Annotated in this window: 55 protein-coding genes and 2 pseudogenes (2 of these 57 running past the window's edge); 31 read left to right on the top strand and 26 right to left on the bottom strand. The window is 38.8% G+C overall.

The features are described 5' to 3' along the window. The 3 genes from prpF to ACB088_RS01175 form a co-directional block, all read left to right on the top strand. Positions 1-807 carry the 3' portion of a 2-methylaconitate cis-trans isomerase PrpF gene (gene prpF / locus ACB088_RS01165; protein ID WP_375037783.1) on the top strand. The gene continues 381 nt to the left of window position 1, outside the view, so only the last 807 of its 1,188 coding nucleotides appear in the window; the start codon falls outside the window, past its left edge; the stop codon is at positions 805-807. Positions 808-966: 159 nt separating this feature from the next. Then, positions 967-1,878: a polyprenyl synthetase family protein gene (locus tag ACB088_RS01170; RefSeq protein ID WP_005036411.1), complete on the top strand. Its 912-nt coding sequence runs from the start codon at positions 967-969 to the stop codon at positions 1,876-1,878. 58 nt (positions 1,879-1,936) lie between these two features. Beyond that, positions 1,937-2,305, top strand: coding sequence for an MmcQ/YjbR family DNA-binding protein (locus ACB088_RS01175; RefSeq protein WP_375037784.1), 369 nt, complete (start codon positions 1,937-1,939; stop codon positions 2,303-2,305). A gap of 70 nt (positions 2,306-2,375) precedes the next feature. Here ACB088_RS01175 and ACB088_RS01180 read toward each other — a convergent pair whose 3' ends face one another. The 4 genes from ACB088_RS01180 to ACB088_RS01195 all read right to left on the bottom strand — a co-directional run bounded on the left by ACB088_RS01180 (position 2,376) and on the right by ACB088_RS01195 (position 5,436). Next, positions 2,376-3,230, bottom strand: coding sequence for an SPFH domain-containing protein (locus ACB088_RS01180; RefSeq protein ID WP_005036413.1), 855 nt, complete (start codon positions 3,228-3,230; stop codon positions 2,376-2,378). A gap of 28 nt (positions 3,231-3,258) precedes the next feature. After that, the gene (locus ACB088_RS01185; protein WP_005309929.1) at positions 3,259-3,720 is read right to left on the bottom strand and encodes an NfeD family protein; all 462 of its coding nucleotides are present in this window, start codon (positions 3,718-3,720) and stop codon (positions 3,259-3,261) included. Between the two features lie 105 nt (positions 3,721-3,825). After that, a complete protein-coding gene (locus ACB088_RS01190; RefSeq protein WP_017392534.1) occupies positions 3,826-4,743 on the bottom strand; it encodes a patatin-like phospholipase family protein in 918 nt (305 codons plus the stop codon). A 66-nt stretch (positions 4,744-4,809) separates the two neighbouring features. Continuing rightward, the gene (locus ACB088_RS01195; protein ID WP_375037785.1) at positions 4,810-5,436 is read right to left on the bottom strand and encodes a lysophospholipid acyltransferase family protein; all 627 of its coding nucleotides are present in this window, start codon (positions 5,434-5,436) and stop codon (positions 4,810-4,812) included. Between the two features lie 127 nt (positions 5,437-5,563). Between ACB088_RS01195 and ACB088_RS01200 the strand changes: the two genes are divergently transcribed. The 6 genes from ACB088_RS01200 to ACB088_RS01225 all read left to right on the top strand — a co-directional run bounded on the left by ACB088_RS01200 (position 5,564) and on the right by ACB088_RS01225 (position 12,530). Continuing rightward, positions 5,564-6,823: an MFS transporter gene (locus tag ACB088_RS01200; RefSeq protein ID WP_375037786.1), complete on the top strand. Its 1,260-nt coding sequence runs from the start codon at positions 5,564-5,566 to the stop codon at positions 6,821-6,823. 73 nt (positions 6,824-6,896) lie between these two features. Next, entirely contained in the window at positions 6,897-7,088 is a 192-nt protein-coding gene (locus ACB088_RS01205) for a hypothetical protein (RefSeq protein WP_132071766.1), read from the top strand. A 273-nt stretch (positions 7,089-7,361) separates the two neighbouring features. Further along, positions 7,362-8,651, top strand: a complete 1,290-nt coding sequence (locus ACB088_RS01210) for a DcaP family trimeric outer membrane transporter (protein ID WP_375037787.1) — start codon at positions 7,362-7,364, stop codon at positions 8,649-8,651. Between the two features lie 181 nt (positions 8,652-8,832). Then, complete coding sequence (locus tag ACB088_RS01215) at positions 8,833-10,482, top strand: phosphoethanolamine transferase (protein WP_375037788.1); 1,650 nt, start codon at positions 8,833-8,835, stop codon at positions 10,480-10,482. A gap of 14 nt (positions 10,483-10,496) precedes the next feature. Further along, positions 10,497-11,171 carry a DNA-binding response regulator PmrA gene (locus ACB088_RS01220; RefSeq protein WP_003655381.1) on the top strand — a complete coding sequence of 225 codons (675 nt, stop codon included), beginning with the start codon at positions 10,497-10,499 and terminating at the stop codon, positions 11,169-11,171. Between the two features lie 24 nt (positions 11,172-11,195). Continuing rightward, on the top strand, positions 11,196-12,530 hold the full coding sequence (locus ACB088_RS01225; RefSeq protein WP_375037789.1) for an ATP-binding protein: 1,335 nt from the start codon (positions 11,196-11,198) through the stop codon (positions 12,528-12,530). Position 12,531: 1 nt separating this feature from the next. Here ACB088_RS01225 and ACB088_RS01230 read toward each other — a convergent pair. Continuing rightward, positions 12,532-13,240, bottom strand: a pseudogene (locus ACB088_RS01230) (phosphatase PAP2 family protein). A gap of 93 nt (positions 13,241-13,333) precedes the next feature. Here ACB088_RS01230 and ACB088_RS01235 point away from each other — a divergent pair. Beyond that, positions 13,334-13,402 (top strand): annotated as a pseudogene (locus ACB088_RS01235) (hypothetical protein); the annotation flags it as partial. Between the two features lie 121 nt (positions 13,403-13,523). Here ACB088_RS01235 and ACB088_RS01240 read toward each other — a convergent pair. Next, a complete protein-coding gene (locus tag ACB088_RS01240) occupies positions 13,524-14,711 on the bottom strand; it encodes an ammonium transporter (protein ID WP_375037790.1) in 1,188 nt (395 codons plus the stop codon). A gap of 304 nt (positions 14,712-15,015) precedes the next feature. Next, the gene (locus tag ACB088_RS01245; protein ID WP_375037791.1) at positions 15,016-15,900 is read right to left on the bottom strand and encodes a LysR family transcriptional regulator; all 885 of its coding nucleotides are present in this window, start codon (positions 15,898-15,900) and stop codon (positions 15,016-15,018) included. 119 nt (positions 15,901-16,019) lie between these two features. Here ACB088_RS01245 and ACB088_RS01250 point away from each other — a divergent pair, with 119 nt between their 5' ends. The 3 genes from ACB088_RS01250 to ACB088_RS01260 all read left to right on the top strand — a co-directional run bounded on the left by ACB088_RS01250 (position 16,020) and on the right by ACB088_RS01260 (position 18,831). Further along, positions 16,020-16,925 (top strand): AEC family transporter, encoded by a 906-nt coding sequence (locus tag ACB088_RS01250; RefSeq protein WP_375037792.1) that lies wholly within the window; start codon positions 16,020-16,022, stop codon positions 16,923-16,925. A 129-nt stretch (positions 16,926-17,054) separates the two neighbouring features. Continuing rightward, a complete protein-coding gene (locus tag ACB088_RS01255; RefSeq protein WP_375037793.1) occupies positions 17,055-18,071 on the top strand; it encodes a molecular chaperone DnaJ in 1,017 nt (338 codons plus the stop codon). 157 nt (positions 18,072-18,228) lie between these two features. Further along, positions 18,229-18,831 (top strand): hypothetical protein, encoded by a 603-nt coding sequence (locus ACB088_RS01260; protein WP_375037794.1) that lies wholly within the window; start codon positions 18,229-18,231, stop codon positions 18,829-18,831. 187 nt (positions 18,832-19,018) lie between these two features. Here the strand turns inward: ACB088_RS01260 and ACB088_RS01265 are convergent, their stop codons facing one another. After that, the gene (locus ACB088_RS01265; protein WP_375037795.1) at positions 19,019-21,916 is read right to left on the bottom strand and encodes a valine--tRNA ligase; all 2,898 of its coding nucleotides are present in this window, start codon (positions 21,914-21,916) and stop codon (positions 19,019-19,021) included. Between the two features lie 196 nt (positions 21,917-22,112). Here ACB088_RS01265 and ACB088_RS01270 point away from each other — a divergent pair, with 196 nt between their 5' ends. Genes ACB088_RS01270 through ACB088_RS01280 form a run of 3 tightly spaced genes read left to right on the top strand, consistent with a single transcriptional unit; the run spans position 22,113 to position 24,106 of the window. Further along, entirely contained in the window at positions 22,113-22,784 is a 672-nt protein-coding gene (locus ACB088_RS01270) for a hypothetical protein (protein WP_375037796.1), read from the top strand. 27 nt (positions 22,785-22,811) lie between these two features. Beyond that, the gene (locus tag ACB088_RS01275; protein WP_375037797.1) at positions 22,812-23,618 is read left to right on the top strand and encodes an SDR family NAD(P)-dependent oxidoreductase; all 807 of its coding nucleotides are present in this window, start codon (positions 22,812-22,814) and stop codon (positions 23,616-23,618) included. A gap of 53 nt (positions 23,619-23,671) precedes the next feature. Further along, positions 23,672-24,106, top strand: a complete 435-nt coding sequence (locus ACB088_RS01280) for a nuclear transport factor 2 family protein (RefSeq protein WP_375037798.1) — start codon at positions 23,672-23,674, stop codon at positions 24,104-24,106. Here the strand turns inward: ACB088_RS01280 and ACB088_RS01285 are convergent. The 8 genes from ACB088_RS01285 to sdsA all read right to left on the bottom strand — a co-directional run bounded on the left by ACB088_RS01285 (position 24,103) and on the right by sdsA (position 34,781). Beyond that, a complete protein-coding gene (locus ACB088_RS01285; RefSeq protein ID WP_375037799.1) occupies positions 24,103-24,537 on the bottom strand; it encodes a YbjQ family protein in 435 nt (144 codons plus the stop codon). The genes ACB088_RS01280 and ACB088_RS01285 overlap by 4 nt on opposite strands. Before the next feature lie 7 nt (positions 24,538-24,544). Further along, complete coding sequence (locus ACB088_RS01290; protein ID WP_003655405.1) at positions 24,545-24,895, bottom strand: YbjQ family protein; 351 nt, start codon at positions 24,893-24,895, stop codon at positions 24,545-24,547. A 109-nt stretch (positions 24,896-25,004) separates the two neighbouring features. Beyond that, positions 25,005-26,459 (bottom strand): multidrug efflux RND transporter outer membrane channel subunit AdeK, encoded by a 1,455-nt coding sequence (gene adeK / locus ACB088_RS01295; protein WP_004639123.1) that lies wholly within the window; start codon positions 26,457-26,459, stop codon positions 25,005-25,007. Next, positions 26,459-29,635: a multidrug efflux RND transporter permease subunit AdeJ gene (gene adeJ, locus ACB088_RS01300; RefSeq protein ID WP_199990696.1), complete on the bottom strand. Its 3,177-nt coding sequence runs from the start codon at positions 29,633-29,635 to the stop codon at positions 26,459-26,461. Before adeJ ends, adeK begins: the two co-directional genes overlap by 1 nt. Before the next feature lie 12 nt (positions 29,636-29,647). Next, positions 29,648-30,895, bottom strand: a complete 1,248-nt coding sequence (adeI, locus tag ACB088_RS01305) for a multidrug efflux RND transporter periplasmic adaptor subunit AdeI (protein ID WP_092708944.1) — start codon at positions 30,893-30,895, stop codon at positions 29,648-29,650. 23 nt (positions 30,896-30,918) lie between these two features. Continuing rightward, positions 30,919-31,545: a phosphatase PAP2 family protein gene (locus ACB088_RS01310; protein WP_004639128.1), complete on the bottom strand. Its 627-nt coding sequence runs from the start codon at positions 31,543-31,545 to the stop codon at positions 30,919-30,921. 183 nt (positions 31,546-31,728) lie between these two features. Next, positions 31,729-33,789, bottom strand: coding sequence for a site-specific recombinase (locus ACB088_RS01315; protein ID WP_092708947.1), 2,061 nt, complete (start codon positions 33,787-33,789; stop codon positions 31,729-31,731). A gap of 14 nt (positions 33,790-33,803) precedes the next feature. Then, positions 33,804-34,781, bottom strand: coding sequence for an All-trans-nonaprenyl-diphosphate synthase (gene sdsA / locus ACB088_RS01320; protein ID WP_003655412.1), 978 nt, complete (start codon positions 34,779-34,781; stop codon positions 33,804-33,806). Between the two features lie 443 nt (positions 34,782-35,224). On the opposite strand from sdsA, the gene rplU reads away from it, so the two are divergent. The 7 genes from rplU to ACB088_RS01355 all read left to right on the top strand — a co-directional run bounded on the left by rplU (position 35,225) and on the right by ACB088_RS01355 (position 41,012). After that, positions 35,225-35,536 carry a 50S ribosomal protein L21 gene (rplU, locus tag ACB088_RS01325; protein WP_004639133.1) on the top strand — a complete coding sequence of 104 codons (312 nt, stop codon included), beginning with the start codon at positions 35,225-35,227 and terminating at the stop codon, positions 35,534-35,536. Positions 35,537-35,554: 18 nt separating this feature from the next. Next, positions 35,555-35,812, top strand: coding sequence for a 50S ribosomal protein L27 (gene rpmA, locus ACB088_RS01330; RefSeq protein WP_003655414.1), 258 nt, complete (start codon positions 35,555-35,557; stop codon positions 35,810-35,812). 240 nt (positions 35,813-36,052) lie between these two features. After that, the gene (lolA, locus tag ACB088_RS01335; protein WP_004789378.1) at positions 36,053-36,748 is read left to right on the top strand and encodes an outer membrane lipoprotein chaperone LolA; all 696 of its coding nucleotides are present in this window, start codon (positions 36,053-36,055) and stop codon (positions 36,746-36,748) included. A 115-nt stretch (positions 36,749-36,863) separates the two neighbouring features. Continuing rightward, positions 36,864-37,664 (top strand): RsiV family protein, encoded by an 801-nt coding sequence (locus ACB088_RS01340; RefSeq protein ID WP_035358602.1) that lies wholly within the window; start codon positions 36,864-36,866, stop codon positions 37,662-37,664. Between the two features lie 118 nt (positions 37,665-37,782). Next, positions 37,783-39,054, top strand: coding sequence for a serine--tRNA ligase (serS, locus tag ACB088_RS01345; protein WP_375037800.1), 1,272 nt, complete (start codon positions 37,783-37,785; stop codon positions 39,052-39,054). Positions 39,055-39,121: 67 nt separating this feature from the next. Next, on the top strand, positions 39,122-40,495 hold the full coding sequence (gene cysG, locus ACB088_RS01350) for a siroheme synthase CysG (RefSeq protein ID WP_080027669.1): 1,374 nt from the start codon (positions 39,122-39,124) through the stop codon (positions 40,493-40,495). Between the two features lie 43 nt (positions 40,496-40,538). After that, positions 40,539-41,012, top strand: a complete 474-nt coding sequence (locus ACB088_RS01355) for a tRNA (cytidine(34)-2'-O)-methyltransferase (RefSeq protein WP_002116042.1) — start codon at positions 40,539-40,541, stop codon at positions 41,010-41,012. A 60-nt stretch (positions 41,013-41,072) separates the two neighbouring features. Here ACB088_RS01355 and ACB088_RS01360 read toward each other — a convergent pair whose 3' ends face one another. Next, positions 41,073-42,716 (bottom strand): PT dipeptide repeat lipoprotein, encoded by a 1,644-nt coding sequence (locus ACB088_RS01360; RefSeq protein ID WP_375037801.1) that lies wholly within the window; start codon positions 42,714-42,716, stop codon positions 41,073-41,075. Between the two features lie 101 nt (positions 42,717-42,817). Here ACB088_RS01360 and ACB088_RS01365 point away from each other — a divergent pair, with 101 nt between their 5' ends. The 3 genes from ACB088_RS01365 (at position 42,818) to ACB088_RS01375 (ending at position 45,552) form a co-directional block, all read left to right on the top strand. Then, positions 42,818-44,008, top strand: coding sequence for a cupin-like domain-containing protein (locus tag ACB088_RS01365; RefSeq protein WP_375037802.1), 1,191 nt, complete (start codon positions 42,818-42,820; stop codon positions 44,006-44,008). Between the two features lie 85 nt (positions 44,009-44,093). Further along, positions 44,094-44,891, top strand: coding sequence for a DUF6502 family protein (locus tag ACB088_RS01370; RefSeq protein ID WP_375037803.1), 798 nt, complete (start codon positions 44,094-44,096; stop codon positions 44,889-44,891). A 28-nt stretch (positions 44,892-44,919) separates the two neighbouring features. Then, positions 44,920-45,552 carry a hypothetical protein gene (locus tag ACB088_RS01375; RefSeq protein WP_375038755.1) on the top strand — a complete coding sequence of 211 codons (633 nt, stop codon included), beginning with the start codon at positions 44,920-44,922 and terminating at the stop codon, positions 45,550-45,552. A 70-nt stretch (positions 45,553-45,622) separates the two neighbouring features. Here ACB088_RS01375 and ACB088_RS01380 read toward each other — a convergent pair whose 3' ends face one another. Then, entirely contained in the window at positions 45,623-46,003 is a 381-nt protein-coding gene (locus ACB088_RS01380) for a helix-turn-helix domain-containing protein (RefSeq protein WP_192834413.1), read from the bottom strand. 116 nt (positions 46,004-46,119) lie between these two features. Here ACB088_RS01380 and ACB088_RS01385 point away from each other — a divergent pair, with 116 nt between their 5' ends. Next, positions 46,120-46,680: a flavodoxin family protein gene (locus tag ACB088_RS01385; RefSeq protein ID WP_005036479.1), complete on the top strand. Its 561-nt coding sequence runs from the start codon at positions 46,120-46,122 to the stop codon at positions 46,678-46,680. A 37-nt stretch (positions 46,681-46,717) separates the two neighbouring features. Here ACB088_RS01385 and ACB088_RS01390 read toward each other — a convergent pair whose 3' ends face one another. From ACB088_RS01390 to rpoD, 6 genes are all read right to left on the bottom strand, one after another. After that, entirely contained in the window at positions 46,718-48,103 is a 1,386-nt protein-coding gene (locus tag ACB088_RS01390) for an APC family permease (RefSeq protein WP_017392561.1), read from the bottom strand. 266 nt (positions 48,104-48,369) lie between these two features. Continuing rightward, complete coding sequence (locus ACB088_RS01395) at positions 48,370-49,554, bottom strand: iron-containing alcohol dehydrogenase (protein WP_375037804.1); 1,185 nt, start codon at positions 49,552-49,554, stop codon at positions 48,370-48,372. Between the two features lies 1 nt (position 49,555). Then, positions 49,556-50,089, bottom strand: coding sequence for a hypothetical protein (locus ACB088_RS01400; protein WP_003655436.1), 534 nt, complete (start codon positions 50,087-50,089; stop codon positions 49,556-49,558). 81 nt (positions 50,090-50,170) lie between these two features. After that, positions 50,171-50,824: a lipoyl(octanoyl) transferase LipB gene (gene lipB / locus ACB088_RS01405; RefSeq protein WP_375037805.1), complete on the bottom strand. Its 654-nt coding sequence runs from the start codon at positions 50,822-50,824 to the stop codon at positions 50,171-50,173. Positions 50,825-51,027: 203 nt separating this feature from the next. Then, a complete protein-coding gene (locus tag ACB088_RS01410; RefSeq protein ID WP_092708971.1) occupies positions 51,028-51,315 on the bottom strand; it encodes a YbeD family protein in 288 nt (95 codons plus the stop codon). Positions 51,316-51,412: 97 nt separating this feature from the next. After that, the gene (gene rpoD / locus ACB088_RS01415; protein WP_005036489.1) at positions 51,413-53,296 is read right to left on the bottom strand and encodes an RNA polymerase sigma factor RpoD; all 1,884 of its coding nucleotides are present in this window, start codon (positions 53,294-53,296) and stop codon (positions 51,413-51,415) included. A gap of 358 nt (positions 53,297-53,654) precedes the next feature. Between rpoD and ACB088_RS01420 the strand changes: the two genes are divergently transcribed. From ACB088_RS01420 to ACB088_RS01430, 3 genes are all read left to right on the top strand, one after another. Beyond that, complete coding sequence (locus ACB088_RS01420; RefSeq protein ID WP_002116495.1) at positions 53,655-53,861, top strand: PA3496 family putative envelope integrity protein; 207 nt, start codon at positions 53,655-53,657, stop codon at positions 53,859-53,861. A 74-nt stretch (positions 53,862-53,935) separates the two neighbouring features. Then, positions 53,936-54,460, top strand: coding sequence for a YecA family protein (locus tag ACB088_RS01425; RefSeq protein ID WP_003655445.1), 525 nt, complete (start codon positions 53,936-53,938; stop codon positions 54,458-54,460). Between the two features lie 222 nt (positions 54,461-54,682). Continuing rightward, entirely contained in the window at positions 54,683-55,804 is a 1,122-nt protein-coding gene (locus tag ACB088_RS01430; RefSeq protein WP_375038756.1) for a hypothetical protein, read from the top strand. Between the two features lie 37 nt (positions 55,805-55,841). Here ACB088_RS01430 and ACB088_RS01435 read toward each other — a convergent pair whose 3' ends face one another. Beyond that, on the bottom strand, positions 55,842-56,774 hold the full coding sequence (locus ACB088_RS01435; protein ID WP_375037806.1) for a rhodanese-related sulfurtransferase: 933 nt from the start codon (positions 56,772-56,774) through the stop codon (positions 55,842-55,844). Positions 56,775-56,885: 111 nt separating this feature from the next. On the opposite strand from ACB088_RS01435, the gene ACB088_RS01440 reads away from it, so the two are divergent. Continuing rightward, positions 56,886-57,371 (top strand): DUF1289 domain-containing protein, encoded by a 486-nt coding sequence (locus ACB088_RS01440; protein ID WP_309953342.1) that lies wholly within the window; start codon positions 56,886-56,888, stop codon positions 57,369-57,371. Positions 57,372-57,454: 83 nt separating this feature from the next. On the opposite strand, the gene gltA is transcribed toward ACB088_RS01440, so the two are convergent. After that, on the bottom strand, positions 57,455-57,671 hold the 3' end of the coding sequence (gltA, locus tag ACB088_RS01445; RefSeq protein WP_004789414.1) for a citrate synthase. 1,058 nt of this gene lie beyond the right edge of the window; 217 of the gene's 1,275 nt are visible here — the last part of the coding sequence; the start codon falls outside the window, past its right edge — the gene reads right to left on this strand; it ends in the stop codon at positions 57,455-57,457.

The following is a 57,671-nucleotide window of genomic DNA, read 5'->3' on the forward strand; positions in this document are numbered from 1 at the left end:
GAAAATGGCCTTTGTACTGTTCGAATTTGGCAAAAAAATATTCAAAAAACCATTATTGCCCATGTGCCTATCACCAATGGTCAAGTTCAAGAAACTGGTGATTTTGAACTTGATGGGGTGACGTTTCCTGCCGCTGAAGTTCAAATTGAGTTTTTAGATCCAGCCGATGATGGCGAAGAAGGCGGCGATATGTTTCCTACAGGAAATGTAGTCGACCAATTAGACGTTCCTGATATTGGTTGTTTCCAAGCGACATTTATTAATGCTGGAATTCCAACTATTTTCTTAAATGCAGAAGATTTGGGTTACCAAGGCACTGAATTACAAGATCATATTAATAGCGATGCGGCAGCACTGGCACGTTTTGAAAAAATTCGTGCGTATGGTGCGGTACAGATGGGTTTAATTAAAGATATTTCAGAAGCAGCTGCGCGTCAGCACACACCAAAAATTGCTTTTGTTTCTAAACCAAAAAACTATACCGCTTCGAGTGGTAAGTCTGTTTCAGAGAGTGATGTTGATTTACTGGTCCGTGCTTTGTCGATGGGTAAATTGCACCATGCCATGATGGGAACAGCGGCAGTTGCGATTGGTACAGCGGCTGCCATTCCAGGAACATTAGTAAACCTTGCGGCTGGTGGCGGTGAACGTGAAGCGGTACGTTTTGGGCATCCATCTGGAACATTGCGTGTTGGCGCTCAAGCTGAACTTGTTAATGAACAATGGGCGGTTAAAAAAGCCATTATGAGTCGTAGTGCACGTGTGTTAATGGAAGGTTGGGTGCGTGTTCCAGGTGACAGTTTCTAAACTTTATCTAAATAAAGAGCCTCTCAATATGTAGAGGCTTTTTTACGTCTGCCTTTAAAAACTCAGCACCCACTTTTCACAGTGAATCGTGTATGATGTAGCGCATGAATGCTTCATTACATTCAATAAAATTTCTCTACTGATTTTATCGAGGCGACTGTGTCATCACTCTCTCAAGTTAATGCGGATGTTTTAAAACAAGCTCAACAACGTATTCAACAAGATTTATTGACGACATTGGCCGCGTTCTCAATTCCAGAGCCTTTAAAAAGTGCAGTACACCATGCAGTTATGCTTGGTGGAAAACGTGTGCGTCCAGCTTTATGTTATGCCACTGCTTCTTTACAGCCAAATCCAAATTTTGCTGCGGCTCGTCGTGCGGCGGTTGCTGTAGAGTTAATTCATTGTTATTCACTGGCTCATGATGATTTGCCTTGTATGGACAATGATTTACTGCGTCGTGGTCAGCCGACTTGTCATGTTGCGTTTGGTGAAGATACTGCTTTGCTTGCAGGCGATATTTTACAATCAATGGCTTTTGAAGTTTTAGGTAGCCGTTTGTTCGATGAACAAGGGCAGGGTACTGATGCTGCGATTGTATTAAAACAAATGCAGATTTTAGCAACTGCCAGCTCTAAAATGGTCTCTGGACAGGTGTTAGACTTACAAGCTGAAGGCAAGCAAATTGCTCAAGACGAACTAGAAAATATCCATCGCAATAAAACTGGTGCACTCATTCAGGCTGCAATTATGATGGGTGCAGTCACCATCTTTTCTGGAACAGATCAAGCAATTCCAAAATTGCGCCAATATGGGCAGACGATTGGATTAGCTTTTCAAGTGTTAGACGATATTCTCGATATTACGTCGAGTACTGAAGCTTTGGGTAAAACTGCTGGTAAGGATGAGCAAGTGCAAAAATCGACATACCCAGCCTTAATGGGTCTTGAACAAGCACAGATCTATGCAAAAGAATTGCACGATCAAGCTTTTGAAGCCTTAGCTCATTTTGGTGATAATGCAAAAGAATTAGTTGATATCTCACAATTTCTTTTAGCGCGTACGAACTAATAATATTAAATCAATATTCATAACTTCTATTCATGCGAAATGAATAAAGGAGAAAAAAATGAATGGTGAACAACTCCATCAAAAAGCAATTGAAATTGCGCGTAATCTTCCCTTTAGTCAACTGACTCATCCGTTTGGGCCTGACTATGAAGTTTTTAAAATTTTAGAGAAAATGTTCATGCTGACGACAGAAGTTGCAGGCGTCAAAATGATTAATGTGAAGTGTGATCCGTATAAAAGTCAGGAATATCAGGAACTCTATTCATTTATTATTCCGGGCTATCACATGAATAAAAAGCACTGGATTTCGATTACACCGCATAAGAACTTAACAAGCGATTTACTTCAAGACTTAATTCATGATTCTTATGATTTAGTTGTAAAGAAATTACCTTTGAAAGATCAGAAAAGATTAAAAAACCAATAATATAAAGCATAAAAAACGGCGACATGATAGTCACCGTATTGATTTTAATTACTTATTTGAAGTAATTGAGTTAATTATGCTTTCCCATAATACCGCGAATTGTATTTAAAACATCGGCAGGTAAAACCACAGTTTTAGCATTATTAGATTTCGCCATATCCTGCATTGCTTTTACATATTGTTCACCCAAAAGGTAAGCAACCGGAATCTCTTTATCGCCCACTGCACTGGTCACCATTTCAATTGCACGTTGAGAGGCTTCAGCTAACACGACTTGAGCTTCTGCATCACGGCGAGAAGCTTCTAAACGACCTTCTGCACTTAAAATAGCAGCCTGTTTTTCACCATCGGCTTTGGTAACAGCAGCACGACGTTGACGTTCTGCGGCAGCTTGCTCTTCCATGGCAGCTTGCATGGTATGAGACGGTTGAATGTCCTGAATTTCGACTGTTTTTAAGGTAATGCCCCAATCTGAAATATCGTCAGAAATAGCAGCTTTTAACTTCGCCTTAATATGATCTCGTGAAGACAATGCATCATCTAGGTCCATTTCACCGACAATCGAACGTAATGAGGTTTGTACAAGGTTTTGAATCGCCCATGTGTAGTTTTCAATACCGTAAACTGCTTTTTCTGGTGTGGTTAAATTAATATAGGCCACAGCATTCATGAGCAATACGGCATTGTCACGTGTAATCACTTCTTGCGACGGAATATCTAGCACAATATCTTTCGTGGTAATTTTATAAGCCACTTCATCGATATAAGGAATCACAAAATTAAGTCCAGGGTTAAGGGTCGTGTGATATTTACCTAAACGTTGGACAATCCATTTGTAGCCCTGAGGAACAATACGAACCCCTTTAAAAATGGTAACACCTACAAAAGCCAAAAAGGCTAAAACAATAATAGTACCGACTGGCATGAAAATACCCTCTCTTTATCTTTAATGTTTATGAAGTACTGTGGGTTTGAACAATTAAGTCATTACCCGAAATGTCAATAACTCTGACACGATCGCCCACTTTAACAGGAGTGGTGCTCCGACAATTCCACTCATCGGCCCCTAAAATAGGCATTGGAAAGCGAACAATAATTTGATCATGGTCTAGACCAGTTTGAATCACCATTCCAATTTGACCAATAGTTGCTTCACGGGGGAGACCCGCTTTCGTTTTATCAATTGATAAGGGTTTAATAAACTTGAACCAAAGAATGGTGCATAGCACTGATAATATTATCCACAATACAATTTGCGTTGTGAGGCTAATATCTGGAAATAACCAATAGAGAATGCACACCATAATGGCGGCAATACCAAACCAGAGTGCGGCAAAGGCAGGTAGAATCAGTTCAGAAAGAATAAGTAAGATACCCAATACAAACCAGTGCCAAGGTTGTACAACAAATTCCATAAATCTGCTCTTTTATATATCTTTATGATGGGTAAAAGTGACTCAATATCACTTTTACCACTGTAGCAGATGATAGGAAATGTGGATAGAAAAAAACCACTTCAATTAGAATTTAGAGCGGGGCGCGGGCTTAAATGCTGCTGGAGATTTTTTGAAGTTTGCAATTGCACCTTCAATTTGACGCATTTGAGCTTGGGCAGCTTTTTCACCTTCTAAAATTGCTTCATTACTGGATTTCAAGTCTAGTGTACCTAAATGACCAACCTTAGGTTTAATTACCACATTCGCCTGCTTGAGTTCTTCATTAATACTTTGTTGGCCCATAATGTTAATCGTCTGATCAAGCAATCCCCACATATTGGCTGGGCGGTTACCTGCTGGACGCGCGGAGATATCAACCGCAATCACAATATCTGCACCCATATCACGAGCTGTTTTTACAGGAATTGGGCTGACTAGGCCGCCATCTACGTATTTTTGATTGCCGATTGTGGCAGGGACGAACACATTAGGAATACTGCAAGATGCACGTACGGCTTGGCCTGCATTACCTTTAATAAAGTCTGCTTTTTGACCATTATCAAGACGAGTTGCCACAGCCGCAAAACGGATTGGGAACTTCTCAATCGGTTTATTGCCAACATTACGGTTAACGTAGTCTTGTAACTTTTGTCCGAGAATAATGCCCTGACGATTAAGGGTTAAATCACGGATATCAGACTCTTGTAATTTCAGAGCCAGACTTTGCAATTGATAAGGTGTTTGCCCACTCGCGTAGATACTTCCAACAAAGCTACCAGCGCTGGTACCCGTTACAATTTTAGGTTTAATTCCATGAGACTCTAAAACCTTGATCACACCAATATGTGAAAATCCTTTTGCTCCACCGCCACCTAAAGCAAGTGCGATGACAGGTTCACGGGCTTTAATTGAAGTAGTCGGCGTTGGTGTTTTGCTAAATTTATCACAGCCAAAGAGTGCTAGAGAGATAAATCCAATACTGGCAAATTGAGCAATTTTCATCTTTAAAAATAATCTATGTCGAGATAAATTAAGAAGGGCCATAAGACCAGATTCGTTCAATTTTTGCTAGGTTTTTTTCACTAGATTTTGTAAAGGTTCGGCAAGCCAATTGCGATTTTTGGGTGAAATTTTTCCTTCATAGCGGTCAAAAATCTTTTGTAGATCTTCATCATAGTTTCCACTTGGGTCTAAGTGACCTAAGCAGTGAATCGTTTTATGGTCATAATCAAAAGAAAACATCACAATTGGGATATTGGCTTTTGCGGCAATATGGTAAAAACCACTTTTCATTTTTTTTGCTTTTTTACGTGTGCCTTCGGGCGCCATCCCAATCCAGATCTTGTCATATTTTTGAATCGTGGCGACGACTTGTTCAGTTAGTCCATTGGCTGTGTCACGTTTAACTGGAATAACACCAGCCCAATCTAACACCCGTTTAAAAGGTGGTTTAAAAAGAGCATCTTTACCCAAAACCGTAATCTGGATACCTAATCCGAAAATGGCAAGAAAACCATACCACCCATCAATGTTAGACGTATGAGGTGAAATAATCGCAACCGCTTTTGGATAATTAGGAATTTCGCCTTTAATTGTCCAACCTTGCGCTAAAAAAAGTTTTTTAAATAGTGCTCGGCTTAACGCAGTACCGCGTTGAGGTACCAAATGAGGTAAATTAGGGAAATGTTGATCCATATTTTTTAAATTTTAACTTGTCCTTGTTTAATCTTAATCTTTTGAAATATATGCTTCATTGGCAAAATGTAAGAACAACATGACATTTGATGTTATTCCTCATTAAACAAATAAAAAGTAGGTATATATGTTTCGGCAGCAAAATCTTTATCTTCTGCTATTTTCCTTATATTGGGCGCAAGGGCTGCCTGTCGGTTTTATGACCCATGCCTTACCCGTTATTTTAAGGGCGCAAGGTGTGTCACTCGCCCATATTGGTGGCTTTGGCTTACTCATGTTGCCTTGGTCAATCAAGATCTTTTGGGCGCCGTGGGTTGATCGACATGCACTTTCACGTTTAGGGCACTACCGTAGCTGGATTCTACCTACGCAGTTTTTGACGGTGGGTGTGCTGTGTATTTTGTCTTTTTTCCCCATTCAAGCTTTAGACCAGCCTCTTTATTTATTTGCCTTTTTTATTTCGCTTCTTTTAATGAACTTAACAGGAGCAACACAAGATATTGCTACCGATGCTTTGGCTGTCAATTTGTTACAGCATGACCAGCAACATTGGGGAAATACATTTCAGGTGATCGGTTCCCGACTCGGTTTTATTGTCGGGGGAGGCGCCGTACTCTGGTGTTTAGACTGGTTGACATGGCAACCCACTTTTTTGTTATTAGCAGCTTTGGTGTTTTTAAATACGTTACCCATTTTATTATTTAAAGAACCTAAACACACTTCTCATTCAAATAATGAACCTCAACTTAACCAACAAAACTTAGTCATAAAGATTAAGGCCTACTTGAGTTATTTCTCTCAAAATAAAGAGCTTCGTTCTTGGTTGGTTGTACTTATTACTTTTAAAGTAGCAGATGGTTTAGCTGGACCATTACTTAAACCTTTAATGGTTGATATGGGACTAAGTTTTACTCAAATTGGCGTTTATATCACGATGCTCGGTGCTGTAGCGGCACTGGCAGGGGCTGCAATTGCAGGTTGGCTGCTTAAATACTTCTCTAGACCTACGGCCTTAATTGTTTTTTCAGTATTTAAAATTATGAGCTTAGCGGCTTATACCTATTTAGCTTATGCCTACGAACAGAAAATTCAACTCAATGTTTGGGGAGTTTATGCCGTAAATGCTTTAGAGGATGCATTCTCTGCAATGTTGTTGGTGGTTATGTTGACCTTAGTTATGCATTACAGTCGAAAAGAATATGCGGGTACAGATTTTACCTTTCAGGTTTCAGTCATGGCGACTGTGAGTGGGGGGCTTTATAGTTTGAGTGGAGTGTTTGGAGATGCCTTCGGTTATTTCCATTATTTGATAGCTATTGTCATTATTGGAGTGATCACTTTACTGCCTATTTACCTCTGGAAACATGCAAAACTACAAGAAAAATAATGTTAACTAAATGAAATAAATAAACTTAATGTCGCTTAAGGAGTGATCTAATCTTTATCTAATACCTTTGTCTATGTTTTTAAAAATGTATGTTTTTAGCTATTTAAATGCTTTATTAATTATGCCATCTTGTTTGGGTAGCAAATGGAAGCTAACTGGAGTAAAAATGGATTTCGTTAACAAGAAAAATCATGTGAATCAATCAAAATGGGTAGAAAAATGTTCAAGTAGATTGGATATTAGCCTAAAGTCTAAAAAAGAATAATGAAATAACGATTTAATCATTCTATAAGATAAGAGAGTTGTGTAGGATTCGTTACAACATGAAGTTAAGGTAAAAATCTGTAAGTCAAAGTATGTTTTTTATGTCTTTGGTTATTGGTTTTGGTCTTGCATAACGTTGAAATTGGTTTTGGTTGCGGTAATAAAATTAATGTAACCAAAGTGGAGGAGAGTTGATTTTTTAGCCCCCTAATTTAATGGCGTAAATCAACTTGGCATGGATAGGCAACATAAAATATATTTTTTGGAGTTTTTGATGGATCTATTCCTTAATCGTAAATCTTTCGTTATTAAAAGTTTAGCTCTTACAGTTACAGCTTTAATGATGAGTGGGGCACATGCTGCAACTTCCGACAAAGCGGAAATTCAACAGCTTCGTAAAGAAGTTGAAGCTTTAAAAGCTTTAATTCAACAACAAAGCCAAGTACAACAACAACAGCAGCAAGTACAGCAACAACAGCAAGTACAGTTAGCTGAAGTTAAGGCACAACCGGTTGCTGCACCAGTTTCGCCTTTAGCATCATTAAAATCTAAAGCTGGTGCTGATGTGAACCTATATGGTTTTGTTCGTGGTGACGCTAACTATATTATTGAAGGTGCGGATGGTGACTTTGCTGATGCAAGTAAGTCAACTGGTGAAGCAAAAGATAAATTGCGTGCGACTGCGAAAACGACGCGTCTAGGTTTAGATTTTACTGCTCCTGTAAGCGGTGCAAAAGTAGGCGGTAAAATTGAATTAGACTTTGCAAGTAGTGACAATAACAAATCTGAAAACGTACGTATTCGTCATGCTTACTTAACTTATAACAACTGGTTGTTTGGTCAAACAACGTCTAACTTCTTGTCTAGCCATGCGCCAGAAATGATCGATTTCTCGACCAACATTGGTGGTGGTACAACACGTATTCCACAAGTACGTTATAACTATAAATTAGCTCCTGCAACTCAGTTATTTGTTTCAGCAGAAGAAGGTAATAGTTCGGCAACAGGTGACTCAGTTAAATACAGACTACCTGTATTAACAGCTAAAATTACTCAAGGTTACGCTGCAGGTAATGGTAATGCTTCTGCTCGAGCTTTTGTTGAAAACTATAAATCTGGTAAAGGTGATGACCAAACAGGATGGGGTGTTGCTGCAGGTACCGACTTTAAAGTATCAGATCCTTTAAAACTATTTGCTGATGCATCTTATGTAGTAGGTAACAGTAACTACTTATATGGTAGTAATTCTGCTTATACTTTAGTTAATGATAATATTGAACAAAACGAATTTGTAGCAGTACAAGTAGGTGGAACTTATAAAATTTTACCTAACTTACGCGCTACTTTAGCATATGGCGCCCAGTTCGCTGATGACGGCACAGACTACGCTAAAGCATATACTGCGGGTAATGAAAAAGTTCAACAAGCATGGCTGAACGTAATTTACTCACCAGTTAAGCCAATTGACTTAGGTATTGAGTATGTCAACGGTAAACGTGAAACCTTTGCTGGTGATGACTACAAAGATAACCGTGTTGGTTTAATGGCTAAATATAGTTTCTAAGAACAATATTTAGTTAAAAATAAAAAAAGACGAGGTTAAATCTAACCTCGTCTTTTTGTTAGAAAAAATTTTGAAATAAGTGTTTTTTTAAGGTATCTGTCGTAGATCATTTTTTATTTAAGTCATTTTTAAGTTTCAATTTCTACAGTAAAGCATCATAAAAAGATTGTAGTTCCCCAAGATGCTGAATTTTTTTTCTATATTAAAAAATAAACAGATTTCACTGTTTATGTTTAATTTCATTATAGCCATTTGGTTAGGTGCAATTCTAAATATTGGTTTTTATAATAAAGTACATCTTTTAACTCCATATTTTGGAGTAAAGGCTATTCTATTTTTAGCTGCTACAGTGGTTATTGTTGTTGCTGCTTATTATGCGATTTTACAAATTTTAAATTGGAAATGGACTGCCAAATTTTTTGCAATTTTGCTGGTCTTCATTGGTGGTTTTAGCTCTTATTTTGTTAATACGTTAGGTGTAATCATCTCGCCTGATCAGATTCAAAATATGATACAAACAGATGTATCTGAAGTTTCTGATTTAGTTTCATTACGGTTTGGGCTTTGGACAGTTTTCTTTGTAGTTTTACCTATTATTTTAATTACTCAAGTAAAACTTAAAAAAGAAGAAGTCTCTCATTTATTGTTGAAAAAAGTCGGCTCAATTGTCGCTTCTTTTGCAATTGTCGGTATTTTACTATTTACTTATTATGTCGATTTTGCTGCTATTTTTCGTGAACATCGTGATTTAAAAGGCATGATTTCTCCTCAAAATAGTATTTCTTCTTTAATGTCTTATTATCACAAAATGGCACCTAAGAAGAACTTGCCGCTCATACGTTATGGGGAAGATGTTCATCAAGTTCAGCAAGTACAAAGCAACTTGCCTAAATTAATGGTTTTAGTTGTAGGCGAGACTGGGCGTGCGGAAAGTTTTTCACTCAATGGTTATGCCAAAAATACGAATCCGGAACTTTCTAAACAGGATATTTTGAATTTTTCTCAAGTCAGCTCATGCGGTACAGCGACTGCTGTTTCGGTTCCATGTATGTTCTCTGGTATGCCTCGCGTTAACTATGATGAGCAACTTGCGAGTCATCGTGAAGGTCTATTGGACATTGCCAAGCGTGCAGGTTATCAAGTGACTTGGATTGATAATAATTCTGGCTGTAAAGGTACTTGTGATCGTGTTGAGCAGTACCAAATTCCAGAAAAATTAAAGCAAAAATGGTGTAAAAATGGCGAATGCTTTGATGATATTTTAATTGATAGCTTAAATGAGTATTTAGCCACTATTCCTAAAGAAGATACGCGTCCACGACTCATTGTTCTACATCAAGTCGGAAGTCATGGCCCTGCTTATTACAAGCGTGCACCTGCGGCATATCAACCCTTCAAACCGACTTGTGATACTAATGCAATACAGGGCTGCTCTCGAACAGAGTTATTAAATAGTTATGATGACACGATTGTGTATACAGATCATGTGTTAAGTCAGATGATTAATAAACTAAAAGAATTATCGAAATATCAAACAGGTTTATGGTATTTATCTGATCATGGTGAATCAACTGGTGAACATGGTATGTATTTGCATGGTTCACCCTATGCAATCGCACCGAGCCAACAGACACATGTACCAATGATTATGTGGTTTTCCGATAGCTGGAAACAACACAACCTTGCACAAGTGAGTTGTTTAGGCCAACAAACTAAAGAAAAGTTAAGTCAGGATAATTTATTCCCAAGCTTGTTAAGTTTGTTAGATGTAAAAACTCAGGTCATCAACCCTCAACTGGATATGCTGCACTCTTGTGCCCATGTGAATTAAAGCGAGCCTACAACATGACAAAAATCTTGATGATTGAAGATGATTTTATGATTGCTGAGTCAACAATAACGTTGCTGCAATATCATCAATTTGAGGTGGAGTGGGTCAATAATGGCTTAGATGGTCTGGCTCAGTTGGCTAAAAATAAGTTTGATTTAATTCTTTTGGACTTAGGGCTGCCTATGATGGATGGCATGCAGGTCTTAAAGCAAATTCGCCAAAGGGCAGCAACCCCCGTCTTAATTATTTCAGCACGAGATCAGTTACAAAACCGTGTTGATGGATTAAACAACGGGGCAGATGATTACTTAATCAAACCATACGAATTTGATGAGTTACTTGCTCGGATACATGCGCTGTTGCGCCGTAGTGGGGTGGAAGCTCAGCTTGCGAACCATGAGCAACTATTACAAAGTGGTGATCTGGTTTTAAATGTTGAACAACATATTGCAACCTTTAAAGGTCAGCGGATCGATTTGTCGAATCGTGAATGGGCGATTCTTATTCCTTTAATGAGCCATCCAAATAAAATCTTTTCTAAAGCAAATCTTGAAGATAAGTTATATGATTTCGATAGTGATGTGACCAGTAATACAATTGAAGTATATGTGCATCACTTGAGGGCTAAACTCGGGAAAGACTTTATTCGAACTATTCGAGGGTTGGGTTACCGTTTAGGGCAATCGTAACTTAAATTTTGGAACTTCATAATAGTGCATTACTCATTAAAGAAACGACTGATTTGGGGCACCTCAATTTTCAGTGTCATCTTAGGTTGTATATTAATTTTTAGTGCCTATAAGGTTGCACTTCAAGAAGTTGATGAAATTTTAGATACTCAAATGCGTTATTTGGCAGAAAGAACAGCTGAATATCCATTAAAAACAGTAACGAGTAAGTTCGATTTTCATAAAACCTATCATGAAGAAGATTTATTTGTCGACATTTGGGCTTATAAAGATCAGGCCCATTTATCTCATCATTTACACCTGTTGGTTCCACCTGTCTCACAAGCTGGTTTTTATTCGCATAAAACTAGCCAAGGTGTAGTGAGAACTTACGTTTTGCCTTTAAAAGATTATCAGATTCAGGTAAGTCAACAAGAGCGAGTTCGTGAAGCTTTTGCTTGGGAGCTTGCTGGAAGTATGTTCATTCCCTATCTAATTATTTTGCCATTTGCGATTTTTGCTTTAGCCGCGATTATTCGCCGAGGTCTAAAGCCCATAGATGACTTTAAAAATGAACTGACTCATCGCGATTCGGAAGAATTAACGCCAATTGAAGCTTTAGACTATCCTCAAGAATTATTGCCGACTATTGATGAAATGAACCGTCTGTTTGAACGTATATCTAAGGCTCAAATGGAACAAAAACAGTTTATTGCCGATGCTGCACATGAACTCCGAACTCCTGTCACAGCTTTGAATCTACAAACTAAAATTTTAATCAGTCAACTGCCTGAGCATGAGTCATTGCAAAACTTGAGTAAAGGATTGGCGCGTATTCAGCATTTGGTCACCCAGCTTTTAGCTTTGGCAAAGCAGGATGTGTCTTTGAGTGTGATTGAACCCACCAAATATTTTCAGCTTAATGATGTCGCTTTAAACTGTGTTGAACAGCTTGTTAATTTAGCCATGCAAAAAGAGATTGATTTAGGGCTGGTTCGTAATGAACCTATTGAAATGCATAGTGTTGAGCCGACAGTACATTCTATTATTTTTAATTTAATTGATAATGCAATCAAATATACGCCCCACCAAGGCGTGATTAATATTTCAGTTTTTACAGATACAGATGGCTACGCGTGTATTCAAATTGAAGATAGTGGTGCGGGGATTGAACCTGAACATTATGATAAAGTTTTAAAACGTTTTTATCGGGTACACCACCACCTTGAAGTGGGCAGTGGCTTAGGTCTATCGATTGTTGACCGTGCAACTCAACGTTTGGGTGGAACTTTAACACTTGATAAAAGCTTAGAGCTTGGTGGACTTTCTGTACTGGTTAAACTGCCTAAAGTTTTACATATTCATGAAACAAGAACGTGATTTATACAAGTTCTTGTTTGATTCGTTTTTCAAATTCGAAGCGGTGAATACAAACTGCATAAAATAAGATATTTACTGCCCAAACGATCCAACCTGTCCATAAATTGTGGCTCAGGAAATGCGCACCACGCATCATTTGCCCCCAACCCATCATAAAGCCTAAGATAAGACCCGCCGCTAAGTAAAAATAGGCACGCTTAGGCCGCTCAAGACGATAAACAAAATAGCCTGTCATTAAAATAAAGCCAGCACTTGCATGACCGCCCGGAAAACAGTGTCCGTGTTTGGCGGTAAAATCCCACACATATCCTAACGTGGTAGGATGAACCATATTCCAAGGGCAGGCATGAGCCGATTGTGATTTTAATAAGCCAACTATACCGCTACCAATCATGCTCACAAAAAACATATAGCCATATTGCCAGCGATAAAGCTTCAATTTTTCTACTTTGAATGACGCAATCCACAGACCTAAAAAGATGACATAAACGGTAGTGATGATTTGCTTTACGATTTCATGGTTAACCCTTACAAGGTACCAATTGTCCCGATTAAAAAAATGACCTGTTGAGTCCATCCAAGGGTGGATGAAATACATATCAATTTTCCCACCCACCGGAAATATAAATAAAAGTATAAAAAAACTAATGGCAAGAAAAATAAGCTGAAGTTGAAAAAAATGTTTTTGTTGGTTCATTGCCATGCAACATCAAAAGGATTGTGAGTTAAAGGCATTACATAAAATAAAACTTAAATTGTTCTTAAACTTAATTTAATTTCATGAACAAAATGATGAATGGGAGATTGACCATTCACAACCTGTTGAGCATAAGAAGTTTAAAGTTTTTGTAATTTATTTGGATAGTAATAAATAGGGAACAGGTTTTGTGAATGGAAATGGTTTTGGTTACTTTTGCCGAAACAAAAGTAACGTAATTGGCTGATGTGATTTATTGTTAAAGACTGAAAGACTCCGTCGTGCCTACATAAAAATTAGAACATACCTTCTTCAGAATTTGCAGAAATTTTATGAATTGATAAATCTGCACCACGGAACTCATCTTCTTGCGATAAACGAATGCCAATGGTCGCTTTAAGTAAGCCGTACACAATAAAGCCGCCAGCAAGTGCAATGGCAATCGCAAGTGTTGTACCAATGAGCTGTGAGGCAAAAGACACACCGCCTAAACCACCAAGCCATTGTTGACCAAATAGACCCACTGCAATACCACCAAATGCACCACACACACCGTGTAACGGCCATACACCTAACACATCATCAACTTTGAGTTTGTTTTGTGTGTAGGTAAATAGGTACACAAACATCGCACCAGCTGCACCGCCAATAACAAGCGCGCTGATTGGATGAACAATGTCAGACCCTGCACAGATTGCGACTAAGCCTGCAAGTGGACCGTTGTGTAAGAAACCTGGGTCATTTTTACCAATCGCATTTGCTGTAATTGTTCCGCCAACCATTGCCATGAGTGAGTTAATGGCAACTAGACCAGAAATAGCATCTACACGCTGAGCACTCATGACGTTAAAGCCAAACCAGCCGACAATTAAAATCCATGAACCCAGTGCCAAAAATGGAATAGAAGACGGTGGGTGAGCACTTACGCGACCATCTTTCTTATAACGACCAGAACGTGCCCCCAATAAAATGACAGCAGCAAGCGCAATCCAACCACCCATAGCATGCACCACAACTGAACCGGCAAAGTCGTGGAAAGCTGCACCAAAGGTAGTTTCTAACCACTTTTGCAGACCATAGTTACCGTTCCAAACTATGCCTTCGAAAAATGGATAAACCAGCGCAACTAAAGCGAGTGTTGCAATGGCTTGAGAACGCATTTTTGCACGTTCAGCAATACCACCCGAAATAATGGCAGGAATTGCCGCAGCAAAAGTGAGTAAAAAGAAACAACGCATAAGGTTGTAGCCATGATCACTTGATAAAACCGTACTATCATGGAAGAAATGCTGGCCATAAGAAATATAGTAACCAACAAAGAAATATGCGATTGCAGAGAGGGCAAAGTCAGTCAGAATTTTACTCAGTGCGTTCACCTGATTTTTATGGCGAACCGTACCAAGTTCCAAGAATGCAAAACCTGCGTGCATGGCAAGAACCAAAACAGCACCAAGTAATAAGAAAAATAGATCTACATTTTGCATAGCATGCTCGAAAAAAGTGCTAAATTCCATTTTGGAACAAATCTGGGTCTGTAAATTGCACCAAAATAGATTTAAGGAATCTAAAAACCTAAGTTTGTCGAAACAAACTCAATTGCATAAAAGTGAATATGCAATAAGCGCACCAATTTAGATTGGATAATGGTATTTTGACGACAAATGGTGCGTCGAATTGCTCGAGATAAGGGCGACACTCATGCTTTTATGTTAAAAATCATCTAATACGTTTATAAATCGACCTAAAAAAGTTCGTTATTAAAATTTAAAAGAGTGGTTTGTATTTGAATTAATGATCCGACCAAACTTCTTGAGCAACTTCAATAAATGCTTTCACAGCTGGACTCATATGCTTTTTATTTTTCACTGCGAGTCCAATAGAACGTTTAAGGTTCGGTTTAAAAGGGCGTTTAACTACATTTGGATAGAGTGAGAGTAACTCTTTAGTAATTACCATATCAGACACAATGGAAGCCCCTAACTGGTTATGAACCATGCTGACGATACTCAAAATTTGTGAAACATAAAATTTGATGTCTGGTTTCACATTAAAGTTCTTTAAAATTAATTCGACCTGATGTCTACTACCTGCCATTGTCATGATAAAAGGGCAGTTTTCTAGCTGTGCTGGATCAATATAGAGTTGTTGCGCCAGTGGGTAACCATTCGGAATTAGAGCAACAAAACGGTCTTCAATTAAGGGGAAAGTATCGAACCGCTCATCTGGCATAATCAAGAAACCGACTTCTATACGCCGTTCCAATAACCATTGAGCCACTTCTTTATCTTCGCCTTCATCAATATAAATTTCGATTTTAGGATAGCGCTGCCGAAAGCTTTCTAAAATTTCAGGCAATAGATAAATGGATGATGAAGCCCCAAACGATCCGATATGTAATGTCCCTTCATTTAACCCATGGATCGCAGCCACTTCTTTTTCTAACGTGTTGGAAATACTCAATAGCTCTTTTACATGAGTGAGTAACTGCTGACCTGTTGTAGTCAGCTCAATATCACTTTGGGATCTTGAAATCAGGTTAATGCCCCATTGTTGTTCTAATGACTTAAGCGCATGAGAAACTGCCGACTGTGAAATTCCCAGCTTTTCTGCGGTAGAAGTAAAGCTTTTTAGTTCAGCAATAAGTGCGAAAATTTCAAGCTGGGTAAATGTCATGTTGTACTTGTTATGAGTAAAAACTCATTTTATCATGAGTTCTCATTATCTTTAATATATGAGTAAGCCAAAGGAATTGCCAAAAATAGCAAGTCCTTCAACCAAACTCGAGTAAAGAAATGAATAGTATTGTTTTATCTCTCTTTCCTTTAGTTGCATTAATTGCATCGGGATACCTGTTTAAAAAATATCATTTTTTTAGCGATGAGTTTTGGGCTGGGGCAGAGAAGCTCAATTACTATATTTTATTTCCCGCTTTGCTTTTTAGTACGTTGTCGACCGCGAAAATTGACTTACAAAGTTTGAGTACAGCCATTATTGCCATGTTGATTGTGGTTTTGGGAGTCACCACCTTTTTATACATACTCCGAATGTTTTGGCACATACCACCTGCACGCTTTGGTGTACATGTACAAAGTATGGTTCGCTTTAATACCTATATTGGTCTGGCGTTAGTGACTTCGCTTTTTAAAACTGAAGGAATGGCAATACTGGCAATTTTATTGGCGCTTTGCATTCCGCTTGTGAACGTTATTTCGGTGCTTGCTCTAACCTCTAAAGAACACATGGCGATTAAGCCTGTTTTGATTGCGCTCCTTAAAAACCCGTTAATTGCATCGTGTGTGGTCGGGGCAGCAGTCAATGCACTTAACATCCCGATTTGGGAAGGCTTTTCTAGCTTTATTAAGCTTTTTTCAGCATCGAGTTTGCCACTGGGCCTGTTATGTGTGGGTGCAGCTTTGCAATTCATGCAAATTAAAAAAGACATTGTCGTATTGGCGGCAGACACTTTTGCACGACTTTTAGCAGTGCCTGCTTTGGCCTATGTCGTATGTACATGGTTCGGGTTACCAAGCCTACAAACACAAATTTTAGTGATTTTCTTTGCGCTACCGACTGCTTCTGCTTCATACATTTTAACCAAAGTATTGGGTGGCGACAGCCAACTCATGGCAGCCGTGATTAGCTTTCAGACTTTATGTGCTGCCGTGACTTTACCAGTAGTGATTTGGTGGATCTCCTAAGATATAAACATTTAGATAAGTCGCATTCTGTTTTCTGAAAATTAATAAGCCGATTCTGACTTAAGGAATCCTTTGCTACCTTCCTTATCTGATTATTGCTACACTTTTTTCTTTTTCGGGTGGATGAGTATGTCCTTTGATCTTAAAGTCAGCTTGCAGCAAAGGTCCGAACCGTCTGCACAGCAGAAAAAACTGAATCGCCTGATTGATAAAATAGAACAGCAAAAAGTTAGCCTAAGCACATGGCAAAATGCACAAGCTGAGATTCAACAGCACATACGGCAAAAACTGATGCCTGTGTATAGCGATTTACATGAAGTGCTATTTCAGCAGTTGGACCAACTTTGGAATATGTTACATAGCCATGAGTTTTCCAAAGCGGATATGCAACAACTTGATGAAAAAATTGCCCAGCTTGCACAAATGTTGAAGCGCTCCAAACAGCTATCTGAGGAACAGTTGGAGTTAGTGAAGCAGATCGATACCTTTTATCAGCAACATGTGGGGGAGTCGGTAAAAAAGAATAAAAAAGCTCACTCAATAAAATTTGAATATGAAGAAAGTACTGATCAAAGTGCAGAACTTGAAGAAGACTTTGAACAGTATGCTACCGAGCAGCAACACGCGCGTGAACAAGCCAAACAGCAAAGACAGCAACAGAAACGTGAACAAGCCGAGCAAATGGCAGCCCAGTCACTCAAAACAGTCTATTTAAAAATTGCTGCGATGATTCACCCAGACCGTGAGCAAGATGAAACAAAGAAAGAAGAAAAAACAGAGTTGTTCCAACAGGCAAGTCAGGCCTATGAAAAGCAGGATTTGTTCTATTTACTCAAACTCCAGTTACAGCTCGAGCTGAATAAAGGGCTAGGCGCTAAAGAGTTATCTGCCGAGCAATTGCGGTTTTATAAACTGGCTTTAGATGCACAAAGTCAGCAGCTTGAAAGTCAAATTGCAGATATTTTGGATTCTTTTCAGTTAGCCAAGAATGTGAAAGCAGAGCATGTACATATTAGTGATGTTTATAAAACTATAGATGCTGACTGCGCTGAGTTAAAACAGCAGTTGAAGTGGGAAAGGGAGCGTTTAAAGCATATGAAAAAGGTGAGCGGGGTAGAGATGTTGTTGGAGCATGGGGTGCTTTGATTTATTAGATAACACCAATAATTAACTTTCAGAATTTATATGGTGCTGTGAGATTAGTAGTGATGATTTGGGGGATTTTAAAAATTGGGGGCTATTTTATATAGCTGTAAGAAATTAGGCCTAGGTGGGCCTTTTCTAGTTTTGAAGTTGAGTTTTTATGTTAAATAAATTTTTAAGTATAATTTTAATGTTAGTAACTTATGTCTTTATTCCAATCGTAAGTTTTTTAATTGTAATAATTTTTTTAGTATGTATGGCGGGTAATTTTTTTGAAGAGAGTCTAAATAAGAAAAGATTGAAAAATAGTATTTTATATGATCATAAAATCTTTCCTAATTTGACAGAATCGATATTTTTTTATCAAAGGCTAGATTCATATGACAATGGTTACTGGATTGTAGTCTATCCCTTAGATAATAAAACTAAAGTAAATTTTTTACTTAAAAATCAGTCGCCAGTTCAGAAAAAATTTACCTATTCAACAGTTGAATGTATTAAGCCAACTATTAAAAAACGTTGGAAAACATTTAAATCCAATATTCATTATGTTCAACCACCTGAGTTGTTAAGAGATCATGATGATTTTGAAGAACACGATTCTTTTAATGTGTATGGTTCAGAAAAAAATATTGGTTTAGTTGAACAAGTTTGCCAGCAAAATCAATTCATTATTTTAGAGGGAAGCCACAAAAATGATCACTTATATTGGGCAATCTCTGCAAATGGAAAACTATTATTTAGTGTGTATAAAATTGATTGATATTTTTAATTCATTAAATTAATAGGTTAAGATTTTATTGAATTTATATTTTTGATCAATATTTGATTTGGTTATCTAATAAGTTTATATCAAAGCTTGAAAATATACGTCTTTCTGAACTGAGTTGTAATTATTTTCAACAAAAATCCCCTCACTAAGAGGGGATTTTTTGAATCAAATCACTGCATTAAAGCGCAGCAATCTGCTCCATATTCGCTTTAACTTTCTCTAACTGAGCAGCAAACTCAGCAAGCTTCGCTTTTTCACCTTCAACAACTGCTGCTGGTGCTTTAGATACAAAGCCTTCGTTTGCAAGTTTGCCTGCAATTTGGTCGTGTTGCTTTTGGATTTTATCCAAGTCTTTTTGCAAACGAGCAAGCTCAGCTTTAGGGTCAATTAAGCCTTTCATTGGTACAAATACTGATGCATGGCTAACAACGCTAGAGCAAGACAATGGTGGCTCTTGATCTTTATTCAAGAATTCAATGCTTTCAACTTTAGCCAATGCTTTGAACAAAGCTTCAATACGAATGATTTGTTCACGCTCAGCGTCAGACGTGTTTTGAAGTAATACTGGCAACAAGCGTGCATTACCTAAGCCTAACTCACCACGAATGTTACGTACTGCACCAATCAAACCTTGAAGCCATTGCATGTCTGCTTCAGCTTGTTCGTTGATTTTTGCTTGCTCAGGAATAGGGTATTGAGCAGTCATAATGGTTGGACCACCTTGACCAAGCATTGGTGCAAGCGTTTGCCAGATTTCCTCTGTCAAATACGGCATTAACGGATGAGCCAAACGTAAAGAAGCTTCCATCACTGCAAGCAATACACGGCGTACTTCAGCTTTACGCTCTTCTGCAACTTCTGCATCGTTAAGAACTGGTTTAGTTAACTCAACGTACCAGTCACAGTATTCATTCCAGATAAAGTCGTAAATCGCTTGTGCAGCAAGGTCTAAACGATACGTTGCAAACGCTTGATGTACAGCAGCTTCAGCTTTTTGCAGACGGCTCATAATCCACTGTTCTGGAAGTTCCCAAAGATCAGGACGAGCTTCTTGACCAACAGTTTGGCCTTCAACATTCATCAGAACGAAACGAGTCGCGTTCCAGATTTTGTTACAGAAGTTACGGTAGCCTTCAACACGTTTTAAGTCGAACTTGATGTCACGACCAGTGTTTGCAAGCGCACAGAACGTGAAACGAACTGCGTCAGTACCATAAGCATTAATGCCTTCTGGGAACTCTTTGCGCGTTGATTTTTCAATCTTCGCTGCATCTTTCGGGTTCATCAGACCAGTCGTACGTTTTGCAACTAAGCTTTCTAAATCAATACCGTCAATCAAGTCTAATGGGTCAAGTACGTTACCTTTAGACTTAGACATTTTTTGACCTTCACCATCACGTACCAAGCCGTGAACGTAAACAGTCTTAAATGGTACTTGCGATGAACCATCTTCATTTTTCATGAAGTGTAGGGTCATCATGATCATGCGGGCAACCCAGAAGAAAATGATGTCAAAACCAGTCACCAATACATCTGTTGGGTGGAAAGTTTTTAAGAAATCATTTGCCGCATCTTGTTTGTTGTCGCCAGTCCAACCTAAGGTTGAGAAAGTCCAAAGTGCAGATGAGAACCATGTATCAAGAACGTCTTCGTCTTGTTTAAGTTCAACGTCAGCAGCAATGTTGTTTTTCGCACGTACTTCTTCTTCGTTACGACCAACATAGATGTTGCCATTCGCATCGTACCAAGCTGGAATACGGTGACCCCACCAAAGCTGGCGTGAAATACACCAGTCTTGAATGTCACGCATCCACGCCATGTACATGTTGCTGTACTGCTCTGGAACAAACTTAATACGACCATCTTGAACTGCTTCAATTGCAGGTTCAGCAAGCGGAGCAATTTTTACGTACCATTGGTCAGTTAATAATGGCTCAATGATTACGCCTGAACGGTCGCCACGTGGAGCTTTTAAGTCATACGGTTGGATTTGATCTAACCAGCCTTCAGCTTCAGCTTCAGCAACTAATTTTTTACGTGCTGCGAAACGTTCTAAACCAGCGTATTCCGCAGGTGCAGTAATGGTTTTAGAAATTTGTTCACCAGCTTTTGCAATATATTCAAACTCACCCAAAACTTCGGCGTTTTTGTTGAAGATATTAATGATTGGCAAGCTATTACGTTTACCTAGGTCATAGTCGTTGAAGTCATGAGCAGGGGTAATTTTTACACAGCCAGTACCGAAGTCTTTTTCAACGTAGTCGTCAGCAACGATCGGAATTAAACGACCAGTAATTGGCAATACAATGTTTTTACCAACAAGGTGTGCATAACGTTCATCTTCAGGATGAACTGCAACCGCAGTATCGCCCAGTAAAGTTTCAGGACGAGTCGTTGCAACTACTAGATAGTCTTTGCCGTCTTGAGTTTTAACTGATTTGTCTTCAAAGAAATATTTAAAATGCCAAAGCGAGCCTTTTTCTTCTTTGCTTTCAACTTCAAGGTCAGAAAGAGCAGTTTGAAGTTTAGGGTCCCAGTTTACAAGACGCTTACCGCGGTAAATTAAACCATCTTCGTGCAAACGAACGAATACTTCTTTAACTGCGTTTGATAAACCTTCGTCCATCGTGAAGCGTTCACGTGACCAGTCTACAGATGAACCTAAGCGACGAATTTGTTTCGTAATTGTGCCGCCAGATTGTTCTTTCCATTCCCAAACTTTTTCGATGAACTTATCACGACCCAAGTCATGACGAGTCACACCTTGCAAGCCAAGTTGACGCTCAACAACCATTTGAGTTGCAATACCAGCGTGGTCAGTACCCGGTTGCCACAAGGTGTTTTTACCCATCATACGGTTATAACGGGTGAGGGCATCCATAATGGCATTGTTAAAACCATGGCCCATGTGCAAACTACCAGTGACGTTTGGTGGCGGAATCATGATACAGAATGATTCACCGTGACCAGAAGGTTTGAAGTAACCTTGTTCTTCCCACGTTTGGTACCACTTCTTTTCGATCTCGGTTGGATCGTATGTGGTCGCAATATTTTGAGCGGTTTGAGCGTCAGTCATAGTAGCTTAGATCGAATATGCATAAAAAATTGCACCTATTGTAGCAAAAAAATGCCTCGAAATTAATGTACTGAAAACAGATAAACGGTTTTGTATTTTTTTCAAAAAACGGTAGATTTATGAAAGATGGATCACAATTTAATCGTGTAGAGACACGGCACAAAAATTACAAACGAATTGAAAAAGGATGTTGCTCATGAGTTATAAAGTTTTTTTGAAAATTTCCGATTCAACTTATACCCAATTCGAGACCATTCGGCAGAAACTGCATGATGGAGTAAACCAAAGTCAGGCAAAACCCTTAGGTGATGTACTCTCTGATCTTTCTTGTGAAATTATTGAGCAGGTTTTTTCTGTACTTTTACAGTCAGGGAATACAACCATGTCCCCAAAACAGCAAGCTGAGTCTGAAAAAGTGGTTCAGCAAGTTTTAGAGACTTTTCGAAAATACATGCCTTGGTCAGTTTCATTCTTTGGCAATGAACGTCTTTTGCCTTTAGTTGATTACATGACATCTCTGATGAAAGAGCAGGGACAGCAAGTTTATATTACCTATCCAGTTACCCTCCAACTCGTGCAACAAGCCGAAACTCTGACTCAGCAAATTCGTGATGGGAATATGCAGAGTGTTGCCGCTGCTTTTGAGACCCTCATTCAAATTGTAGATTTAGGCGTAACAAGCCTAGTACGTGAACCTAAAAAGCGTTTAAAATTTAATTTAGTTGTCGATAAAACCCTGAATGGGGTGATCAACATGACGACGCATTTAGGCTATAAACGTTTGGAAAAGTTAGGTACACAGGTCGATCAGACCACAGCAACTCATTATATCAACCACTTTTTGGCCTTCATGCATCAAGCAGCATAATTTAAAAAGATAATAGGAACATAAAGCATGGCCAAACTTGATACTTTGCAAAATAAAGTGGTATGGATTACGGGAGCATCTTCTGGTCTGGGTAAGGCCTTAGCAGGCGAGTTGGCTTTGCAAGGGGCGGAGGTGATTTTGACCTCGCGTCGTTTTGAGGAATTAGAAGCAGTTCGGGTTGGTTTGTTAAATCCAGATCAACATTTATCTGTGGTTGCAGATATTACTGATGAAAAGCAGGTACAAGAAGCCTATGAGCAGATTTTAAAAGCTAAAGGGCGAATTGACTGGCTTATTAATAATGCAGGTTTAAGCCAACGTGCTTTAATTGAAGATACGACGATGGCAACCGAACGGGCCATTATGGAAGTCGACTATTTCTCACAAGTGGCGTTAACCAAAACTGTGCTTCCGACCATGCTAAAACAAAAGTCTGGCCGAGTTGTATTTGTTTCGAGTGTGGCGGGTTTATTAGGAACGCAGTACCGTGCAAGTTATTCGGCTGCTAAAGCTGCAATTCATATGTGGGCAAATAGTTTACGTGCTGAGGTCTCAGATCAAGGCGTTGAAGTTTCAGTTATTTTCCCAGGCTTTGTAAAAACTAATGTTTCTTTTAATGCGCTAAATGGTGCTGGGCAACCTCAAGGTCATCAAGATGAAGCCATCGAGAATGGTTTAGAGGCAGATGTATTTGCCCAACAAGCAGTTAAAGCATTGATGCATGGGCAAGAATATATTGTTGTTGGCGGAACAAAAGAAAAACTAGGAGTTATGGTTTCACGAATGTCTCCAAAACTTCTCTATAAAATGATTCGGAAAACAAAAGTAAAATAAAAAAGTGATTTCGCCATGCTAAATTGATGGAAAACCCGTATAGAAGGTTCACCATGGATCAAGATTATCACCGTATTTTAGAAGTCATTACGCGTTTTCAATTGGTCTTTGACCAGAAAAATTGGGACGCTTTTGATGAGTTATTGGCCGATCAACTTGAGGTGGACTATTTCCAATTTAGGGGAGAGCCTTTATGTGTCGTGTCTTGTCATGAATATAAAGATTCTCGGCAACAGGCATTGTCCCATCTTAGGTTGCAACATAACTTAAGTAATCCAATTATCCGTATTGAACAAGATCGGGCATGGTTAGAGTGTAATTATCAAATTTACCGTTTTTCAGAAAATGATTATTTTCACTCTTTTGGTCGTTATTATTTTACTTTGGCAAAACAACAGGGCAGTTGGAAAATTACCGGAATTTGCCAACATTTAACTAAAAATATTGGCAATCCACGCATTCATTTTTCTAGTGTAGGGCAGTATTAATCTTTTACTGCTGTGCCGTAGGCAAAGACTTCAACCATTCCGCCCTGCATTCCTAGTTCGGTTGTACTCAGCCGAACTCCCATAATATGGTTAGCTCCTGCGGTATGTGCTTGTTGTTTTAAGCGGACAATCGCTTCACGGCGAGCACGCTCAACCACACTTTCATAACTGGTGAGACGACCACCCAAAACATTCTTAATGGATGCCAATACATATTTAAAGTAGTCATGAGAAATCACGGCATTACTGCTAATAAAATGGCCTAGTTGATCGCTCGTTGCAAAACGATTCGTATCAATTCTGATATGGGCCAATCGTTGCTCTTTTTCTAGAAGTTCTTTCAAATGTTTTCGTTCAATATGGCGCCCAAAACCCCAACCAATACTGAAAAGAATCAGAAAAATAACAAGCTGAAAAATAAGATTTTCCATTTTCTACCTATGCACTAAATGGATCTGGTAGATGGGGTGCTTGAGGTTGCACAACCACTGCTGTGCCATATACAAATAGTTCGGAAGCACCTTGAGCAATATTTGAAGTTGAAAAACGAATACCGACAATTGCATTCGCACCCAGTTGCTGAGCTTTGGCAATCATACGATTCATGGCTTCTTGGCGGGATTCTTCTAGTAATTCGGTATAACCTGTAAGTTCACCACCCACAATATTTTTTAAACTCGCCATCAAGTCACGGCCAACATGCTTACTACGGACTGTACTTCCATAAACAACATCAAGCTGTTTTAAAATCTGGTGGCCCGGAACACTTTCTAAATTACTCAGTAACATTATTTTTTATCAATCTAAATCTCTTAAGGTTTCAAGATAAGAAATATTCACATGAGATGCAATAAAAAAGCCCACCGAAGTGAGCTTTTATGGATAAGTTATTTAAAACTTATTGCTTTTTAAGTTCAGCACTTGATGGTTGATTAACCACTGTATCTGAAGAGTTTGCTTTTAAACCGCCACCTAGAGTTTTGTATAACTCGATTTGGTTGTTTAAGTTAGCTTGTTGAAGCAACAATAAACCTTGTTCTGCTGAATAAGATGAACGCTGTGCATCAAGAACTGTCAAGTAACTATCAATACCAGCACGGAAGCGGGCATTTGATAATGTGTAGTTGCGGTTAGTTGCTTCTACTAGACGTTGTTGAGCTGTTAAACGTTCACCAATATTGGCACGAGTTGCAAGCGCATCATTAACTTCACGGAATGCAGACTGAACTGATTTTTCATAATCAGACAATGCAATTTTCTGATCGGTTTCAGAAATTTTTACATTGGCACGACGTGTACCCCAATCAAAAATTGGTAAGTCTAGGCTTGGTCCAACTGACCACACAAATCCACCCGACTTAAATAGATCACTTAAGTCAGTCGATGCGTAACCTGCAGAACCCGTTAAGCTAATTGTTGGGAATAAACGTGCTTTTGCAGCACCAATATTCGCACCAGCAGCGCTTAAGTTATATTCGGCAGCTTTCACATCTGGACGATTGTTAAGCAAGTCACTTGGTAAACCAGCTGTATATACATTCTGTTGAGTAATGCGTTTTACAGGTTGGTTTGGCAACAAGTTTTGCGGAATCGATTGACCTGATAACAAGTTCAACAAGTTTTGTGCTTGAGCCATCTGAGTTTTGTAGTTCGCTACATCGTTACGCGCAGTTTCTACAGAAATCTGTGCCTGACGTAGTGGAACTTCACTGTCGATACCCACATCAAAACGTTTTTTGTTGAGGTTGTAAGAGTCTTGCTGTGCTTTTAGAGTTTGCTCTGCAAGCTTTAGATTCGCCGATGCAAAAGAATAGTTCAACCATGCTTGAGCAACCTGACTAATCAGACTGATTTGTGTCGAATCACGTGCACTTTGCGTTGAAAGATAACTATCTAATGCAGCATCTTTCAAGCTACGAACGCGGCCCCAAAAATCAAGCTCATAGGCAGTTACACCCAAACCCACCTGATAGGTAGAGTAGGGGTTATTCGGATCACGGCTTTGAGAAACCTGACGAATTGCACTACCACTTGCTCCGATGGTTGGAAGCTGGTTGTTTTGAGTAATTCGATATTGCTGTTGAGCACGTTCAATATTGAGCGTTGCTGTACGTAAGTCACGGTTGTTGGCAAGAGCCAAATCAATCACTTCGAGCAAACGAGGGTCAGAAAAGAACTGTTTATAACCCTGTTCTGCAATAGACGTACCAGAAGCGCTGTTATATCCATAGCTTTGTGGTATATCGGTTTTCACGACTGGTTCTGGGCCGCGCATGCTTTGACAAGCTGCCAAAGCAAGCGCAAGTGCAGATACCGCAATGCTACGACCTGAAATAGACCATACTTTTTGCATCACGATTTATGCTCCTGAGTGTTTATGGTTTTTGGTTTGTACTTAAAGATACTACGAATCCACACATAGAATACAGGGATAAAGAAGATACCTAAGAACGTTGCACTGAGTACGCCACCGAGTACACCGAAGCCGACTGAGTGCTGACTTCCTGCACCAGCACCTGTTGAAAGGGCAAGTGGAAGTACACCAAAACCGAAGGCAAGGGTGGTCATAATAATTGGACGTAAACGCATTTTTGAAGCATGTAAAGTTGCATCAAGTAGGTCTTCGCCTTTTTCCTGCAACTCTTTTGCGAACTCAACAATCAAGATCGCATTTTTTGCAGAAAGACCAATTACCGCGATCATCGCTACCTGGAAGTAAATGTTATTTGAGAGATTTGGATCTCCTTTAATAATCATACCCAAGTAAGTCAATACGATTGCACCAATAATACCAAGTGGTACCACAAGTAAAACCGAGAACGGAATAGACCAGCTTTCATATAATGCAGCTAAGCAAAGGAAAACGATTAACAATGAAAGAGCATAAAGGAATGGAGCTTGAGCACCAGACTCACGTTCTTCAAGTGATAAACCTGTCCATTCATAGTCGAAACCTTGTAAGCCCATAGATGGTAACTTAGCAATAATTTCTTCCATGGCTTTCATAGAATCACCAGAACTTACGCCAGGTGCAGGTGTACCTTGAATGTTAACCGATGACACGCCGTTATAACGTTCAAGACGAGGAGAACCATATGTCCATTCGCCTGTAGCAAATGCAGAGAACGGTACCATTTCGCCTTTGCTATTACGTACATACCACTTGTTTAAGTCTTCAGGCATCATACGGCTACCCGAATCACCTTGAACATAAACTTTTTTCACACGACCACGGTCAACGAAGTCGTTAATGTATGAACCACCCCATGCAATACGCATCGTGTTGTTAATGTCAGCAATGCTAACACCCATAGCACCAGCTTGAGCCTGATCTACATTAATTTGATACTGAGGCGTATCTTCTTGACCATTAGGACGTACCCCTACAAGACGTTTATCTTGTGAAGCCAAACCTAAAATTGTGTTACGTGCGGCAATTAGTTTCTCATGGCCTTGACCACTTGAATCTTTAAGCTGCAAGTTAAAACCAGCAGTTACACCGAGTTCAGGCATTGCTGGAAGCTGTAATGGCATGATGTAAGATGCGTCTTTGACGATCATGTTTAATGCCATACCGCGCTGAATTAACGCACCAATTTGAGATTCTGGTGAAGTACGTTCACTCCAGTCTTTCAATTTAACGAAGCCAATACCAGCATTTTGACCAACACCCGTGAATGAGAAACCTGAAACGGTGAAAATAGATTCCACTGTATCTTTTTCATTCATGAAGAAGTTTGTCATGGTATCAACAACTTTATTCGTACGATCAAGCGTTGCATTCGGTGGTAACTGTACAAGTGTCATGACCACGCCCTGATCTTCTTCTGGTAAGAATGAAGATGGGAGTTTTTGGAACAAGAACACCAATAGACCAATCACTAAAGCGTAAAGTACGCCAGAGAAGATTTTGCCTTTAAGCATGCGGCTAACACCATTTTGGTAGCTATGCGACATGCGGTCAAAACCGTTGTTAAATCCTCTGAAGAAACGAGCAAAAATATTATTGCTTGGTTCTTTGTTAGGATCATGCTGTTTTAAAATTGTTGCACAAAGTGCTGGCGTAAAGGTTAACGCCACAATTAACGATAAGACCATTGCTGTTACAAGGGTAATCGAGAATTGACGGTAAATTACACCAGTCGTACCACCAAAGAAGGCCATTGGTACGAATACCGCTGTCAATACGCTTGTAATACCAATTAACGCACCAGAAATCTGTTGCATTGATCGTGAAGTCGCCGTGACTGGATCGGTATGCTCTTCACTCATCACACGTTCAACGTTTTCCACTACAACAATCGCGTCATCGACCAGAAGACCAATTGCCAATACCATGGCGAACATGGTTAAGGTATTAATTGAGAATCCAAAGATATTGATGACAGCAAATGTACCTAACACAACAACAGGTACTGCAAGTGTAGGAATGATGGTTGCACGCCAGTTCTGCAAGAACAAGAACATGACAATGAATACTAAAATTACTGCTTCAATTAATGTGTGTACAACACTTTCAATTGAAAGTCGAATAAATGGAGTAGTGTCATAAGCCAGTTTATCTGCAAGACCTGTTGGATAGTTCTTACGTAATTCAGCTAAACGATGTTCAACAGCATCAGCGGTATCAAGTGCGTTGGCACCAGTTGCAATTTTAATTGCAAGACCACCAGCAGGTTTACCATTAAACTTCGAATCGAACTGATAGTTATCAGAACCTAATTCAACACGAGCAACATCTTTTAAACGAACCTCAGCACCTGATGCTGTGTTCTTTAAGAAGATATTTTTAAATTGCTCAGGTGTTTGCAGCAAGCTTTGTGCATTCACTGTCGCGTTAAGCACTTGACCTTGTACCGCTGGTGCTCCGCCTAACTGACCTACAGCAACTTGTGAGTTTTGCGCTTGTAAAGCAGTCGCAATATCACTTGGTGTTAACTGGTAATTAGTCAATTTTGCAGGGTCTAGCCAGATACGCATAGCGTATGAACCACCAAAGACTTGTACCTCACCAACACCAGCAACACGGCTAAGTGGTTCTTTAATTGATGAGTTTACGTAGTCTTTAATGTCTGAATCTGAAAGGCTATTATCTGGCGAGTAGAATGCAATAACTTGCAAGAAGCTTGCGCCAGATTTGGTAACTGTCACACCTTGACGTTGAACATCTTCAGGTAAAAGAGCAGTTGCAGATTGCAGTTTGTTTTGAACCTGAACCTGTGCAATATCTGGATCAATACCTTGTTCAAAGTTTAATTGAATAGAGGCCTGACCGTTACCCGCACTGTTAGATGAAATATAACGTAAACCATCTAGACCATTCATTTGTTGTTCAATGATCTGGGTTACGGTGTTTTCAACAGTCTCAGCCGATGCACCAGGATAAGTTGCAGCAATTGTAACTGTCGGTGGTGCAATCGTCGGATACTGTGCAATAGGCATTTTTGTGAGCGTGAGAATACCCGCCAACATAATGACTAATGCAATCACCCACGCAAAAATGGGGCGATGAATAAAAAATTGTGCCATTCAATCTACCCCTTATGCATTAGATGCTTTCTGTTCTGCTTGAGGTTTACCTGATTGAGCCGGTTTTGTCGCATTTGGAGCTGCACCTTGAGGAGTTGCTGGTTGAGCTTGGTAAGGTTTTGCTGACACTTCTTGCCCTTCTTTAACTTTGGCAACACCATCAACAATCACTTTATCACCAGCTTTGAGACCATTGGTCACAATCCAGTTTTGTCCTTGAACACCAGAAGTTTCAACAGGACGACTCTCAACAGCACCTTTGGCATTAACAAGCATTGCCATGGCTTGACCTGTCGGTAAACGTGTAATTGCAGCTTGAGGAATCAGATAAGCATTTGGAACTACACCCTGAACAATTTGTGCAGTTGTGTACATGCCTGGAAGTAACAGATGATTCGGGTTCGAGAATACGGCACGTAAAGTAATCGTTCCTGTATCCTGATTTACAGAAGCATCAGAGAAAGCAAGTTGTCCTTCGATTGGATAGGTTGAACCATCTTCGAGCTTCAATTTTACTTTCGTGTTGTTACTATTGTCTAAACTACCTTTACTCAATTGTTGACGTAAACGTAATAACTCGGCGCTAGACTGGTTAATATCAACATAGATTGGATCTAACTGTTGAATCGTCACTAAAGGATCAGTTTGGTTTGCAGTGACTAAAGCACCAGCTGTGACAGAAGAACGTCCAGACTGACCAGAAATTGGTGAGCGAATTGTAGAGTAACCTAGATCTACGTTTGCATTTGTTACTTGAGCCTTCGCTGCAGCAACTTGTGCTTCTGCAACGTTAACTTGACCAAGTAAGTCGTCATACTCTTGTCTAGATACAGCGTTACTCGAAACAAGTTGCTTATAACGGTTTAACTTAGTACGTAGGGAAGCTAGATTTGCCTGTTGTTGTAAAAGTGCCGCTTTTGCATTTTCGAGCGTTGCATGGTTAGTTCGAGAATCAAGTTGATAAAGAGCCTGACCTTCACGAACATAACTTCCTTCAGCAAACAAGCGTTTTAAAATTACGCCACTTGTTTGAGGGCGAACTTCAGAAATTTGATATGCTGAAGTACGGCCAGAAAGTTCAACGCTTTGTTCAACACTTTGTGGTTGAGCAACAATAACACCTACTTCAGCAGGCGGCATTTTCTGAGCAGCAGCAGCTTGCTGTTTCTCATCGGAGCCTTTGCCACAACCAACAAGTGCGATACTTGTTGCTAATGCGCAAGCAGTAAGGGCAGGAGCCCAAAGCTTAGCCGACATCATTGTTCCACCTCGTTAGATAAAATCTAAAAATATATTTGTTTTTTACTTAACCTACTTTGTGTTTGTAATAACCAGAGCCAAAGCAGTGCAATCCAAATAAAACCTATGCCCCAACCGGCGAGTACATCTGTTGGAAAATGAACTCCAGCATATATTCTTGAAAGCCCCATACAGATAAACCAAAGACAGGAGATCAAAATGATAGAAGGAGAGTTAGTGTTGGGCTTATGGCATAACATTATCATTGCCAGACAAGCCAGTGTTGATGCATAAACACTGTGTGCACTCGGGAACGATGCACCGTAACTTTCGACAATATGATATACCTGTGGGGGTCTTGGGCGGTCAACACACCACTTGAGCAGCCAACCCATGGTGATACTGCCAATAACTCCCACACTAATGAAAATAACAGTAATATATTTTTTATACCATGCCTGATATATACATACCAGAAAGGATAAAAAACATACAAAAGGCATACCACCTACACGTGCCAGAAAGATCGTAATAAAGTTAAGATAATCTGATCGGTGTTCACTCAATATTTGAACGCTCAGGAGATCCATAGATTGAAGTCTTGGTACAAAAAGACCAAGCACACCTAATCCGAAAAAAATACAACCAATAAAAAGCAACATATAGGGCATGTATATACCTTTGCTTATTCAAGCAGTGTCCACTACTGAAAGCCGTTAAAAGTGTACTTGCCAGTACACTTTTTTTCAAGCCTGATAGATCATCGTAAATTCATTTTGAAAATTTTTTAACATTTGGAAAAACAATCACAACAAAATTGACGGAATTCACATTTTGTGTACAAAGCAAAATTCTTAATGCTCTGCCTTTTTTCCACTATTTGTTGTCGTATTTTCTTCAAGTTCTAGAGGTTGTTTTGGTGGCCAGAAAAAATCGCTTGGGCGAGTCAGAAAATGGGTCATTACCAGTTTAGCTAAAGGTTTCCACTGTTCAAAGCGAACTCGACGTGCCCGTAGTGCCACAATAATGGTTAAGGTGAAACTAACGAATAAGTTAGTGAGACCAATACATAACACGCCTAAAAAGGACACGATAATCAGTCCGATATCTGGGCTGCCGTTAATTGTCATTAAACCTTGAATAAAGTTAGCCGAGGCAAAGGCAATATGGCGAATATCCAAAGGTAAACCTAGAATAAAACCTATGGTGCCCATACTCCCTAACATAATCCCGAATAAGAAGTTACCAGCTAGAGCTCCTAAATTGCGCTCAATATATTCAGCAAAACGGTTGAGGCGATCTTGTCCTAACCAGTTTGCTAAACGGCGATGTGCTCTAAGGCGTGGACCGACTTTCCGGTAAACAGCCATATTGTCGAAGTATCCCGCAATAAGGCCTGACAAAAATAAGCAAACTCCGGCTATGGCTGCATGTGGAACTGCCAAAGAGGTGAAGGGATTTAGGCTGTGCAACAAATAAGTTGCTTTAGTATGAGTTAATAAAGGCTCATCAAGATAGAACTGCCAAGCAAAAGTAATGAGTGCAGCAGTAGGAATCGCAATTGAAATATTGCCTAAAATAGCAATGAATTGTGTTCGAATAATATTAATAATCAGAGCTGCTAACTCTGCAATTTGAGCTGTTTTAGAGCCTTTGCGTTGTTGTACCGTTGCAGCAAGGGCAGCCGCAGTCATTGCGGGTTGTTTGGTTGCAACTGTGAAATGTAGAACATGAATCAGAATGAACCCTAGAGAATAATTCATACTAAAAGTAAAGGCCTGCATGAGCGGTGCCATTGTCATTCTTGCAGCAAGAATTTTTAAAGATGCCATACAAGCGATAATAACGCCCGCTCCAGCGGCAGCTTTATACATGCCCCAGAAACCTTTTGTATCGGTACTTACATAATGTTCACCTGTTCGGCTGGCATTTTCAGTCACTTGAAAGGCAATAAGTTCACTTGTGGTACTTAATAAAGAGCGAACACTTTTTTCACTGTAGTGCGCCTTAGTTAAATCGGAAATAAGATGTCCTAAAGAGACATATTTTCCTTTACTGTTATCTACAACCAAATAAAGCAGTAATTCAATTCGGTCGAGGCACTGCTCAAGTAACGACAATAAGTAAGTCAAGCTTAAGCTAACACCAATTCTTTTAGTAGCACGGCGAATCTTTAAAACCACATCCCGACATTGTTCCAGCATAACGAATGCTTGCGATGCATCCGGAGGAGAAATAACTGCAATTTCATGTTCAGAAAGTTCTTGTTTTTTGTACTTTTCGATAAACTCAATAATTTCACGGTTCTGAACTAAAAATGGTGATTCATATTCCGTTAATTCCGGTTGAGCATTAATAAATTCAGGGTAAAGGCCAATTCCACTAATTCGATAAGTTAAGACAGTAATTGCTTTAATCATTTCACTTTGAATGACAAGCTTTTCGTCTACATTACTTTGGCTTTGTCCAATAAGACTGAATAAATTTGCCCAATCTTCATCATCAATATTATTGAGCCAGATTTTGTCACTTTCTAAATAAAAAATTCGACCAATTAATATTTTGAGTTGGCTTGCATCTTCGATTAACGGTAAAAAATGTGCTCCGAGTCTTTGCCCGAGTTGGTTCCAGAAACCATCTAAAGATAAAATTCCGCTGTCGGCATACAAGCTGACTTGTTTATAGCGATTAATTAGACGTAATAAAAAAGTTTGTAGTAGGAAGGGGGCTGTAGGTGTGCGTAATAGGCTTTCAATTAAAGCCTGTATTTTTTGCTTTATCTCATCCGTATCATGAGGATCGGATGGACGAATGGCATTGACTAATTCAATGATTGGATTTTCATCAATGACAGCTTGAGTATCCTCAAGCTGTTTCTGTATTTTTAAAAAATGATCTGAAAAATTTATATGCATAGGCAAAATAATATCTATTGTATTCGATGTAACGCAAGCTGAGTTAAGTTAATCAAAGCCTGACGATATGGTGTATCGGGTAGGTTTGATAAAGCTTGCAGTGCTGCTTCTGTTTCTTCTTGGGCACGTTGGTGACAATAATCTAAAGCACCAGACTTCTGTACAATTTCTATAACTTGAGATAATTGGTCCACTCCACCAGTTGCGATACTGCGACGAATAATCGCATGCTCATCTCCTGTTGAGTGTGCTAATGCAGAAATTAACGGTAAAGTTGGTTTACCTTCCATTAAATCATCACCAATATTTTTACCTAATGTTTCAGCATCTGAAGTGTAGTCTAAAATATCATCAATAATTTGGAATGCATTACCAAAATGACCGGCAAATAATCTCAAAGGTTCACGATACGCTTCTTGTCCTGCCAAAATAGCAGCGCCTTCTGTAGCCAGTTCAAACAGACGAGAAGTTTTACCGTGAATAATTTTTAAATAAGTTTCTTCTGTTGTATCTGGTTGATGTTGCGATTGAAGTTGTAATACTTCACCTTCCGCAATTTCACATGTACCTGTTGAAAAGTCTTTCAATAAAGTCATGTTGTTTAAATCGACCAGTAAATCGAAAGCACGTGCAATGAGGAAGTCACCGACTAATACGGCTGTCTGATTGTTCCATGTCGCATTTGCTGTAGGTCGACCACGACGAAGCCCAGATTCATCTACCACATCATCATGGACTAATGTCGCGGTATGCAACATTTCAATGATTGCAGCCAGACGCTGTGCGTTTGCCATGTTATCTAAGCCACATGCGCGAGCAGCGAGTAAGCACATGATTGGGCGCATACGTTTTCCGCCAGCCTCAACAACATGTTTGCTGACAGACATGACTAAACCGACTTTTGAGCTAATTCCTTCATTAATCAAGTGATCCATCGCAGCAAAGTCTGAGGCAACAGGCGCAAGAATGTCTTGCTTGAAATCGATGACCATATGAAGAAAAACCCCGTATTGGTAGATAAGTGGCGTTAGTGTATCAAGTAAAGGTGTGTTGCACAGGTTAACAAGTGGCTGATATTAATCATTTCTATTGTCTTTATGCGTTCTTTGTTCTTTATTTAAGCAAAACATGATATTTCCGGCAAAACAATAAATTTAATGACATCAGCATTAATACAACTTGTTCTTGTCGCAATTTGTGTCTGGAACTGTATTTTAATTTTCATTCAGAATCAATGAAAACTGCTAAATTCCAATCTAAGCTGCTTGTTGATTTTGTAAAAATAGGGCAATAGACTTTACTGATAAACAGAAAATACTTGTCGTTTGATCAAATTTCACTTAAAATCTGTCGCCTTATATAACCCCAGTGGCGAGCGTTTTAAGATCGATATATCCCTTATCGGCACGTCGACACGGGCTAATTGGAGTACATTATGTACGCAGTAATCCAAAGCGGTGGTAAACAGCACCGTGTAGTTGAGGGTGAAACCCTTAAAGTTGAATTATTGAAAGCTGAATCTGGCGCGACTATTACATTTGATGATGTATTAATGGTTGTAAACGGTGATAGCATTCAAATCGGTGCTCCAGTTGTAGCTGGCGCTAAAGTAACTGCAGAAGTGGTTGGTCATGGTCGTCACGACAAAATCCGCATTATCAAAATGCGTCGTCGTAAACATTACCGTAAACAACAAGGTCACCGTCAATGGTTCACTGAGTTGAAAATTACTGGTATTTCAGGCTAATCACGAGGAGTAAGAGACATGGCAACTAAAAAAGCCGGTGGATCGACGAAGAACGGTCGTGATTCAAACCCAAAAATGTTAGGTGTTAAAATTTACGGCGGTCAAGCTGTAACTGCTGGTAACATCATCGTTCGTCAACGTGGTACAGAGTTCCACGCTGGTGCAAATGTTGGTATGGGCCGTGACCATACTTTATTTGCTACTGCTGACGGCGTAGTAAAATTCGAAGTGAAAGGTCAATTTGGCCGTCGCTACGTAAAAGTTGAAACTGTTTAAGTTTTAGCTTCAAAAAAAGCCCACATTTTGTGGGCTTTTTTTATGGAATCTAATCTGGTTTATCTTCATCATGATGAATGAAATTCTACAAACAACATGAATAACATAACAAAATATCTTATTTTCTCAATGATTAGCACAGAGTTTGTCGGTTAATATGAGTATTGAATTAAGAGCTTGCTAAGTTTCATAACTTTGAAAGATGGCAAGTTGTCTTACAGCAACTAAAAAGGTGATGACATGAATATGCTTCGTAAAACTATGTGTGCTATTACACTCAGCGCGTCAGTGCTTGCTCCTGTAATGAGTACTACAGTGTTTGCTGCGCCTGTAGCAGCACCGGAGCAACAGGCAATTGGGAACCTGGTTAATCAGTTATCAGGATTACAGCGTTTGACTGCCGATTTTGAACAAACAACTAAAGCCAATACAAAAACTGTGGCACAGAAAAAGAGTTTAAGTGCGCAGCATATGAACCAGACATTTAAAGGCTCAATGAAAGTTGAACGCCCTGGGAAATTTTATTGGGAAACGGTGAGTCCTGCTAAACAAACTATTGTAACGAGTGGAAAAACAGTTTGGATTTACGACCCAGATTTACAACAAGCTGTACGTCAAAGCTTAGATGATCAAGTTGCAGATACACCAGCATTATTGTTATCTGGTAACACCAATCAAATCATGAAGTCTTATCGTGTAACACAGCCAGATAAATCTAAATTATATTTCACATTATTTCCTAAAAAAGAAGATGGTGCTTTCCAAAGCTTAACGATTAGTTTTGGAGCAAATAAAGCGCCTACGCTTATGGTGTTACAAGATTCACTAGGTCAAACCACCTATGTTCGTTTCAAAAACGTGAAAGTAAATGCTTCAATTCCAGCATCTGTTTTTAACTTTACGCCACCAAAAGGCACAGATGTTATTGACCAATAATTAGTCCTTTTCGAAAAAGCTACCTTTCACGGTAGCTTTTTTTATATTAGAGAGATAGATACATTTTTTAACCCCGTCTTATTCTTACGCTTTGTATAGTGATAGAGGTAAATTCATGGGGATTATTATGCGACTTTACGATAAAAAAATTATTTGTATTCTTCCATTAATGGCTGCAATGGCAATTGTGAGTGGTTGCCAACCCAAGTCGGCAGCCAAAGAGGAGCAAGCCGCTTCGACTGCAAAAGTTAAAGAGACAAAAGAGGTCGGTGTGCCTGTAATTCAGGCAAAAGTAATCCCAGTAAAATTGCCGAAATCAAAAGTTTGTTTAGAAGATGGTTGTACAGAGTATGACTTTCAAACAGTACAAACCAATCAAAAGTGGATTAATGATTACTTTACTAATCGAATAAAGAAAGCAGATCCGAATGCTTTTGCAAATTTAGCTGATCAGCCAGTCGATGTACCTGAAGGTGAGCCTCGTTCGAGTCAAAGTGCAATTTATGTTCGCTATTTAGGGCAAAATTATAACCTCGCAACTTTTGCGTTACAGACCTATTCATATTCTGCTGGTGCAGCACATGGCATGTCACATCAAGAGTTCGTGACTTTTGATTTATTAAATAAAAAACATATTACTGTTGCCGAACTTATTCAGCCCGATGTTGAAAAACAGTTAGTTGATGCACTTTTTGATGCGAATACAAATTGGCTTCAAGAGCACAATATCAGCCGTGAAAAACTGCAATTAAGTGATAATTTTTACTATGGCGCTAATGGTATTGTTTTTGTCTATCCAATCTATGAATTAGCTTCTTATGCCGAAGGGATGACTGAATTAACATTGCCATATTCTGAGGCAGCTAAGTTCATTAAACCTGAGTATTTGCCAAGTGTGCCAAACTATAACTTGTAAAATAGGTGATCTATTCTAACAATTGTGTGAAAGCTATTCGTTATGAAGATGATCACTATATTTTTTAGTGTGAAGGCCTTACACTATAGCCAGTTTTTTACCCATATTATGATTGATTATGATCGACCCTAAGTTACTCAGAAATAATATTGAAGTCGTTAATGCGGCTTTGGCAAAACGTGGTGTTCAATTAGATGTTCAAGAATGGGCTTCTTTAGAAACTCGCCGTAAAGACTTGCAATCAAAAACTGAAAAATTGCAGGCAGAACGTAATGCCGGTGCAAAACAAGTGGGTCAGATTAAAAAATCCGGTGGCGATGCTTCTGAAATCATGGCGCGTATGCAAGCCATTGGTGATGAAATCAAAGCTGCTGAAGTTGCGTTGTCAGAGCTACAAAACGAGATTGAGCAAAAAGCGCTTAGCATTCCTAACTTACCAGATGAATCTGTTCCTGCTGGTAAAAATGAAGATGATAACGTTGAAATCTCAAAATGGGGCACGCCTCGTCAGTTTGATTTTGAAATCAAAGATCATACTGATTTAGGTGAGTGGATGGGCGGTTTAGAGTTCGAAACAGCTACTAAATTGACTGGTTCACGTTTTAGCGTATTGAAAGGTTCTTTAGCTCGCCTACAACGTGCGTTAACGCAGTTCATGCTTGATACCCATACGTTAAAAAATGGCTATACAGAAGCTTATGTGCCTTATTTGGTAAATGCTGATTCACTGCGTGGTACTGGTCAGTTACCAAAATTTGAAGAAGATTTATTTAAACTTCAAGGCGAAAAAGAATATTACCTCATCCCTACAGCAGAAGTTCCTGTTACTAACTTCGTTCGTGATGAGATTATTGATACCGAACGCTTGCCATTAAAATACGCTGCGCATACGCCTTGTTTCCGTAGTGAAGCAGGTTCTTATGGTCGTGATACGCGTGGTTTAATTCGTCAGCACCAGTTTGACAAGGTTGAAATGGTGCAAATCGTTAAACCTGAAACCTCTATGCAAGCACTTGAAGAACTCACTGCACATGCTGAGGGCATTTTACAGGCACTTGGTTTGCCATACCGCAAAATTTTGCTCTGTGGTGGTGATATGGGCTTCGGCGCGACTAAAACTTACGACTTAGAAGTTTGGGTTCCAAGCCAAAATACTTACCGTGAAATCTCAAGCTGCTCTAATATGGGTGATTTTCAAGCACGCCGTATGAAAGCGCGCTACAGAATGGATCAAAAGAAGATCGAATTGGTGCACACATTAAATGGTTCTGGTCTTGCAGTTGGACGTACTTTGCTTGCAGTAATGGAAAATTACCAACGTGAAGACGGTTCTATCGAGGTTCCAGAAGTATTACGCCCATATATGGGTGGTTTAACATTTATTGATTAAGCTTTGCATCTAAATTGTGCACGGTTTTTGCTTAAACATAATCAGATGATTAATGTAGAGGTTTAAGGTGGATATTTTTCCAATCTCTTTAAAGTTGCAAGAGCAACGTTGTCTGATTGTGGGTGGTGGGCATATTGCGTTGCGCAAAGCAAACTTATTAGCAAAAGCAGGAGCAGTAATTGATATTATTGCTCCTGCGATTGAAGAGCAGCTTTTACAGTTAGTTAAAAAGACAGACGGACAGTATTTTGCCGAGTCCTTTGTCGAAAAAATATTAAATACGCCTTATCGCTTAGTGATTGCTGCGACTAATGATGCACAAGTGAATAAAGCCGTTTTTGAACAATGTGAAGCGCGTAATTTGCTGGTTAATAGTGTAGATGATATTCCACACTGCCGCTTTATGGTTCCAGCGATTATTGACCGTTCTCCATTGATCATTTCTGTTGCCTCAAATGGCGCATCGCCAGTCTTATCTAGACAACTTCGTACTCAAATAGAAACAATAGTTCCTCATGGTATGGGTAAGTTGGCTGAATTTTCAGGTCAATGGCGTAAGCAAGTAAAAGAAAAGATTACTAACCCAGATGAGCGCCGAATCTTTTGGGAAAACTTATATGCCAGTCCATTAAAAGAACAAGTCTTTAATGACAATCTGGACGTTGCAAATGATTTAATTCAGCAAGCCTTAACAGAATGGACCGCGCCTAAAGGTGAGGTTTATTTGGTAGGGGCTGGACCAGGTGACCCTGAGCTACTGACATTAAAAGCGTTACGTCTTATGCAACAAGCAGATGTTGTGATTTATGATCGTTTGGTGTCTGAACCCATCTTAGAGCTTTGTCGCCGTGATGCGACTAAAATTTATGTCGGTAAAGCCCGTTCAAACCACTCGGTTCCACAAGACGGTATTAATGCTTTACTGGTTGAATATGCTCAACAGGGAAAACGCGTTTGTCGTTTGAAAGGTGGTGATCCGTTTATCTTTGGGCGTGGTGGTGAAGAGATTCAAGAGCTGGTTGAAGCAAATGTCACTTTCCAAGTAGTACCGGGCATAACAGCAGCCTCAGGTTGTTCCGCTTATGCGGGTATTCCGCTAACACATCGTGACTATGCACAAAGTGTTCGTTTCTTAACTGGGCATTTAAAGGAAGGTTCTCCTGAACTCCCTTGGAATGAACTGGTTTATGAAAATCAAACTTTAGTTTTATATATGGGATTAGTTGGATTAGAGCGCATTTGTGAGCAACTTATTGCTCATGGTCAACGTGCTGATATGCCAGTGGCTTTAATTTCTAAAGGAACCACACCAGAACAAAAAGTTATTGTTGGAACATTAGCCGATATTGCGACTAAAGTGTCTGAACATCATATCGTTGCACCGACTTTAACCATTATTGGTGAAGTGGTGAGTTTACGTGAACAGTTAAAATGGCAATAAGTTCATCTGAATTTATTGCTGGTTATTAAAGTCGAGAAAATTTGTGATTCATGTTGTCCTATACGAGCCTGAAATTCCTGCCAATACAGGCAATATCATTCGTTTATGTGCTAATACGGGCGCACAGTTGCATTTAGTCAAACCCTTGGGTTTCGAGCTAGATGATAAAAAGCTTAAGCGTGCAGGATTGGACTATCATGAATGGGCGCGTATGCAGATTTGGGACAATATTGAACTATGTCTTGCAGACTTAAAAGCTAAAGGTGTTGAGCATGTTTTTCCGCTCACTACTAAAGGTTCTGCAACCCCGCATACAGTTGATTTAAATCGACCTGTGGCTTTATTGATGGGGCCGGAAACGCGTGGTTTGCCTGAGCATGTTCGCTTAATGTTTCCGCAAGAACAATGGATACGCTTGCCGATGGCTGAAAATTCAAGAAGCTTAAATTTGTCTAATGCCACAGCCGTCATTGTTTATGAAGCATGGCGTCAGCAAGGTTTCAAAAACTTAGGATAAATAACTAAGTTTTAAATAAAAATAAGGCCATAATTATGGCCTTATTTGTTATTAGATGGTTTATTTAGGGAAAACCACACCACTTGCTAAATCATAGTTAGTCGGTGAGTTGGTATAGACCGATCCAAGTCGAACAGCAAAGAACCATCCTAATTTACCTTGATCTTGAATACGGTTTTCAACAATATAAGGTTCATCTAATTGAGATGCTGCATCTTCAACAAAGACTTTATATTCAATAGGCCCTGTATTTTCACTGTCACGTTCAAATAGATAACCATCAACATTAAAGAAGCCAAGATTGTTATTCGCATCAACAAGTCTATAACCTTCTGCAGCTTGCTCTTTAAGAAGTTTTTCAAGTTTTATTGCATCATCTTTGTTAAATGGAATATGTTGTGGAACTTCAAAATAACGATAAGCATAAGTACCGTTATGCGTACTACTATTTACGCATGTTGGTATGTAGAATGTGCCATTTGTTGTACCGTTATTGGTAAATGTCGAGTTTGCGTAGAGTAATTTGCACCCTTGAGCACCCAGTTCATTGAAAGCATTTATGATGCTAGTCCGAGAAGTATTTGTTAAGAATCGGTTAGAGTAAGTATAAGTTGCTGGTTTTTTATCATTTTTCACAAATAAATATTTGTCTGTGTTTGATGCTACTTCTCCAAATGAAAGTTTATATATATAGCCTAAGCTGCCTTGTTTGTTTAACTCATTCACCCATAGTAAATAACGATTTGCCACTGAAGTGGTTTTTACATCAACCGTTTTATAGGTATATGTGTCAGTGGATTTATTATTTTTGACATACAGATTTTTATACAGCGCAAAGCTACCGTCAGGGTTATCTAAACTGACTGATGGAGTAAGAAGGGCATAGCCTTGGCGTCCTTGGTCATTGAGTTGGTTCAATACGTCTGCCCAAGATTCTTTATTATCTCCTAATCTATAACTTGCTGTTGCCAATACTTGTGTTGGCTTTTGCATACTTGCTGGTGGAGTCGTTTTTGTAAAGCATGTATTTATGAGATCAAAGTTTGCTTGCTGTAGATAATTATGTATTGCATTTGGCTGATCTGTAGGCACTAAACAGAATTGATTTGCGTTTTTAAAGCCCAGAATGGCTGGCTGTTTCTGAGTTAGTTTTCCTGCTACTACAAGTTGCCAATCTACTTTGTTATAACTTGAAGTTTGTACAGTCTGTGGGGCTCCAATATTTGAAACCAGACTGAAATCTTCAGCTTGGCGGTAACTTGCCACAATGTTACCTGTACAGTTCGCTTCATTCTCATAGCGTACGGTTTCACTGGCAAATCGCACACTATTATCAGAAACTTTAATAACATTCATTTTTAGAGCAGAGCCATTAATACAAGCTCCTTTACCTGCTAACCAACTTCCAACGAAGCGATCTGCTACCGTTGTTGGTGTTGGTGTTGGTGTTGGTGTTGGTGTTGGTGTTGGTGTTGGTGTTGGTGTTGGTGTTGGTGTTGGTGTTGGTGTTGGTGTTGGTGTCGGAGTTGGTGTCGGTGTCGGTGTCGGAGTTGGTGTTGGTGTCGGTGTCGGAGTTGGAGTTGGAGTTGGAGTTGGAGTTGGAGTTGGAGTTGGAGTTGGAGTCGAATCATTATCATCAGACCCACATCCACTTAATGCTATAAAAATCAAAGCAATGCTGCTTCCTTTTACTATGTTATTCATCACATAAGCCCTTTTTTTATAAAAATGTGAAAATTTAACATTTTTAAAATAGATCAATTATAATGCAGTTGTAAAGATCAAATTTGAAAAAAAGGTTCAACATGGCAGCTTATAATCAAATTGAAATATTCCAACAAAGCCAGAAATGGTTTGATCAGTTGCCATTTGAATGGAAAAAATGGCTTGAAGAAAATTTAGAAAAAGGATGTTCGATTGAGCAATTAGTCGATGTTTTAAAAGAAAATGGATTTGGGTTAACGTTTCAAACGAGTGAGCCGAATTTCCTAAGCTTATCTGACCAAGATCAGGAATGGATCATCGAACAAATTTTGAATGGGGTGACATCTGCGGAAATAGTGAAAAGATTGGTAGAGCAGGGGCTTCATCGGCAAAAAGTAGAAGAATATTTAGGTAATTTAGAAAATAATCAGTTATATAAAATTCTGAAGAAAAAGCACCACCAATTTAAGAAACGTGAGTGGCTAATAGAAACTTTAGACCAATTGGCCCAGCTAGATTCTAATTACTGTAAAGAAATACCTTCAATCCCTGCGCCAATATTCTCAGATTTTATTAAAGACTATTACAGTCAACATCGTCCTGTGATTTTGAAAAAAGGGGTAGAGCACTGGCCTGCTTTACATAAGTGGACACCTGAATATTTTGCAACTCGATTTGGCCAGCATTTAGTTGAAGTTCAAATGAATAGAAATAAAGATAAGCAATTTGAAAGGCATTCTCCTTTGTTAAAGCAGACTATGAAAATGTCGGAGTTTGTATCAAAAGTTATGTCTGTCGAGGCGAGCAACGATTTCTATATGACTGCAAATAATGCGACCAATAGTCATCAAATGCTTCAGGAGTTATTTTTAGATATAGGCGATTTTGCAGACGGCTACAGCAACTTGGCTTTAAAAGATGAGCGTAGTTTTTTATGGTTCGGGCCGAAGGGAACCTTTACGCCATTACATCACGATTTAACGAATAATATGTTAGTTCAAATTTATGGACGCAAAAAAGTAACTTTGATTCCGGCTTTGCAAGTACCTCACCTATATAACGATCATTGGGTGTTTAGTGAGCTGAGTAATGCAAATGAAATTGATTTAAAAAAATATCCTTTAGCCAAATCAATTACTCCGGTCGAATGTATTTTGAATGCAGGTGAAGCTTTGTTTATCCCTATTGGTTGGTGGCATAGCGTGGAAAGTTTGGATGTCTCAATGAGTATTTCTTTTACCAATTTTAATGCGCCAAATCATTTTGTTCATCGGTTTCCAAAGGAGGCTTGAGAATGAAAATTGCATCTTAAACCGTTCAGTGTGACAATTGCTCAGCTCATACTGTTTTTCAAAGATGAAGGAAAATTGATAACCTATGTCGACACTCCAAACGAATAATGCAGAACTTAACCAAAAGCAGGTATTGCAGTTAATGGAATATCTGACGCAATGGTTAATTCGTTCGGGAGTTGGATATAACGACTTTGTCACCGCATTAAAACCAGTTTTCTATCAGCAGTCTTTAGCTGAGCTAGAACGCATAGATCAAAAAACTACTGATTCGGCAGTTAGTCTACTTTCTGGTTTACATCGTAAGGATGTTAATGCTTTTAAAAAAGCGATACAGGCTGGGCAGCCTTTAACTGAAGCAAAAGTAGCAGAGCCAGTGAGTGTTCCTGCTCGGGTGATTGGTTTATGGCTTGCAGAGGGCTTAGCAGAAAAAATTCCTTTTATTAGCCAAGATCAGATTAGCTTTGAAAGTTTGGTAAAGAAAGTTTCAACCGAAAAACATCCAAGATCTATTTTGAATGAACTTGAGCGTTTAAATATAGTGAAAGAAGAAGATGGCCTTGTGGTGTTGCAGCAGCGTAGTTTTATGCCTGATGTAGAGCAATTCGAGGTTCGAAAATTATTAACGAATAACTTAGAGGCACATTTAGCTGCCGGGGTTCATAATTTATTTCAGCCAGAAAAAGAACCCTATTTAGAACAAGCAATTTTTGCTGATGAACTAACAGATGAATCGATCACTTTACTCAAAGAAGCAAGTTTACGCTTATGGGAAGATCTATCACTACAAGTACTCAAGTTAGCCATTGAACGTTGTGCACTCGATGAAGGAAAAGAGGGTGCAACCAAAACTTTCCGTTTCGGAGCTTATCAATATGACTAAAACAACTTATAAAAAATTAATAATATCCATGAGCTTCATTATGATAGGCAGCCTTTTGACTGCTTGCGGAGAGGATTTATTCGCAGGTGGTGCCAGTTTGGGGGGATCAGGACATCCAACTAAACCTGGTAAACCAGGTGATTATGAGACCCCGGCCGATGGAAATAAAGGTGACTCAAAAGATAACGAAATTTGGTTACCTGCACCAAGTGAAGATGACTGTAATGGCTTGCATCGTAAATTAGAATTTCTTAATAATGTAACAAGAGAACTAATTGAAAAAGAAACAGTTTTTAAATACGCACAGCAATTAACTTTGAACGGTACTCTTGCTTTACAGATTACTCAAACGAATATGGGCTTAGAAAAAATACAAGAACGACAACCCGCTTGTCATGTACCTTTAGAACTCTATTTACTTGGAAATACCAAACGTTCTTATCCGGAAAATGATTGTAAAGAGACTCAAATATATGAGTATCAACCTGCTGAAACAAAAACTTTTATTGTCAATTACCCTGCATTTGAAGTTATGAATGGTACTTGGAAATATGGTCAGGAAAGCACCTATTTGAAAAATAATCAGGAGTTAAAGCAATGCGAACCTTTAACGATTCAATTTAAAATAAGCGCACCACCAGAACCGATTAAAATCAATTAAGTGAGTCAGCTTTAAGATAAGAAAAAAGCCTAATCGATAAAGTTTAATAATATTTTAAAGAAAGCATGAGTTAAGCTTGCTCTAGCACTTTTCCATCATAAGTTATTTGGGCTGCTAAAACCTGTTCAATATTGGTTTCGGCCCATTCCTTTAATTGGAACGCCATTGAAGCTACATTTTGCCCTAAAGAAGTAAGTGAGTAATCAACGCGAATCGGGGATGTATTCTGGATTTTGCGCTCGATGAAACCGTCTCTTTCCAGCATTTTTAACTTCTGTGATAAGACCTTAGGGGAAATGCCTTGAATATTCTTTTTGAGCAAATTGAAGTGTTGAGTTTCTTCTTCAAGAACATTTAAAATCAATAAAACCCATTTATCTGCAATTTTTTCAAAAAATAGACGAGCAGGGCAATGTTGTTGAAAAATATTATATTTTAGACATTCATTCATACCATTTACCTATAATTTTTTGAAAAATTACACTAGTTACCAACTAGTAACTAATTGACACCTAGTTTCTAAAATATATCATAAAGTGGAATTTAATAAAACAAAGGTTTGCTCCCATGTCTAACTCTAATATCGCGGTTGTATATTTCTCTGGTTATGGCCACACAAAAGTTGTTGCTGAAACGTTCGCAAACGAGATTAATGCTCAGCTCATTCAGATTGATCAGGAAGGAAATATTACTGATCAAGATTGGCAGACATTAAATGATGCGAAGGGGATTGTTTTTGGTGCTCCGACTTATATGGGTACAGCACCATGGCAGTTTAAAAAGTTCGCTGATGCAACTTCAAAAGTATGGTTTACACGTGGCTGGCAAGATAAAGTATTTGCAGGTTTTACAAACAGCGCGAGCTTAAATGGGGATAAGCAAGTAACTCTTATCCAATTACAAACTTTAGCAGCACAGCATGGTGGGATTTGGGTGAGTCTCGGTTTATTACCGGCAAATACAAAAAACGCCACACGTGAAGATGTAAACAACTTAGGCGGTTCAGTAGGGCTTTTAGTTCAATCGCCTTCAGATGCAAGTGTGGAAGAAATTCCGACAGGTGATCTGGAAACAGCAAAAGTTTATGCTCAACGTGTACAAAGCATTGTGAATAAAATTTACGGTTAATTTGACCATAAAAAAGGCGCTTAAAGCGCCTTTTTTATTACTCATGCTCGTTATGTTGCGGAGCATTATATTTGAAGCCTTTGGTTTTATAGGCAAGATAACCTACACCAATTACGGCCCAAGCTAAGCCAATTTGTAAGGCAAGCTTATCAATCTCTAACCACATCATAAATACACTAGCAAAACCAAGCGTGGGTATAACAATATAATTGATGATGTCTTTAAGCGTTTTGTTCTTGCCATCTCTTAATGCATAGCGAGAAATCACAGAGAAGTTAACAAAACTAAAAGCAGTTAAGGCACCAAAACTAATCAAGTTAACAATATGCTCAAGATCTAAAAAGCCAGCAGATAACGCAACTACACCAACAATAAGAATGTTGTAAGTTGGAGTATGCAATTTTGGACTGATATGACCAAATAATTTCTTGTTGATGACCCCATCGCGTCCCATCACATACATTAAACGTGATACACCCGCATGGGCAGAAATACCTGATGCCATCACAGCGACTACAGCAAAATATAAAACCAAAGTTTTAAACATCAAACTACCAATCGCAGCGACCATCACAGGTTGTGATTCATCTAAAGGATTAAAGTAAGTGTTTGGGTTACTTGGGAAATATAATTGGATGAAGTAAGTACTTACAATGAAAATAATCCCTGCAAGTAATGCTGTAGAAAAAATAGCTTTTGGTAGCGTTTTTTCTGCATCTTTTGTTTCTTCAGCAAGAGAAGATAAGGCATCAAACCCTGTGAAAGAGAAGCAGAGTACAGTTGCACCAGCAATTAAAGCACTTACAGATGTCATGTCGTTCCAAAAAGGAGTTAATGACCACAATGCCGCTTTATCTGGATTTAAAGTTCCATCTGCGTATACACCTTGGGTAAGTAAAATATATACCTGATAAACAAAATAAAAAATTACGCCAAGCTGAATAACAACGATCGTACTGTTAAAACGTGCGACAAATCGTGCACCAAATAAATTAATAACAGTCATGAGCGTTGTTAAACCAATCACCCATAACCAGTTATTTACTTCTGGAAAAAGAGCTCTTAGGTAAATATCTGCCAAGATAATATTAACAAGCGGTGACAGTAGATAGTCTAACCAAGAAGACCAACCCACCATAAAGCCAACATTAGGATGAATTGATTTTTGAGCATACGTATAGGCCGACCCAGAAGAAGGGTAGCGCTTAATCATATGTCCATAACTGATCGATGTTAATAAGATTGCGACTAATGCAAAAATGTAGGAAGTTGGTACATGACCACCACTTCGTTCTGACACTAAACCAAAAGTATCAAATAACGTTAATGGCTGAATGTAAGCTAAACCAATAATAACAATATGCCAAAGCACAAGATTCTTTTGAAGCTTAGCTGTTGGTTTAGTCCCAGATAAATTTGTCAACGGCGTTATCCTCATAATCGTTGATCAAGGATCAGCTTGGTGTTAAGGATCGTTTGAGACGAACGATCCCCCCTACAGAAAAAGATAAAGTGCGCCAATCTATCCTAAATTGATATAAATTGTCAGTACTTTCATCTATTTTTTAGCAAATTTTTTGCCATATATTCCAAATAAAATAATGAATAAAAATTCTTATTCATAAAAAAGGTCCGATTTAATATATAAATCAGACCTTTATGGTGCTTTTTGGAGTTTAACTTGTCGAATTACCAAGCTTTTTCTAAGATATCTCGGATATCTTTGAAGCTTGCTTCTTTCGGGTTGTAAATAATTGAGCCATCATTTAGTGCTTTTTCTGCCACTTCATCAAGCTGTGCCTCAGTTACTTTACCTGTTTCACGTAAAGTGCGTGGTAACTTTGTTAAAGTAAATAGGCGATCACGCATTGCTAAGATAGTCGTAATTGCTCTATCTGCGCGCTGGCTTGCTGGAGTTTGTGCATAAATATCTGCACCAGCGAGTGGCAATAATAACTCACCAATTTTCTGACCATTTACTTGTTTATTATATTCAAGCACATATGGTAAGAATAAATTCATGCATAAACCGTGGGGCAGGTGAGCAACAGCGCCTAAAGCATGCCCTAGAGAGTGAACTAGGCCGACCATTGAGTTAGAAAATGCAATACCTGCCATTGTTGAAGCTTGAGCTAGCTCTAAACGGCCTTGAGCATCATTTGGGTTTTCTAAGACATTAAATAGATTTTCACTAATCTTCTTAATTCCCGCACTTGCATAAGCATCACTTAATGGATTCGCAGCCATACATGTATATGCTTCAACACAATGGGTTAAAGCATCCATACCTGTCATTGCAGTTAAATGAGGAGGCAATGTAAGCGTCATGCGTGGATCTAAAATTGCAGCATGTGGCATTAAATAATAAGAAGCAAACGCTAACTTAACATTCTTTTGGGTATCTGAAACCACAGCGACCATAGTCACTTCTGAGCCAGTACCCGAAGTTGTTGGAATCACAAAAAATGGTTTTAATGGTTTCGGTAGATTATGAGCACCTGCATATTGCAATAAGTCATTTCCACCTTCAGACACCAAAATGTTGGTTGCTTTAGACGTATCTATGACTGAACCGCCACCTACAGCAATAATCGCATCACATTTGTTTGCACGATAAGCTTCTGCTGCAAGACGAACAACTTCTAAACTCGAGTCAGGTGGTACATCATCAAAAACATGGCCAATGACAGCATCAGTTGTACTAAATGCAGCTTCAATCGGATTTAATAACCCATTTGCGCGAACACCCTTATCTGTAATGATAAGAGGGCGTTTTGCACCTAAAGTCGCAAGCTCAAACGGAATATGTTCTAGCGCAGCATTACCAGCAATGACTTTTACAGGACAAAAAAATTCGTAATATGGTTTGGCCATGTTATGCGCTCCGCTTGAAATAGGACTTGGCTACTTTTAAGTAAATATTTGCAGCCTCGTTGAATTTTTCTTTTAGGGTAAGTTCGGTTGGGTATTCTTTGACTGCTAGGGAAGCAACCAATTTAGGTAAAATAAGAGATTCCATTTTATTTAGGCAGCGTACCAAGCGGATCGCAGCAGATACATCACCATCGGCAATCATTCGGTCATTGGCAAATGCCTGAGCAGTACTTTCTTGAAAAGAAAACACTAAAAAAGCATGAGTGACATGTTTGAATGTAATCGTTAAATCTGGTTTTTTTTCAGCTCTTTCAAGTAGCTCTAACTGTTTGTCTTCTGTCACTCGAGCAAAAAATGCTGGTCCATTTGGGAAAACATTCATTGAAAGTACAAAGTGAACAGGAAATTTAGATACTTCCTCTTGTATTTCATTGTCCACTTGACTTGCCATGACTAAGCCACGACCAATAACATCCATCATGAGCTTAACGTAGGCAAGTTGCAGAGTCGGCTTTACCGCTTTTGTCGAAATCACTCGCGTATCCCTTGTTAAAATTATGCGAAAGCAAATTTAGAGTAATTACTCTAATCCATTTTTATTTCATCGCAAAGCGATTTATTCATATTTGACTTTAGGGTCATTAAAGTACCCAGTGCTATTAATATACTCAATAAAGTCCTGACAAAGTTGACCAAATGATGGATAAGGAGTCACTAAATCTTGTATACGTACCATTTCTAAGCCTGCATAGCCGCAAGGATTGATGGTCTGGAACCCAGTTAAGGCACAGTCCAGATTTAGTGCTAACCCATGGTAACTACGGCCACGACGAATTTTAAAACCTAAGGAACCAATCTTGCGGCCATCTACATATACTCCAGGTGCATCAGGCTTGGCATAAGCTTCAATTCCATACTTTTTCAAAACATTTATCATAAATTGTTCAGCAAAACTGACCAATGTGCGTACGTTCCATTTTAGACGATTAAGATCAAACATGAAGTAAGCGACGAGTTGACCTGGACCATGCCAAGTCACTTGCCCGCCACGGTCAGTTTGTACTATAGGAATGTCTGATGAAATTAGGATATGTTCTGGTTTACCAGCTTGACCTTGAGTTAATACATTATGATGTTGAAGTAACCATAACTCATCAGGCGTATCTTGATTACGCTCGTTTGTTAAGAGTTTCATGGTTTCAAATTTGCTTTGATAATCTTGTAAATCGTTCCATTGCCGAATAATCAAGTTGGGTTTATCAAGGCTCATCACAAAATATTCCTATAAGTTAGTTCATGCGGCGCCAGTTAATATCTGCAAGATAGAAGCCGAAAACCTTGTAATTTTAAAGGATTTTATAAGAGGAATTCTAAATATTTGTATGGTTTTTTCGAGGGTGATTGGTTTTAAAATTTCCAAAAAAATACCACAGTAAGAATGTCTGACTGTGGTATTGATTGAAGAACTTAAAATTAAAGCGCAGTTCTAATCTGCGGACAAGCAGCCAAGTCAGCATAAAGTGCATGAACTTGTTCCAATTCTTCAAAGCGCAATTGTGCTGTTAAAGAATGATACTTACCGGTGCGAGATTCTTGAACTTTTAGTGTTGAGTGGTCGAAGTCTGGAAAATGTTTTACCAAAATGTCGAGTACAGCAACACGTAATTCTTCACCCGCATCGCCAATAAGTTTAATTGGATAATCCATCGGAAATACCCAAAGATGTTCTTGTAGTTCGCGAGATGGAGTGCGGTCTAACATAAGTTACCTCATGATTTGAAACGCCTGCATCATCGCAGGCGTTTATAGCTCTTTCTATTAAATGGGGCTTGGTTTTGAAATTTCAAGCTTTCAAAACTTAGTCATTTTCCAAGAAAGAACGTAAGTGTTCAGAACGAGAAGGGTGGCGCAATTTACGCAACGCTTTCGCTTCAATCTGACGAATACGTTCACGTGTTACGTCAAACTGCTTACCCACTTCTTCTAGTGTATGATCGGTTGGCATATCAATACCAAAACGCATCTTCAAGACTTTTGCTTCACGTTCAGTTAAGTTTTCAAGTACTTCACGTGTTGCTTCTTTTAAGCCTTCTGAAGTCGCAGCATCAATTGGAGAAGTGATGTTTTGGTCTTCAATGAAATCACCAAGATGCGAATCTTCATCATCACCAATTGGAGTTTCCATTGAAATTGGTTCTTTGGCAATTTTAAGTACCTTACGAACCTTAACTTCGTCCATTTCTAAACGTTCACCTAATTCTTCAGGTGTCGGTTCACGGCCCATTTCTTGTAACAATTGACGAGATACACGGTTGATCTTGTTAATCGTTTCAATCATATGCACAGGAATACGGATTGTACGAGCCTGATCGGCAATCGAACGGGTAATCGCCTGACGAATCCACCAAGTTGCATAAGTCGAGAATTTATAACCACGACGATATTCAAACTTGTCTACAGCTTTCATCAAACCAATGTTCCCTTCTTGAATCAAGTCAAGGAACTGTAAACCACGGTTGGTATATTTCTTCGCAATTGAAATTACCAAACGAAGGTTGGCTTCTACCATTTCTTTCTTAGCACGGCGTGCTTTCGCTTCGCCAATCGCCATACGCTTAGAAATATCTTTAATTTCAGCAACGCTTAAATTAAGTTCTTTCTCAATATCTGCAATCTTTTGCTGGAATGCTAAAACATCCGGACGAACCTTTTCTAAATGCGCCTTGATCTCAGCAGGAGCTTTAGCAATCTGTTCATCTAACCAAGCTGGATTTGATTCTTGCTTAGGGAAAGATGTACGGAATTGAGTGCGATCCATACGGCCACGACGAACTGCGTAACGCATAACTTCACGTTCGTTAGCGCGAATTTGCTCATGTGTACCACGAATCATTTCAGAGATGATGTCAAATAAACGTGGTGTAAATTTAAACATCATGAACACAGTAGCTAACGCTTCTAAAGCGTCATCTGCTTCTGGGCTGTTACGGCCATGTTTCTCAATAATAGCTTTTGTTTTAGTCCATGCAGCTTCAAGTTCATTAAAACGAACTTTTGCAACTTCAGGGTCTGGACCAGACTCACCTTCAGAATCATCGTCGCTTTCTGACTCTTCATCTTCTTCATCATCGTCAAGCTTAACTTCTTTTGCTGGTGCAGCTGGCGCTTCTTCTTCCTCAAGTTCTGTTTCTTCTTCTAGAACTTCAGGAATATCTTCGTCAGTTTCTGGATCAAGATAGCCAGATAAAATATCGGCAAGGCGACGTTCGCCAGTCAAGAAATCATTATATTCTTTTAATACAACTTCAACAGCATTTGGCCAGTACGCAATTGAATTAAGGACATCACGAATCCCTTCTTCAATACGTTTTGCAATGCTGATTTCACCTTCACGGGTTAACAGTTCAACTGTACCCATTTCACGCATGTACATACGTACAGGGTCTGTCGTACGTCCAGGCTCATTTTCAACCGATGCAAGTACGGCAGCAGCTTCTTCTTCAGCAACTTCATCGGCTGTGTCAGTTGACTCACCGAACATGGTATCGTCAGATTCAGGTGCACGCTCGTGTACAGGAATACCAACGTCTTGAAGCATTTGAATAATGTCTTCAATCTGTTCGCTTTCAGTAATCGAGTCCGGCAGATGATCGTTAACCTCAGCGTAAGTTAAGTAACCTTGTTCTTTGCCTCGGCTAATCAGAGCCGCTACTTGAGAAGTAGGGGAATGCATATCGCTCATCTTTGCTTACTCTTCGTTGAATCTGTGGCAGTGAAAAACCGTGCATGATAGCACAATTTGCTTGAAATATTTTGGATTTGATCGGTAACCGTTAAATAAAAAATATCTTTGAATTCACGTCTGTTTTTTGGATATTGGGCTAAAATCATTTTTTTCAAGCTTAAATTATGGAAAAGATCATAGAATTTTTTCTTGATCACAAAAATAGTTCAGTTTTATAAATACACAATTTTTTGGGTGAAAAAAAGTACAAATATGCAGTTTAATGAAAAAAATATAAATAAAACTTGACATGGTTCTGTAAGAGAGATAAATAGCGCCTAGACCCATTCACATTTTTTCATTAGAGGTAGTTTTAGTGTCTTCTACAGATTTTGAACTAGATGATAACTACGGTGATGATGATGATGTCGGTTTTGATGAGTCATCAGGCAAAATCACTGCGAAAGAATCATTAGAAAAACGTAGATTAATCGATGATCTATTAGCTCAACGCCGTTTAGAGCGTGAGTTGAAAGATTTTGATTATGATTTAGACGATGATGATCTTGATGATGAAGACTAATCAAATCTGAATAGGGCATCGTCAGCTTAAATGCTATGCTATCGTAGATTTCTTTTTTATAGTCAGGTAACACAATGAGTGCGTTAGATTTAGACCAATTAAGTGAATATCTAGATGGAGACCACAATGAGTATGGTTTAGATTTCGCTGCAACTCATGGCTTTCTGTGTGCAATTGCAGTAGGTCCTCAATTTGACCGTTGGTTAGATGAGCTGTTTGATAATAACCATAAGAAGGTTCCTGCTGAAATTATTCAGCAAATCAAGGCGTGGTTAGAGTCAATTCGACAAGATTTAGCAAATGAAAATGGAATTGCATTTCCATTTGAAGTTGAAGAAGCTGATGTTGAATCTAGCTTAGGTGACTGGAGTGTGGGATTTGTTGATGCAATGTTCTTAAATGAAGATGCATGGTTTGCACCTGAATATGAAGAACAATTAATTGATTTAACTTTACCAATGATGGTATTTAGTGGAATTGATGAAGAAGATCCACAGATGGAATCTTTCCGTCGTAATGGACAGTTAATGGATGAACTGGCAGAAGAAATCCCAGATAATTTGAATGAATTATACTTGATGTATCATACGCCAAATTAAACTTTAAAAATTAAGTAAATAACGTCCTTTCTAGGGCGTTTTTTATGCTTTTAGTATTTTAATACATAATTAAATATAATATTTTTACATTAATTTTATTTGTATATAATTATCCGCAACATTTTTGAAAACTCTCTCTTAATCAAAAATTAATTTATTTCGCCATATGTATATTTCATGGGCGATATGAAAATCTTTAATGCTATAACAATGCGATTTAATATGAATATAATTTTTAAACTTACTGGATTATTCTCAATAATATTACTAGTTGCCTGTGGGGGTGAAAATAGTAATAGCGTAAATGAAATGCAAATTGTGGAATCTAAAGAAGCCGAAGTTACCTATAAAGTAGTTGTCGGTACAGCTTTTTCGAATTCTGCTTTGAATGGTGCAAATGTAACAGCAATTTGTAAAGACGGAGCTGGTTTTAAAAATCCTGTAGTTGTTAATGCGCAAGGGCAATGGCAAGGTGAAGTAGACGGTAGTAAGCTTCCTTGTCGTTTACAGGTAAAAGCTAATGGCCAAAGCTACCATAGTTATATTGATCAAGAGAGAGATGTAAATATTAATCCACTGACGGATATGGTAATTGCTTATGCAAGTAACCAAATTCCTGAAATGTGGTATCAATCTGGAATTATGACTACAGAAAAATTAAAATCATCAAATTCTGCTTTGGTAGCTGAGCTTATTAAAAAGGGCTATGGTATTGATAATGATGTGGATCTATTTAATGTTGAGGTGAAAGCTAATAGTTCTATTCATCAAGCTATTCAAGAGTTGTTGGAGGCTATTGAAAATAATGAAAACATTAAAGACTATGAGGAATTACTAACTTTAATTAAAGATGGAAACTTATCTCAATTGCCTAAGAAAGTTGATAGTTTGAATAACTCAATACCCATGGTTTTTAATTTTAATACGAATGCCTGTCAAATGCTTCCTGCATTAGAGAATATGCAGCAATACAATAAATGTTCAGATAAAGTTATTAATAATTTTGTTGAAAGTAATTTGGTAGCTGTGGACTCAGATGAAAAATGTGTTTTGGTAAAACAAGGTAATAAGGTGAGTTTAACCAAAGGGAATCAAACAGTATCAGCATTATTGGATAAAGAAAAAGAAGATGGCATGGACTTTACTTTTGATGAGGGCGAACTGGAGATTGTAGATCTTGTGATTAATACAGGACCTTATACGGATATAAATACCTATAGTCAGATTGGATTAGATTTTTCTAATGATGGGAAGTTGAGAGCTGCTGTTGGGAAATCTCCAACAGTGCCTTCAATGAATTGCGTGAGCTTGGAGTTCAAGAAACTTATGGAACTTTATAAATAAAATTAAAAAGGGCATCATTTGATGCCCTTTTTATAAATTATAAACGTTTGCGTTTTGCAGCCGCAATTTGTGACTGGCGCATACGGAAACCAGCTTTTTGTTTTTCAGTTGTCTTGTCGATGCAATACACACAAGAAACACCATGTTCATAGCTTGGTAAAGCAGACTCTTCTGGAGTTAATGGCCAGCCACAAGCATGACATTTAACATTTACACCTTCTTCAACGCCATGAGTTACAGCTGTCCGGCCATCAAAAACAAAACATTCACCTTCCCATAAACTTTCATCGGCAGGGGTTTCTTCTAAATATTTAAGAATACCGCCTTTAAGGTGATAAACCTCTGTAAATCCTTCTTGAAGAAGTAGAGAGGTTGATTTTTCACAGCGAATACCACCTGTACAGAACATCGCAATTTTTTTATCTTTATGCTGTTCTAATTCTTTTTTAACGTATTCTGGAAACTCTCGGAATGTTTCAGTTTTAGGGTCGATAGCACCTTTGAAAGTACCTGCCTTATATTCATAATCATTACGTGTATCGATTAAAATTACATCTTCACGTGCAATTAAATCATTCCATTCTTTTGGATCAAGGTAGTGGCCCACTAAATCACGGGGTTTAACTTCAACACCTAAAGTCACAATTTCTTCTTTAAGTTTAATTTTCATTTTACGGAAAGGTTTGTCAGAGCTATGAGATTCCTTATATTCCATAGAGGCAAAACCTTCATTAAGTAAAAATTGATAGAGACTATCAATTGCTACACGGTCGCCGGCAACAGTACCATTAATTCCTTCACCTGCTACAATCAGAGTTCCGCAAAGGTTGATTGTTTTCACTAAGTCTAATAAACGTTGTTGAAGATCGGCAGGATCTTGAACTTCTTTAAATTGATATAGTGCTGCAACAACCCAACCCGCGGTCGCTTGCTGTTCTACAGGTGCAAGCTGTTCTACAGTAGCGTTCATGGAAAACTCCAAATGTATTAAGATATAAATTTAAGGCGCATATTTTAGCGCGAAAAGTTGTAATAAGCGAGAAAACCATAAAAAGTATATGGTTTATTTAAGGAGTTTGTTTTGAGTAGTGATCATCGGACGCTCTCTCTCACCCCATGTGCAGGGCGTTGTTCAACAGTTTTTGGTGATCAGGTTTGCCGTGGTTGTCGTCGTTTTAACCATGAAGTGATTCAATGGAATACTTATACAGCAGAGCAACGTTTGGCTGTATGGAGGCGTTTAGATGATCAGTTGAACCAAATCCTAGTGCCCATGTTACCTCATGCGAACTTGCAGCATGTAGAAGGATTTATTTTAAGTAAACGTGTTCGGTTAATGGAAGGGGCGAGCAAAGGTCGTAAGCTCTATCACGCTTTAAAAATATGTGAGAAAAATAAGCATCTGGCAACAGAAAGTGGTTTAGGTATTTCAGATGCTCAAGTCAAAACAATATGGGTTGAATTCGAAAGGCGCGTTTTAGCTTTAGCTAAAGCGAGTTATGAGTTGGCTTGGTTGAGAGCTGATGGAATTAGTCATCACTTATTAAGTGTGTTTGATGAAGAATAAGTTTGTAGATTGAATTGAAGATATCTCAATAAAAAAAAGCTGCCAGAAGGCAGCTTTTTTTATCATTAATTTTCTTTCGAATATTAACGTTTGATATCGCGCTGAGTCGGGCCAGTATAAAGCTGACGAGGACGACCAATTTTGTAAGGTGCGCTGTGCATTTCTAACCAGTGGCTGATCCAACCTACTGTACGTGCAAGTGCAAAGATTACCGTAAACATTTCTGTAGGGATACCAATCGCTTTAAGGATGATACCTGAGTAGAAATCTACGTTAGGGTAAAGTTTACGTTCAACGAAG

It is taken from the genome of Acinetobacter sp. RW6 (genome assembly GCF_041956835.1).
Lineage (GTDB): Bacteria > Pseudomonadota > Gammaproteobacteria > Pseudomonadales > Moraxellaceae > Acinetobacter > Acinetobacter calcoaceticus.

Excerpts from the sequence above, each read along its gene's own strand:
- ACB088_RS01175 (WP_375037784.1), top strand. The coding sequence starts at position 1,937 with ATGAATGGTGAACAACTCCATCAAAAAGCAATTGAAATTGCGCGTAAT.
- ACB088_RS01180 (WP_005036413.1), bottom strand. The coding sequence starts at position 3,230 with ATGCCAGTCGGTACTATTATTGTTTTAGCCTTTTTGGCTTTTGTAGGT.
- ACB088_RS01185 (WP_005309929.1), bottom strand. The coding sequence starts at position 3,720 with ATGGAATTTGTTGTACAACCTTGGCACTGGTTTGTATTGGGTATCTTA.
- ACB088_RS01190 (WP_017392534.1), bottom strand. The coding sequence starts at position 4,743 with ATGAAAATTGCTCAATTTGCCAGTATTGGATTTATCTCTCTAGCACTC.
- ACB088_RS01195 (WP_375037785.1), bottom strand. The coding sequence starts at position 5,436 with ATGGATCAACATTTCCCTAATTTACCTCATTTGGTACCTCAACGCGGT.
- ACB088_RS01200 (WP_375037786.1), top strand. The coding sequence starts at position 5,564 with ATGTTTCGGCAGCAAAATCTTTATCTTCTGCTATTTTCCTTATATTGG.
- ACB088_RS01205 (WP_132071766.1), top strand. The coding sequence starts at position 6,897 with ATGTTTTTAAAAATGTATGTTTTTAGCTATTTAAATGCTTTATTAATT.
- ACB088_RS01210 (WP_375037787.1), top strand. The coding sequence starts at position 7,362 with ATGGATCTATTCCTTAATCGTAAATCTTTCGTTATTAAAAGTTTAGCT.
- ACB088_RS01215 (WP_375037788.1), top strand. The coding sequence starts at position 8,833 with ATGCTGAATTTTTTTTCTATATTAAAAAATAAACAGATTTCACTGTTT.
- ACB088_RS01220 (WP_003655381.1), top strand. The coding sequence starts at position 10,497 with ATGACAAAAATCTTGATGATTGAAGATGATTTTATGATTGCTGAGTCA.
- ACB088_RS01240 (WP_375037790.1), bottom strand. The coding sequence starts at position 14,711 with ATGCAAAATGTAGATCTATTTTTCTTATTACTTGGTGCTGTTTTGGTT.
- ACB088_RS01245 (WP_375037791.1), bottom strand. The coding sequence starts at position 15,900 with ATGACATTTACCCAGCTTGAAATTTTCGCACTTATTGCTGAACTAAAA.
- ACB088_RS01250 (WP_375037792.1), top strand. The coding sequence starts at position 16,020 with ATGAATAGTATTGTTTTATCTCTCTTTCCTTTAGTTGCATTAATTGCA.
- ACB088_RS01255 (WP_375037793.1), top strand. The coding sequence starts at position 17,055 with ATGTCCTTTGATCTTAAAGTCAGCTTGCAGCAAAGGTCCGAACCGTCT.
- ACB088_RS01260 (WP_375037794.1), top strand. The coding sequence starts at position 18,229 with ATGTTAAATAAATTTTTAAGTATAATTTTAATGTTAGTAACTTATGTC.
- ACB088_RS01265 (WP_375037795.1), bottom strand. The coding sequence starts at position 21,916 with ATGACTGACGCTCAAACCGCTCAAAATATTGCGACCACATACGATCCA.
- ACB088_RS01270 (WP_375037796.1), top strand. The coding sequence starts at position 22,113 with ATGAGTTATAAAGTTTTTTTGAAAATTTCCGATTCAACTTATACCCAA.
- ACB088_RS01275 (WP_375037797.1), top strand. The coding sequence starts at position 22,812 with ATGGCCAAACTTGATACTTTGCAAAATAAAGTGGTATGGATTACGGGA.
- ACB088_RS01280 (WP_375037798.1), top strand. The coding sequence starts at position 23,672 with ATGGATCAAGATTATCACCGTATTTTAGAAGTCATTACGCGTTTTCAA.
- ACB088_RS01285 (WP_375037799.1), bottom strand. The coding sequence starts at position 24,537 with ATGGAAAATCTTATTTTTCAGCTTGTTATTTTTCTGATTCTTTTCAGT.
- ACB088_RS01290 (WP_003655405.1), bottom strand. The coding sequence starts at position 24,895 with ATGTTACTGAGTAATTTAGAAAGTGTTCCGGGCCACCAGATTTTAAAA.
- adeK (WP_004639123.1), bottom strand. The coding sequence starts at position 26,459 with ATGCAAAAAGTATGGTCTATTTCAGGTCGTAGCATTGCGGTATCTGCA.
- adeJ (WP_199990696.1), bottom strand. The coding sequence starts at position 29,635 with ATGGCACAATTTTTTATTCATCGCCCCATTTTTGCGTGGGTGATTGCA.
- adeI (WP_092708944.1), bottom strand. The coding sequence starts at position 30,895 with ATGATGTCGGCTAAGCTTTGGGCTCCTGCCCTTACTGCTTGCGCATTA.
- ACB088_RS01310 (WP_004639128.1), bottom strand. The coding sequence starts at position 31,545 with ATGCCCTATATGTTGCTTTTTATTGGTTGTATTTTTTTCGGATTAGGT.
- ACB088_RS01315 (WP_092708947.1), bottom strand. The coding sequence starts at position 33,789 with ATGCATATAAATTTTTCAGATCATTTTTTAAAAATACAGAAACAGCTT.
- sdsA (WP_003655412.1), bottom strand. The coding sequence starts at position 34,781 with ATGGTCATCGATTTCAAGCAAGACATTCTTGCGCCTGTTGCCTCAGAC.
- rplU (WP_004639133.1), top strand. The coding sequence starts at position 35,225 with ATGTACGCAGTAATCCAAAGCGGTGGTAAACAGCACCGTGTAGTTGAG.
- rpmA (WP_003655414.1), top strand. The coding sequence starts at position 35,555 with ATGGCAACTAAAAAAGCCGGTGGATCGACGAAGAACGGTCGTGATTCA.
- lolA (WP_004789378.1), top strand. The coding sequence starts at position 36,053 with ATGAATATGCTTCGTAAAACTATGTGTGCTATTACACTCAGCGCGTCA.
- ACB088_RS01340 (WP_035358602.1), top strand. The coding sequence starts at position 36,864 with ATGGGGATTATTATGCGACTTTACGATAAAAAAATTATTTGTATTCTT.
- serS (WP_375037800.1), top strand. The coding sequence starts at position 37,783 with ATGATCGACCCTAAGTTACTCAGAAATAATATTGAAGTCGTTAATGCG.
- ACB088_RS01360 (WP_375037801.1), bottom strand. The coding sequence starts at position 42,716 with ATGAATAACATAGTAAAAGGAAGCAGCATTGCTTTGATTTTTATAGCA.
- ACB088_RS01365 (WP_375037802.1), top strand. The coding sequence starts at position 42,818 with ATGGCAGCTTATAATCAAATTGAAATATTCCAACAAAGCCAGAAATGG.
- ACB088_RS01370 (WP_375037803.1), top strand. The coding sequence starts at position 44,094 with ATGTCGACACTCCAAACGAATAATGCAGAACTTAACCAAAAGCAGGTA.
- ACB088_RS01375 (WP_375038755.1), top strand. The coding sequence starts at position 44,920 with ATGAGCTTCATTATGATAGGCAGCCTTTTGACTGCTTGCGGAGAGGAT.
- ACB088_RS01380 (WP_192834413.1), bottom strand. The coding sequence starts at position 46,003 with ATGAATGAATGTCTAAAATATAATATTTTTCAACAACATTGCCCTGCT.
- ACB088_RS01385 (WP_005036479.1), top strand. The coding sequence starts at position 46,120 with ATGTCTAACTCTAATATCGCGGTTGTATATTTCTCTGGTTATGGCCAC.
- ACB088_RS01395 (WP_375037804.1), bottom strand. The coding sequence starts at position 49,554 with ATGGCCAAACCATATTACGAATTTTTTTGTCCTGTAAAAGTCATTGCT.
- lipB (WP_375037805.1), bottom strand. The coding sequence starts at position 50,824 with ATGAGCCTTGATAAACCCAACTTGATTATTCGGCAATGGAACGATTTA.
- ACB088_RS01410 (WP_092708971.1), bottom strand. The coding sequence starts at position 51,315 with ATGTTAGACCGCACTCCATCTCGCGAACTACAAGAACATCTTTGGGTA.
- rpoD (WP_005036489.1), bottom strand. The coding sequence starts at position 53,296 with ATGAGCGATATGCATTCCCCTACTTCTCAAGTAGCGGCTCTGATTAGC.
- ACB088_RS01425 (WP_003655445.1), top strand. The coding sequence starts at position 53,936 with ATGAGTGCGTTAGATTTAGACCAATTAAGTGAATATCTAGATGGAGAC.
- ACB088_RS01430 (WP_375038756.1), top strand. The coding sequence starts at position 54,683 with ATGAATATAATTTTTAAACTTACTGGATTATTCTCAATAATATTACTA.
- ACB088_RS01435 (WP_375037806.1), bottom strand. The coding sequence starts at position 56,774 with ATGAACGCTACTGTAGAACAGCTTGCACCTGTAGAACAGCAAGCGACC.